The sequence below is a fragment of the Campylobacter sp. RM9331 genome, from assembly GCF_020137685.1.
Lineage (GTDB): Bacteria > Campylobacterota > Campylobacteria > Campylobacterales > Campylobacteraceae > Campylobacter_E.
The window spans coordinates 1-57671 of the sequence record NZ_JACGBA010000007.1; the positions used below are offsets into that span (position 1 = coordinate 1).

The following is a 57671-nucleotide window of genomic DNA, read 5'->3' on the forward strand; positions in this document are numbered from 1 at the left end:
AGGTTTTAAATATAAAATCTAACTTAAGCAACGAATATTTAAAGCTTTCAATTCATTTTAAATCACTTAATTATTCACTATAAAAGTAGCTTTAATTACAAACAAGAACTATAATAAACCTATGCAAAGTAATTTTAAATTTATGCTTTTAATAGTTTCATTAGGTTCATTTTTAAGCACATTAGCGCTTAATCAAATTCTACCGCTTTTACCATTTATTATGCAAGAATATGGAGTGAGCGGAGATAAGATTAGCTTATATAGTGGTTTAGCTTATGCTGGTAGCACACTTACTATGGCGTTGTTTGCACCATTATGGGGTATTTTAGCTGATAAATATGGTCGTAAAAAAATGCTTTTAAGAGCTAGTTTTGGTATGGGCTTGTGCTTGTTAATTAGCGTATTTTTAAAAACCGCAGAATCATTTATAATGCTTAGATTTATTATGGGATTTTTTTCTGGGTTTAACCCTGCTTGTATTGCATTAATAGCTGTTAATGCTCCTAAAGATGATGTGAATGTATCTCTTGCAAAACTTAGCTCATTTCAGATAACAGGCTCACTTTTAGGACCATTGTTTGGTGGAGTATTAATGCACTTTTTTGATTTTAGAGTTCAGTTTGCAATATCGGGATTTTTATTAATTAGTATATTTTTATTGATATTGTTTTTTGTAAAAGAAGATTTTACTCCAGTTCCTAAAGGCGAAAAAATAAGGCTTGATAAAGGCTTGTATTCATTTGTAATAGTTTTGTGTTTAGCTTCGTTTTTAGTGCAGTATTCTCAAACATTTATAGGTCCTATAATCGGCTTATTTGTTTCAAAATTAGTAGACCATAAAGAATTAGCTACAGGTTTTTGCTTTAGTTTAGCAGGAATTGCTAGTGCTATATTTGCTCCGAAATTATCAAAATTAGCAAAAGATTATGGAGAAGTTAATTTAATTTTAATTAGCACTTTTGCTTTGTTTATATGTTTAATATTGCATTATTTTACTAGCCATAATTTTTGGTTATTTTGCTTAGTTAGGTTTATAACCGGTATTAGCTTTTGCTCTATTATGCCTAGCGTTTATTCTATGATAAGAAAAAAGATACCTAAACAAATTAGCTCAAAAATATTTGGAATAAATCAGAGTTTTTACGGATTAGGTGCGTTTTTTGGTAGTTTAAGTGGTGGGTATTTTTATAACTTATATGATGAAAAAGTGTTTTTTATTTGTGCTAGTTTTATTTTAGCTAGTTGTTTTTTAGTTTTCTTTTATAAAAGAATAGGTTCAAAATAAAGTAGGGCATTCAGCTTAAATTTTGGAATAAATGAGAGTTTTACGGATTAGGTATATTTGTGCTATTACTTTTTATAGGATAAACACTATATATAATAGAGCAAAAACTAAGCTAAACAAAATAAAATTTAGTATTATGTGCTTTTATTTATAGTTTATAGTTGTTTTAGCTAAAGTGGTTTATTTGTGTTAATTTTTTTATAAAAGAATAGGTTCAAAATAAAGTAGGGCATTTAGCTTAAATTTTGGAATAAATGAGAGTTTTACGGATTAGGTGTATTTTTTGGTAGTTTAAGTGGTGGGTATTTTTATAACTTATATGATGAAAAAGTGTTTTTTATCTGTGCTAGTTTTATTGTATGTAAGTATAAGTTTTAAATAAAGTAGGTATATTTGTGCTATTACTTTTTTTAGGATAAACACTATATATAATGAAAAAAGTTTTTTTATACTTATTTTGAGCTAAATTAATTTAATAGTTTTGATGGATACATAAGAAGACTTTTTAGTCTTCTTTTAAATTATTAGCTATTTTTGCTGCTAATTTTAATTTATCATTATCAAAATGAGTATAAATTCTTGAAGTATTAAGCGAAGCATGTCCTAAGGCTTCTTGGACTAATAACAAATCTTTTTCTTTTTTATAAAGTAGGGTAGCAAAACTATGTCTTAACATATGAGCTCCATTTTTTTCTTTGCGAATACCGGCTGCTAATAATACATTTTCAATTAATCTTGATATATAAGCTTGAGTTAATGGCTTACCTTGTTTATTTGTAAATAAGTATTGATTAGGTTCGGCGAAATTATTAAAATATTCTAAATGCTCTTTAATGGAATTTATATTTAGTAAAACCACTCTATATTTATTACCTTTAGCATGAATTCTAAGGCTTATCAAATCATTTTCATAGCTAATATCTTTTAACCTTAATCTAAGAACTTCATTAACCCTTACTCCAGTAAATAATATGATTTTTATAGCAAGTTTATTTCTGTCTTGATTACTTTTAAACTCATAATTATTTAGAGTATTTAAAAATGTTTTCATTTGCTCTTCACTCATAAATTCTGGTAGTTTGTGTCCTGATGATGAGTTTAATCCTGACCAGTTTTTTAACTCTATTTCATAAACATAAGAACTATCATCATCTTTATTTTGCGAACTTAAAAATTTAAAAAAATTAACTATAGCGATTTTGTGATTTTTTTTACTCGCATCACTAAGACCTGCTGTTATACTTGATAGAATTTCAATTACCAATTCTTCATCAATTAGTTTTAGGGAATATAGCTTATAGTGAATTATTTGCTCGTAAAATTTTTTAATAGGGTTAAAATAAGTATTTACACCAATCATTCCTATATTTCTTGATTTTTTAGCTAGCTCATCTAATTCTTCTATAGTGAAATTATTTTTACTTAAAGCAATATTAATCTCTCTTAATTCTTCTGCTTTTTCAAGTAGTTTATTTGATAAAGAATTTAATTTAAATTTTAGAAATTTAGCTATCCAAAATAAAAATGATTTTGAAAAATTGTCTTCACAATCTAAAGGGTATTTCATAATTGTTCCTTAAAATAAGTTGTTTAATATAGAAAAAAATTATAATAAAAGAAGATTATATTATAAACTTAGTTTTCAATATAGATTTAATATGTAAAATTTTATTAAAAATAATAATAAAAAAATATGATAATTTTACATAAAATAATACATAAAATAATATGATTATTTTTATAAATATACTAAATATCGTATAAAATATCAAAAAATTATTTATATATTTTATTAAAATAATTAATATAGAAATAATTCAAATTTATATTAAGCATATAAAAAATAGTTTGAAAATTATATTACATATATAAATTAAATTCTAAAACCTTATTAAATCTAATTTTGCTATGTTTGGAAATGAAGTATTTTTATAGTATTGAAATTATTGGCGTAGGCATATGAAAAATACATAAGTGATTGGTATAAGTATATAATTTAAGTTCCGTAAGACTATTAAATTATTTTAAAAATAAAAGCAATCTAAATTGATTATTAGCATATTTAATATGTTTACATGTTATATTAGTATTGAAAACTATAATTTTCAAATTAGTATTTTAAAACCATATCATCACTCTGCGATTTTAATAAAACTAAAGATTTTAGATTGTTTATAACAAATTATTATTAAGTCTTTTTTTGGCAACTATTAGTTTAAATGCTATTTTAAGCTTACTTGTTGCGTTTAATAGTATTTGAATTATGTTTTATAAACTCATATATTTTATTGAACAATAGAAATATATGTATGTTATTTGCTAAAAGCTCAAAATCACTAAGCTTAGCAGTATTATTAAAATCAGCCAAAGTACTCTCGAAATCTCACGTAAACTTCACAAGTACTGCTAAAGCACCAATTCGGGCTAAATTGCCACTTAGTTCATCTTTAAAATTTTTTAACTCTTTACTTGCTAATTTTGTTTTTATATCAAGTTTGTTTAGCTTAGCAATACTTGCATTTAATTTATCCATATCATCAGCATTTAGCTTTGCTACACGACCAAGCACCTTTAAAGAAGTTTGCTTGTCTTTAATTCCGTTAAATCCATCAAAAGCTAATTTTATGCCTATTCCCAAATCTAAGCCCATTTTAAGCTCCTATTAATACATAATTGTATAATACAAATGCGTGATATAAGTAGCTCTTATTGAGCGACAAGGGCTTTAAATATATATTGTAGGCTAATATACAAGGCTTTAATGCTTCGCTTAGCAAGGTGACTTAGTCTAGTCCGCCTGTCAATCAATATCATAAAATGACTCAACATAATACTTACTATTGATATCTTTTGAAGTCAAATATATATAATGTCTAAGCACTTTTTAAATACTCATTTTAAACTAAATATCAAATATGCTTTAAGTTAAGGCAAATGCAAGTGCTGTTGTTTTAAGTGTAGTGTTTTTATATATTTTGAATTTGATTTGTATAAAAGGTTTTAGTTTATAAAACAAGAAAATTATTATTCTTGTTTTTTGCTCTGGTATTTTGCTAATTCACTTTTTTGCATTTTTAATATATGTTCATCTGTTACTAGAACATAAAAAATACCTTCAAATACGCATACTTCTCTTATATATGCTTTTACTAAAACTTCTCTTTTTTTACTATTATCAAATTTAGCAGTTGCTTCAAAAGATATAATATCCCCTATTTTAGCCGGTGCAAAAAAACTAGTTCTTGAGCCTATAACACAGGTATTTTTTTTGTTAATTGCTACTTGTGCAACATAAGCTCCTGCAGAATATATAAAACCATTATGCGCTAAACCTTCAGAATCTGAAATTAATTCAGATGTTATTTTTAATTGCAGATTTGCTTTGTTTTCATCTGTTTCGGTAATGTTGCCACAAATTTCTGTATTTATTGTAGGGCAAGCTTCAACATTGATTTTAATCTCTGTAGAATTTTCTTCTATATCATTTTTTTCTTCAGCCATTTTATACCTTTAATTTTATATATATTCTTTTTGGTGCAGGATAACCTTCTTTTGTAAAATCATCATCTTCTAAAAAATCTTCCAAGCTATATCCATCAATCCAATCTGTTTTCCTTTGCTCTTCTATTGTTGTTTTAGAAGTTGCTAGTATTTCAAATTCTTTGAAATTAGCTTTTTTACACCAATTTTGCAATGCTTTAATACTTGGTATAAAATATACATTAGACATTTTTGCATAACTTGTATCTGGAACTAAAGCAAAAGGTTGTTCGCTATCAAAATAAATAGTATCTAAAAATACAATCCCATTAGTGTTTAGACTTTGTTTTAATTGTTTTAGCATTTGCACTGGGTCGCTTCTGTGATAAATCACCCCTAAGCAAAAAATTACATCAAATTTATGATTGTAGCTTGGTAAATCAGCTACCCCTAATCTCTCAAATACAATATTCGTTTTAAATAAGGAATTTAAAAAAGTAAATTGCTCATAGTACCTTTGAGAAGGGTCAAATCCGACAATCTTAGTTGGTCTAAATTCTTGCATTCTAAACATATAATAACCATTATTGCACCCAACATCAGCCACTATTTTATTCTCAATACAACCAATATGCTTTTTTAAAATATTATATTTTATATTGCTTTTCCACTCACTATCTATAAAAATATTATTTATTTTAAAAGGCCCTTTTCTCCAAGGTTTAAGGCTTTTTGCTTTAATTAATAAATCTTCTTCATTTAATGTATTATCATAAATTTCAACAATATCATCAAAAATAACTTTCATTATCCCTCATGCCCTAAAATTTTTGCTGTTAAATCTATAAAAACATCATTTAGCATTTCATTTAGCAAAGCATCATTATTAAATATAAATTCTTCAACTTGTGTATAGTCTATATTTTGCTTTTCTAATAATAATTTTAATGCTAAAAATTCTTTACTATGCGTTACTACAGTATTTTGAACTGCACCTCTTGGTGCGTTTTGTAATACATCTATTAGTTTTTCTTCTGGTGTGGTCTCAAATAATTTATCAAAATCATCCATTTTAATTCTCCAATAACTTATTTAAATAAAAATATATTTTAACTAAATAAATTATCATATAATTGATTTTTATGTTTTGTTTTTTTGTATTGATTTTGCTTTTTTATTTTCTCTAGAGTATTAAATTTGCTAATTAATTCAAATCTGTCTAATTGAGAAAAACAGCATAAATTTACAAAATTTTCTAATTCTTTTGAATATGTAGAATCAAGATAAACAGGCTCACATTTATTTAGTAATTTTAAATTCTGCTCTATACTAGATGCGAAAATACCATCTGAAAAATCTTCTTTTTTTAAGGCTAAAGCAAAGCGATTAGCAGCTTTTTCTAAAGCTCTTAAGTATTTTACACGCTTTGCTTTATCGTTCATAATTATTTATTAGCTCTTTCTATATACTCGCCTCTTTGAGTATCTACTCTAATAACTTCCCCTTCTAATACATGGAAAGGTATTTGAACAACTGCACCGCTTTCTAAAGTAGCTGGCTTTTTATTAGAGCCTTGTGTGTCACCCTTGAAATTCGGTTGAGTTTCAACTATTTTTAGCTCAACAACTTGCGGAACTTCAACGCCTATTGCTTTTCCGTTATGGAATAATACGCTTACATTCATACCATCAATCATCCATTTTCTACTTTCGCCAACATCTTCTTCTGTTATAGCTACTTGCTCATAAGTCTCATTATCCATAAATTGGCAAAATTCTCCATCATCATATAAATATTGCATTTCTTTTTCTACTAAATTAGGAGATTCACATTTATCACCTGCGTGGAAAGTTTTTTCTAAAACCTTACCATTTATGAAAGATTTTATTTTTATTCTTACGAAAGCAGGACCTTTACCTGGCTTTACATGTTGATATTCCACTATTTTATAAGGAACACCTTCTATTTCTATTTTTAAACCCTTTTTTAAATCACCCATTGAATAAGATGCCATTTTGTTAATCCTTTAAAATTAAATTAAATCCAAATTTCTTCAAAATCAGAATTGATATTATAGTTTTTTAAACTATCTATAAGGTAATGCAATAAAGAAATATTGTTAGTATCTATGACTATCTGAGAATATTTTTTATTATTAATTAAAAAATATTTCAAATTTAAATTAGATATAGTTTGTTTTACACAAAACAAAGAATAATTATCGTTTTTATCTATATTTAATTTAAAAAATTTCTTTTTACTTAAATTACCTGTATCTTGTAATTCAAAATGAACATAAAGTTCATTTGATATTGGGTAAGAATCTCCCAATTCATCTTTAGCTAATTTAGCATACCACTCATTATTTGATATTTTATTTTTAATAATTTCAATATTTTCATCAATAATTTTAGAAATCTGCAAATCTTTATAATTTGCAGATTTTATTAATAGCATTAAAACCAATACTAAAATAAAAAAAATTATTCCAAATATAAAATATAACGAGTGTTGTTTCATTACTATTGTAATTGATCTTTAATTATATCACCTATTGTAATTTTATCATCAGAATTAAATTTTTCTAAATCTTCACGAGTTTTAATTAAATTTAATTTTTTTATACTTAAGCGAATTTTACCATTTCTAGTGAAAATTAAAGCTCCTTCAATTTCATCTCCAATATTAGGCTTAACTTCTCCTAAATCTTCATTTTTAATTAAAGCTTCAACTTTATCATTTACTTTAACGAACACTCCAAAGTCTTTAATATCGCTTACAATACCTTTAATAACATCACCTAATCTATGTTCTTTAGCAAATAATGAACTAGGACTTTCTTCTAAATGTTTAACACTTAAAGAAATTTTTTGGTTTTCACTATCAATTTTTCTAATTTTAACTTTTACTTTATCCCCTACTTTATAAACTTTTTTGCAAGTTTCATTTTCAGTCCAAGATATATCATCATTTAATAATAAACCTTCAATATTGTCAATTTTAACAAAAGCTCCAAAATTTGTAATAGTGCTAATCTCGCCTTCAACAATATCTCCTGCTTTAAATTTCTCATTAAAGCCATCAAAAGGTTTTGGAAGTAAATTTTTAAGAGATACTCTTAAACGGCGTTTTTCATAATCTATTTCAATTACTTCAACATCAATTTCTTGACCTTCTTTTAAATAATCTCTTGGATTTTTAACATTTTTATCCCAAGAAATTTCACTTATATGTAAAAATCCTTCAATATCATTTCCTAAATCTACAAAAGCTCCATAATTTTCAATATTAGAAACTACTACTTTTAAAATATCTCCAATTTCTAAGCTATCTTTAATTTCATCCCAAGGGTCACTTAAAGCTGCTTTAATTGATAAAGAAATATGTTTTTTCTCTTCATCATATCCTACAATTTTTACTAAAACTTTATCCCCTTCTTTGTATAAAGTACTAGGATTTACAGGACCTTTATAAGATATTTCGCTATAATGAACTAAGCCATCAACTCCACCAATATCAACAAACATTCCATAGCTTGTAAGTTTTCTAACAACACCTTCTTTAAGTTCTGAATCGTTGATTATATTATTAATTAATTCTTTTTTCTTTTTGCGGTCTTCTTCGTTTGCTTTTCTTTTTGACACAACTATACTTTGTGTTTCTTCGTCAATTTTTAATATTTTAACTTTAATTTTTTTATTCATTAAAGTATTAATTTCTTTATGAGAGCATTGTGATTTTGGTAAGAAAAATTCTACTTCATTATTATCTACTGCAACAAAACCACCACGATTTTTTCCTATGATTTTTACTTCAAAAGTATCGTTATTGTCTTCATTATAGTTTTTAATAAATTCAACTACTTTTTCTTTACGAAGTGCTTTTTTGTATGATAATAAACGGCGTCCATTATAACTACCTACAACTGTTACCTTAATAACATCATCAACATTAAACAATAGCTTATCATCTTTTGTGATTTCACTAATATTTAAAACACCTTCTGATTTATCTTGTATATCAACAAATACTTCGTCGCCTTCAATTTTAATAATTTTTCCATCAATTACTGAAATATTTTCAGGATTTTTTTCGCTTTCAAACTCATCTAACATTGCCGCGAAATCAATGTTTTCTAAATCTTCTAAATTGTTATGAGCTCCATTTAACTTAGCCATTTTGGTCCTTTTGTAATAAAATTAATCAAATTAAGAAATGATTGTGCCCTATTCTATCACTATTTCACTTATGACTATTTAATATTAAGTAAAATTTTCTATTTTTTTAACAACTTTATCAATAATCCATTCAGGTGTGCTAGCTCCTGCACTAATTCCACATAGATTTTTATCCTTAAACCAATTAAAATCTAATTCATTTTCATTTTCAATTAAATAACTATCTTTGCAATGCTCTTTTGCTATTAAAAATAATTGCTTTGTATTTGAGCTATTTTTACCGCCAACAATTATCATAACATCACTTTTCATTGCAAGAATTTTAATAGCTTCTTGGTTTTTAAATGTTGCATCGCAAATTGTATTAAAAACTCTTACTTCTTTTACTTTTAACATTAAAAAATTAGCTATTTGCATAAATTTTTCTACTTTTTTTGTAGTTTGACTTACTAAAGCTACTTTATTTTTAAACTTAATATCTATCAGTTCTTTTTCATCTAAAACTACATAATTATTAGTAGTAGCATAACTTCTTACGCTTTTTACTTCTGGATGATTGCTATCTCCAAAAATAACAATTTCATACCCTTCGTTGCTCATTTTTTCCACAATTTCTTGTGGCTTTTTAACGAAAGGGCAAGTTGCGTCTATAATTTCTCTACCACTTTCTTTTAATATGTCTAAGTCTTGTTTTGTTATTCCATGCGTTCTTATAATAGCCTTTTTCTCATCATTTAATTCTGTTATATCATTAATAGTCTTTACATTAAAATCGTTCTTTAATCTTGATATTTCATCATTATTGTGAATTAATGGCCCAATAGTGGCTGCATCTTTAGTCTTTTCTGCTTGTTTGATAGCTCTTTTAACTCCAAAACAAAATCCGTAACTTTTAGCTAATTCTATTTTCATATTTTATTGTCTTTCAAATAAAGATAAAATTTCATAAAAATTTGTAAAAGAAGCATCTACACATTCAACATTGTCAATTTCTATTTCATAATCTTTAGCTAGCAAAGAAAAACTCATAGCTATTCTGTGGTCTGCAAAACTTTTTAGTATTACATTATTATTTTTTATACTTTTTCCAACAACCATAAATCCATCTTCAAATTCTTCGTATTCAACACCTAAAATTGAATAATTTTCAAGGACAGCCTTTATTCTATCGCTTTCTTTTACTCTTAATTCTTTTGCATTTTTGACAATAGAATTTCCTTCAGCATATAAAAATGCTATTGATAATGCTGGTATTTCATCAATTAGCCAAGAAATATTTTCACTAACTTCAACAGCTTTTAGCTTAGAACTTTTTATAGTAATGGTTCCTATATTTTCATAATCATTTTTCTCTATTTGATATGTAATATTTGCCCCCATTTTTTCAAGAATTTTAAATGCTTCAATTCTAGTTTTATTTAAAAGCATATTTTTTAAAACTAGAGTGGAATTATCACTGATAGCACATAAAACAGCAAAGAAAAATGCAGAAGAAGGGTCATTTGGAACTTCTATTTCATACGATTGTAATTTATCTTGTAATGGTTTTACTTCTATTTTAGAACCATCTGTTTTTATTGGTGCTTTTATCATTTTTAATAAATTTTCTGAATGATCTCTGCTTAATTCGCTTTCGTATATTTCGCAACCATTACTCAATAATCCAGCTAATATTAATGCAGTTTTTACTTGTGCTGATTTTAGAGTATTTTCAAAAGTAAAATAATCTATTTTCTCTCCCCTAATTGCCAAAGGAGCATAATTTGCCCCTTCTCTACCATCAATTTTAGCCCCTAGTTTATTAAGTATATCGCTTACTCTTTTCATAGGTCTTTTGTTTAAATATTCATCTCCGCTTAAAACAAAAAAACCATCTTGACTAGCTAAAAAACCAATTAAAAGTCTCATTAGTGTCCCAGAATTTCCACAATCTAAAACTACATTAGGAGATTTGATAGCATTAGGCGGTGTTATAACTAATTCATTTTTATCTTCATATATTTTTATTGTAGCACCTAAATTTCTTACAACTTCTAAAGTATGTAGGCAATCTTGTGCATAAAGATAGTTTTTAACCTTACACTCCCCATTAGTTAATAAAGAAAATAAAGCAGCTCTATGAGAGATAGATTTATCTGCAGCTATATTTTCCAAAACTAAATCAAATTGTTTATTTAATGCTTTTATTTTCATCTTAATTTTAATCCTATTTTATCTAATTCACTAATAATTTCATTCATTTCATTATTTATATCATCATTTTTTAATACTTTTTCATCATCAACAAATGAAAAACTTATACTTAAACTTTCATAATCTTTTAAGCTTTCATCTTGATATAAATCTACTATTTTAAAATCTTTTAAATTCTTAATGTTTAATTTATTTATAGTTGATTTTATAACTGAATAATCATAGTTTTTAGGCACTAAAATACTTAAATCTCTAGTTGTTCCTTGGAATTTTGAATAAGCTTTTGCTTGTATAAAATCATACTCTAAAGCATTAAAATCAATTTCGCATAAATAAGTAACCGGTAATTCTAATTCATTTTCTAAATGTAAATCTAATCTTCCAACTACCCCTATTTTTTGATTGTTTTTATAAATATCAGCTCTTTCAAATTCGCTAAATAAATGATAATTACTAGATTTTAATTGAAAATCCTTTAATATTGTTTTTAATTCATTTAAGAATGTGAAAAAATCAACATTTTTAGGTTTTGCATGATTTTTTAAATTTGCATTTTCACTTAAGCCAGAGCTAATTAAAGCAAATTTTTTATTTTCTTGTCCGTTTTCATCAAAGACACTACCAATTTCAAATAATTTTACTGATTTTCTTGAATTATTAAAATTAAAACTAGCTTGTTTTAAAAGTGTGCTAATGATAGAACTTCTTAGCGTATTCATTTCATTTGTGATTGGGTTTATAATTTCATTTTTGATATATTTTAAATTTAATTTTTCTAAAAATTCTTTGTTATCAAAAACATAGCCAATACTTTCAAAATATCCACACATTAAAGCTCTATTTCTTAATTCAAGAGATTTTTTATATTTTAAATAAGTGTTGTTTGTTCTGTTTAATTCATAAAAATCAAGTGGTTTAGGCTTAATATTATCAATGCCAATCATTCTTACTATTTCTTCACAAATATCAGCAGAATTATTAATATCGTGTCTATAAAATGGAACTTTTAAATATAGATTATCTTCAGCAATACTTAATTCAAACCCTAGTCTTTTTAAAATTTTCACAACATCATTTTTTTCGCAAGACTGACCTATCATATTTTCAAGCTCGCTAATATTACAATTAATTGATATTTTTTCTTTGCTTGGGGTATTTTGACAAGAACTACCATAAATTTTAATGTTTTTATTAAGTTGTAACAAATTAAATAAATAATCAATTCCTATATTAAGCTCTGGTTCGCTGCCCCTAAAACTTCTATAAATATCTGTATTTTTATAATTTTTATGAGTATTTGCGATTATTTTAGGATTTACATAATTTGCAATTATGATTATTTTTTTACTATCTTTATCTATTTTAAATTCTTCATTTTGTGTAATTCCAGCAATTGCTAATTCTTTATCTTTATACTTAATAACAAATTCTTTGTTTTCTTTGGTTTTTACATCTAAACTTATTTGCTCGCATTCATTACATAATTTGCTTAAATCAACTGCATTAAATAATACCCCGCTTGCATGTGTTGTATAAGATAATAAGTTTTCTATAGCATTATCTTTTAATTCTTCAATACTAGCTAATCTTAATTTAACCTTTAAAGTATTTTCAATATTATTTAATAATTCTATTGCTTTTATATTTAAATTACCATCAATTCCATCACTAAAATGAACATTCAAAATTCTTCTAATGCCTTCTGCATTATCAACATCTTTAAAAGGTTTCTTTTCTTTTAAATTAATATCTAATGCTGCACTTAAATCTCTTGCTATACCATTAATACTTAAGCAATCCCCACGATTAGGAGTTAGCTCAATTTCAATTAATTCATCATTAAATAAAGGATATTCACATAATTCTTTACCTAAAGTAAGTTCGCCTATACTATTATCTAAAACCATAATGCCATCATTTATTTTGGCAAATCCAAGTTCAGTTGATGAGCATATCATTCCATTGCTCTCAACCCCACGCAATTTAGCTTTTTTAATAGTAATATCACCAATTTGTGCACCTTCTAAACTAACTGCTACAAATTGCCCTGCTTCAACATTTTTAGCTCCACATACGATTTGTAAAACTTCATTACCAACATCTACTTGGCAAATACTTAATTTTTCAGCATCAGGGTGCTTTTCTTTACTCATTACTTTTGCAACTACAACTTTTTTAGGAGCTATAATTGTAGTTACTCCATCAACTTCTAAACCTATGCTATTTAAAGTTTTTACTAATTCATCTGTGCTAATATTTTTTAAGTCTATAAATTCATTTAACCAATTCTTACTAATTATCATTTAAATTGCTCCAATAATCTTAAATCTCCTTCAAATAATGACCTTAAATCAGGTATTTTATGAAGTAGCATTGCAAATCGCTCAACTCCTAAACCAAAAGCATATCCGCTAACATTTTTATAGCCAACATTTTTAAATACATTTGGATGAACCATACCACAACCCATAACTTCAATAAAGCCAGTTTGCTTACAAATTCTACAACCACAACCGCCGCAGAATACACAAGATATATCAACTTCTGCACTAGGCTCTGTAAATGGGAAAAAGCTTGGACGAAATCTAACTTTTACATCTCCGAACATATATCTTAAAAATTCTTCTAAAACATATTTTAAATTAGCAAAAGATATTTTATCCCCATCTTCAACCACAAGCATTTCTATTTGATGAAACATAGGAGTGTGTGTAATATCAAAATCTCTTCTAAATACGGCACCAGGTGCAATCATTCTAATAGGTGGATTTTGTTTTTTCATAGTTCTTATTTGCACCGGACTTGTTTGAGTTCTAAGTAGTAATTTATCTATAAAATAAAAAGTATCTTGCATATCTCTAGCAGGATGTGATTTAGGTAAATTTAAAGCTTCAAAATTATGAAAGTCGTCTTCAATCAACGGACCTTCTTCAAGACTAAAATTTTGTCTTAAAAAATAATCAATTATCTTATCCATTGTGCTCATTACAGGATGAAGAGCACCAGAATTTGAACGCTCATCAAAATAAGCAAAATTGAAAGCATCTTTTTTAGCTTTTGCTTTTATAAATTCATCTTTTAAATATTTTTGCTTTTGAGTAAATTTATCATTAAATTCATCTCTTAATTTATTTAAAATTTCTGCTCTTTGTTTTTTTTCATCACCTTCTAAGTCTTTTAACTTAGCAAATTCACTTGTTAAATAACCTTTTTTACCAAGAATTTGCACCTTTATTTGCTCTAATTCTTCAAGCGAAGAACAATTATCTAAACTAATTAAAATATCTTCCAAGAGTTAGCCTTTTTATTGATTTTTTACAATTTTAGTGTAAATTACATAAATAAACGATTAAGACTATTAAAAAAAGGAAAGAAAATGAGCGATTTAAATGTTTTTGAAAGAATTGTAATAGGCGAACTCCCATCTAGTAAAGTTTTAGAAAATGATGAATTTTTAGCATTTCACGATATAGACCCAAAAGCTCCTGTTCATATATTAATAATTCCTAAAAAAAGATTTGTAAGTTTTCAAGATGTTGATGGTGCTACAATGGCGAAAATGACAGATTTTATTCACGAAGTTGCAAAATTATTAGGACTTGATAAAAGCGGATATAAATTACTTACTAATGTAGGTGCTGATGCAGGACAAGAAGTGTTTCATTTACATTTTCATATGCTAGGTGGATTAAAACTATTTATCCCAAAAGTTGAAGAAAATAAAGAAGCATTATTTTAATTTAAATTCCTAGCATTTAGCTAGGAATGTTTTAATATTCTAAATCAGGTTTGATTGTTTTAGAAGTTGAAGCAGGTAAGCTAGGATATGCAATATCAGGCATTTTACCTGTTAGTGATTTTAAGAATGTAATTATTAATTGTGATTCTTCATCATTTATTTCTATTCCTAATTGGATTTTTCCCATTAATTTAACAGCTTCATCTAATTCCCAAATAGCACCATTATGATAATAAGGTGCGGTTAATTCAATGTTTCTTAATGTAGGAGCTTTAATTAAACCATCGCTATCTCCTTTAAAATCACCTATATTTGCATATTTATATTTATTAGCTACTTCAAATGCTTGTAGTGTCCCACCAAGATTAATACCTGTATGACAAGCAGTGCAACCTTTATCTATAAATAGTTTTAATCCTTGTTTTTCTTCTTTACTTAAAGCTTTCTCATTACCATTTAAAAATTCATCAAATCTTGATGGAGTTATTAAGGTTCTTTCAAAAATACCAATACTTGTAGCAATTAAATCAAAATCAATTTTTTTATCTCCATAAGCTTTTTTAAAATCATTAACATATTCAGGAATTGAAGTAATTTTGCTCACAACTTCACTTGGTATAGCTGCCATTTCTACTGATGATTGGATAGGTCCTTTTGCTTGGTCTTGTAAATGACCTGAACGACCATCCCAAAATTGCGAAGAATTAAATACAGAATTATAAACCGTTGGAGAGTTTAGATGATGTGGATTAGGAGACCATTTATGCCCTGTACTTGCTGGAACTCCATCAGTTCCACCTAAACCTAAATTATGACAGGTATTGCAAGATATAATTCCACTTTTTGAAATTCTTGGGTCAAAATATAGTTTTTTACCAAGTTCAACTCTTTCTTTAGTGGTAGGATATTCTACATAATCAGGTGCGTATTGTTTAATTAATTCTTCTAAGTTGGCTTTATCGCTAGGTATAGCAACCAAACCTGCTTCTTTTGCTTCATCAATTAAACTAGCAGCATTTAAACCTACTAATAAACTTAAAGATAACATAATTTTTTTCATTATTTTCTCCTTTTAATTAAAGTAAAAAGATTATAAAGTTTTTTAGATAATAAAAAATATTATTTATATAAAATTTTATAGTTTTATAATTTATTTCTTGATAAAAAATATTATTTAATTCATCACTATGCTTTGTGTAAAAATTAAAATAAATATCGTAATAATAGTATTTTGAATAGCTAGAAAATAGAATTAGATTGTAAATAAATATAGAAATAGAATAATTTTAGGTCTTAATGAAAAGACCTAAAATATTAAATTAAGATTTTTTTAGTGCTCTAATTTTTGCACTTAAGCTAAATAGTCTTATAAATCCTGCTGCATCAAATTGATTATAAACTTCATCTTCACTAAAAGTTGCAAAATCTTTATCGTAAAGACTATTAGGAGAGCTTTTACTCATTGCATTGCAATTGCCTTTATATAATTCTATAATTATTTCTCCATTTAAATCTTTGCTAAATTCATTAATCGCAGCACTAATAGCAGCTCTTGTAGGGCAAAACCACTTACCATCATACACTAAATAGCTCATTTCAAGTCCTAACATAGCTCTTAATTTTAAGCTATCTCTATCAAGAACGATTTGCTCTAACGCTCTTAAAGCAGTATTTATAATTGTTCCGCCAGGTGTTTCATAGCATCCCCTTGATTTCATTCCCACAAGCCTATTTTCCACAATATCAATCCTACCAACTCCGTGTTTTGCCCCTATTGCATTAAGCTTATTTAACGCTTCGTAAGGACTTAAGCTAATATCATTTACCTTTGTAACCACACCTTTTTCAATGCTTAATTTTACTAATTCAGCTTCATTAGGAGCGATTTTTGGATTTACACTTAGACAAAAACAATCTTCATTATTAAAAGTTGTTGTATCTTCTAAAACTCCACCTTCAGTTGAAATATGCCAAGCGTTTGCATCTTTGCTATAGATTTTTTCTTTACTCGCAGTTGTTTTAATATTTTTTAACGCTAAAAAATCAAGCAAATCTTCTCTTGATTTCATATTCCAAATTCTCCAAGGAGCTATAACTTCTAACTTAGGTGCTAGTGCGTTTATAGTATATTCAAATCTTACTTGGTCATTTCCTTTTCCTGTAGCTCCATGTGCGATAGCATCAGCATTAATGCTTATTGCATAATCAACTAAAGCCTTAGCAATTACCGGTCTTGCCATTGAAGTGCCTAATAAATATGTGCCTTCATATAATGCCCCGCTTAAAATTGTAGGATATATATAGTTTTTAACAAAATCTTCTTTTAAATCAACTACCACACAATCTTTTGCCCCTGAATTAAATGCCTTTTGTTTAACATCTACTAATTCATTTTTATCTTGACCAACATCAGCTACTAAAGCATACACTTCACAATCATAATTTTCTTTAAGCCAAGGAATAATTGCTGAAGTATCAAGACCCCCGCTATAAGCTAAAACAATTTTTTTCATACTTTCTCCTTAATTATCTAAATCGTATTTTTGTAATAATTTTACATAAGTTCCGTTGTCTTTTAGAATTTTTAAGGCATTATTAAAATCATCTTTTAATTTTGTATTACCTTTAGCAAATGCAAAACTCACTCCATCACCTAAAATTGGTGTTTTAGCAAATACGCTAAGTTCAGGATAGGTATTAATATAGCCTTTAGCCACAGCAGCGTCTAATACAAAACCATCTATTTTTTTATTAACGGTTGCTAAAACAAAAACTATTAATTCAGAATTTAAATATGGTTTTACGCCTTTAATTTTACTAACTTCATCAGCTTGTAAAGTGCCCAATTGAGCTCCTAATTTAGCCCCTTTTGATAAATCTTCTAAAGAATTTATATTAGTATTTTCTTTTAATTTAACATAATAATTTACCCCGTTATAATATGAATTAGAAAAATCAACACTTTTTGCTCTTTGTGGGGTTTCATTCATTCCAGAAGCTATAACATCAATTTTTCCCGCTTTTAAAGCATTGATTAAACCATCAAATTCAATAGCAACAAATTCAACTTTAATATCTAGTATTTTTGCTATTTCTTCTACTAAATCCATATCAAATCCAACAATTTTACCATCTTTCATATATTCAAATGGTGCATAACCAGGAGATGTTCCTACTTTTAAAATATCTTGAGCAAAAATTTGTGCAACTAGTGCAAAACCTAAAAATAACTTTTTCATAATTAATCCTTTTAATAAAAATAAATAACTAAATTGCTTAAAGCAAAAAACTAAAATAACCTAAATAACAATGATAAAACTAACAATAATAAAAATTAACAATGATAAAATCTGGGAAATTAAAAAATAGTAGTAAGCATCAACGAAGTCTTAAAAATAATTTAGCAACACTCTTTTGCATTTTTTCTCCTTTAAAATAATTTAAATAATAATATCAATATTTTTTGTTAATGATGATAAAAAATTATTTTTTTTGTTAATTTCGTTACGATTTGTAACAAAATTAACAAAATTTGTATTAAAAAATATCACATTTCATATTTTTCTAATAATTTTTCATAAATTCCTTGACTTTTTACAATTTCTAAAGCCTTATTAAAATCATCTCTTAATTTAATATTGCCTTTAGCAAATGCAAAGCTAGTGCCACCTTTTTCTTTTATATCTTTAAATATTTCAATTTCTTTATAGGTATTTAAATATCCTCTAGCTACTAATTTATCAACTATAACAGCATCTATTTTGCCATTTACTAATGCTAGGATTAGATTTGAAATTTCAGAATTTAAAAATGGTTTTGCCGAAGGAATTTCATTAAGCATTGCAGCTTGAATTGAACCCAATTGCACTCCTACTACTAAATTATTTAAATCTTTAATATCAGTTCTTGATTTTAATCTTAAAAAACAATTTGAACCAGTGTAATAAATATCACTAAACTCAACATTTTTTGCCCTTGCAGGAGTATTGCTAAGTCCTGAAGCTATCACATCAATTTTGCCTAATTTAACAGCACCCATTAAACCATCAAAATCCATAGGAACAAATTCCACTTTAATATCCAATATTTTAGCCATTTCATTTACTAAATCTATATCAAAGCCAACGATTTTTTCATCTTTTATATATCCAAACGGAGCAAAACCAGGCGACATACCAACTTTAATTAAATCTTGTGCAAAAATTTGCATTACAAATGCTAATAAAATAATAAATTTTTTCATAATTTTACCTTTAAAAACAATAAAACAAATTTATTTTCAAGCAAATAAAATAAAGCTATAAAGCTTAAAATGCTAAAAATAAAAAACTAAAAAATAAACAATAATAAAAATTGGGAAATTAAAAAATAAGAGTAAGGGTCAATGGGCTTTAGTTAATAATACAAAAGAATTTAGATTGTTACAATTTAACATTTTATCTCCTTTAAAATTTTTCGCAAAAATATATCATAAAATAGCAAATAATATTAATTATTTATAAAAAATATTATTTGCTTTTAAATTTTATACTTTTTTGAAGAGTTTTAAGAGTTTTAACGTTAATTTTTTTAATATACTAGATTTTTGCGAAGCTAAATATTCAGCAATTTCAGTTCTTCCAAACATTAAGGCAAATGTATAAGGAGTCATTCCTAAACCATTGTTTTCATCAATATTCGCTCCGTTTTCTACTAGCAGTTTTACGATATTTAAATAACCTTTAAAGCAAACTCCAGCTAGTGGAGTTTGACCTTTATCATTTTTCATATCAACATTTGCACCATTGCTAATAAGCATTTGAGCGCATTCGTAAGAGCCGTTATAACAAGCCAACATTAAAAGTGTGTTTCCACGATGGTCTTTAAAATCAACATTAAATCCTGCCTTTATCATGTTAAGGAGAGTGTTGTAATCATTATTTCTTGCAAAATCCAACGCCATTTTACATAATTCATCGTATCTTGCTAATTCGGCACTACTTAATTGCATTTTATTTTCCTAAAGCTTTTTTTACGCCATTTGCATATTCAGGGCTAATTTTTTCAAAATGTGCTAGAGCTTTTGCAATGATTTCATCTTTTACACCATCAAAACTTGCTGCTAGATTTTTATATAGTCTTTCTTTTTCATCAGCAGGTAAGATATTAAATAGATTTCTTGGTTGTGTATAAAAATCATTATCAAGCGGAGCATATCTAGCTGCACTATTACCTATTGCCAAATCAGGCTCAAGATATTTAGCATTTTCACTTGCACCACCTAAAGTATTTGGCTCATAATAAGCACCATTAGCTAAATTATCACCTATACCAAAATTCATAGCACCTGCAACATTATATGTGCTAACTTCATTTCTAGCTCTATTTACAGGTAATTGATGATAGTTTGCACCAATTCTGTATCTTTGTGCGTCAGGATAACTAAAAATTCTAGCTTGAAGCATTTTATCAGGGCTAAAGCTTATACCTGGAACAATATTACTTGGGCTAAATGCAGCTTGCTCTACTTCATTAAAATAATTTTGTGGATTGCGATTTAATATCATTTCTCCAACTTCAATTAATGGAACAATGCTATGAGGCCATACTTTTGTTAAATCAAATGGATTAAATCCAAGTTTTTCAACTTCGTTTTCCGCAAGGATTTGAACTTTTACGCTCCAAATAGGGAAATTTCCTTTTTCAATATTTTCATATAAATCTCTTTGATGAGATTCTCTATCTTTTGCTATGATTTTTTCTGCTTCTTCATTTGTTAAGCACTTAATTCCTTGTTTGGTTTTAAAGTGAAATTTAACCCAAAATCTTTCATTTTTATCATTAATAAATGAATAAGTATGAGAACCATATCCATTCATATGGCGATATGATGCAGGAATTCCTCTATCACTCATAAGAATTGTTACTTGATGTAGTGCTTCAGGAGTTAAAGTCCAAAAATCCCACGCAGCATTATTGCTTCTTAAATGAGTTCTTGGGTCTCTTTTTTGAGTATGAATAAAATCAGGGAATTTGTAAGCATCTCTTAAGAAAAATGTAGGAGTATTATTACCTACTAAATCCCAAATACCTTCTTTTGTGTAAAACTTAATCGCAAAGCCACGAACATCTCTTTCAGCATCAGCTGCACCTGCTTCACCTGCAACTGTTGAAAAGCGTAAGAAAAGTGGAGTAACTTCACCCTTAGCAAAAACTTTTGCTTTTGTATATTTGCTAATATCTTGTGTTATTCTTAATTCTCCATAAGCTCCACTTCCTTTTGCATGAACTGCACGCTCTGGAATTCTTTCTCTATTTTGATGAGCAAGTTTTTCAATCAATTGGTAATCTTGCATTAAAAGCGGTCCCATTGCACCTGCACTAAGTGAGTTTTGATTTGAACCTATTGGGTTACCAAAATCCGTTGTTAATTGTTTCATTATATCTCCTTTTAAAAATGTGAAGTAATAATAAATAAGATAGGATAATAATTGGTAAATAATAAAAATTATTATCTAAAAAATTTTTTAGCTAATAATTTTATTTTTTCATATGAAATTAGGAGCGTCATTTGAGAATATTATTAAATCCTTTTCTTTAGTTTCATTAGCTAAAGTTTCAATTAATTTTGCTTTATCTTTTAGAATGATTTTTTTAATTTTTAAATTCTCATCATATATTCTAGCATTAGTCTCACTTGTAATAATTGCTAAATCAAAACATTCATTAATTACTTCACATAGTTTTTTGTTCAACTCTTCACTTGCTTCAATTATGCCTGGACTAACTAAGACTTTTTTACCTAAGTTATAATCTTTAATTATTCTATAACTATCACTCATACCATCATAATTACCATTAAACCCATCATCAATTATAAATTTTGGCTCACGAGAGATGATTTGTAATCTATGTTCTGTAGCTTTTAAATTAGCTATTTCTTTGCTAATTTGCTCGTAATTTAAACCTAAAGCCTTAGCTAGGTAAATACAAGCACATAAATTACTAGCATTAAAACTACCTAATAAATTAGCAAAATACTTTTCATCATTGCATTTAAAACTAAGCCCATCTAAACTAGCTTTTATCTCACTTAAAGCACTATCATAGCTAAAGCTCTCACCTACACTACTATGAGTGATTGCTAATTCTAATCTAGTGCTTTTTAGGGCTTCTTTTTTAACTTCTTTAGTATTTTCTATATTTTTAAAATATTCTAAATGAGCTGTGCCAATTTGTCCTATTATTACATAATGTGGGCGAACTAATTTTGTGATTTCTTCTATATCACCCTTTTTTCTAGCACCTGCTTCTATTATTAATAAATTTGTATTTAGGTCTAGGTTTTCATTAATATCTTTAATAAGCCCTAAAAGAGTGTTGATACTACCTTTAGCATAATGAATTTTAAAATAGTTTTGAGTAATACTAGCTAGGTAATGTTTGATACTTGTTTTGCCATAACTTGCAGTGATTAATACTACTTTACAATCTTTTAAATTGCTTATTTTATTGTAAGCTTTATCATAAAAACTCTTATTTACAAAATACTCACAAATATACGAAAGTAAAAATGCAAAAATTATAATATCTAAGGTATGTGGGTCAAGTTTGTAATAAAAATGAATTGGGGTAAATACAAAAGCACCTAATAAATTAAATAAAAATAATCTCTTAATTCTAGCTGTAAATACTAAGGGTTTATCAATATTTTTTGCTAAAAAAATTAAAGCTAAAAGGTAAATTATAGCTACTCCTAAGGCTAAAAAATGATTAATATCACAAGTAATTACATAGAGTAAAAAAGGTGCTATTAGATAATAAAAATGCCAACGCTTTTTAGAAAAATTAAATAAAACTCTTTTAAATTTATAATTATTTAACTGCAATACTAAAGCTAAATAATAAAGCATCAAAAAAGAAAACGCAAAAGAAACTATATAAATCATAAAAATAACCCTTCGTTAAATACATTTAATTCATTAATAAATTTATTTTTATCGCCTTTATATAACATATAAGTATGGTTTTTTATTTCGGTGATTTCAAATAAATTTAAATGTTTTTTGATTTCGCTAATGATTAATTCGTTATTTTCAAAAAACACAACTTTAGAGCCTTCACTCATTTTGACTATTTCATTATTGTCGTTTAAAAATATAAAATCTAATAATTTAAGATTTGAATAATTGATATTTAGTTCTTTAAATACATTGATTTTTGCAAATTGTTCTGTAAATATTATAGGTATAAAAACATTGTAATAATACTCATCATTTAATATTAAATCTTGATAAAAAAAACTAGAGCGTTTAATAATTTCATAAGAATACTTTACATTTTCATAGCTTAAGCTTAATTTATCTAAATATTCCTTGCTTGAGCAAAAGATTAAGTTATTTTTTAAAATATTTTCAAAATCATAAAATAAGTCATTTTTTAAAGTAGTAATATTTAGCCTATTTAAACATTCTATGCTTAATTCATCTAATAAAACCACCCTTTTATCAATTGAATAAAACGCAAGCAATCTTGTTAAAGCAAATTCAAAATCATTTATTTTTAAAAATGCTACTTCTTTATCACTAATTGATAAATCCTTAGTGCTAATTATTGCATAAGCACCTTTTTTAATAGCTTCATTTGCCAATGCTTGTTCATCAGTAAAAAACGCACTAGCATTAGTAACGCTATTTAAATTAAGGCAAAAATCTTTAAGCCTAGAAACACTAGGCTTATTAATAATTTTTGCATTAATTAATTCTGAAAAATTAGTTATTTCCAATTTTTATCCAATCACAGCACCATTTTCACATTTAGTAAGCGGTGTTAATAAAACTAAGCTTTCATCTGAATTTTTAGCACTTAAAATCATACCTTCACTTAAATGCTTAAATACTTTTCTACTCTCTAAATTAGCAAGTAAAATAATTTGTTTGCCAACTAAATCTTTAGCATTATAATATTTCGCAATTCCGCTTAAAACTTGTCTTTTTTCAGTTCCTAAATCAAGTTGGAATTTTAATAATTTTTCACTACCTTCTACATTTTCACATTCTAAGACGGTTGCTACTTGCATTTTGATTTTTGCAAAATCATCAATTTTGATTTTTGGCTCTTTTAATTCTTGTTTTACTTCTTCTTTGCTTTCAACTTTAAGCTCAACTCTTGAGAATAAATGTTCGCATTCGTTTAAATTAAATTCTTTTTGTAAATTAAACATATCGTTATATGTTTTAGTATCAATATTTACTCCTAAAGCATTAGCTATTTTTGCACTAGCTTTTGGCATAACAGGACTTAATAAAATACTAGCATTTTTTAAAATGTTAAAAATTACTGCTAATAAGCTTTGAGTTTGTTTGCTTTCGTTGTTTTTCATCATAGTCCAAGGCTCATATTTTGAAACCATCGCATTTGCTATACTTAAAGCTTTCATAATTTCGCTTATATATTCATTCATTCTAAGCTCATTTATAGCATTTATACTTGCTTTAAAATATTCATTTGCTTTATTTAATTCTTCGCTAAATCCTGATTCAAATTCCACTTTTAAATCAAAATATTTTTTAGCCATTGATATGCTTCTGCTTAATAAATTACCTAATTCATTTACTAATTCAGCATTTATTTTATTAACCATTGCAAGTTTGCTAAAATCTCCATCATTTCCAAAAGGCATTTGAGATAATAAAAAATATCTTAAAGGCTCATTGCCAAATTCATTTTTAACATCAATAGGATTTATTACATTTCCTACACTTTTACTCATTTTTTCGCCTTCAACCGTCCACCAGCCGTGCGCTCCTATCATTTTAGGCAACTCTAAATCAAGGCTCATTAAAAAACAAGGCCAATAAATTGCGTGGAATTTTAAAATATCTTTACCAACTAATTGAATATTTGCAGGCCAAAAAGACATTTTTTCATCATTATCTAAATACCCTAAAGCACTCAAATAATTACTCAAGGCATCAAGCCATACATAAACTATATGCTTACTATCATTTAATTCATCAGGTATTTTTATACCCCAAGAAAAGCTAGTTCTAGTTACCGATAAATCCCTTAAGCCTTGTTTTACGAATGCTATTACTTCGTTTTTTTTGCTAGCTGGCATAATGCAAGTAGGATTATCTTCATACCATTTTAATAATCTATCTTGGTATTTGCTTAATCTAAAAAAATAGCTTTCTTCTTTTAAAATTCTAGTAGGCTTTTTGCAATCAGGACATTTATCATTATCAAGTAATTGAGTTTTTGTATGAAAAGTCTCGCAAGATACACAATAATGACCTTCGTATTCATCTTTATAAATATCGCCTTTTTCATACATTTTTAAAAAAATCTTACGAACGCAATTTTTATGATTTTCATCAGTTGTTCTAATAAAATAATCATTACTAATTTCAAGTTCAGCCCACAAATCTTTAAAACTTTTGCTAACTTTATCAGCATAAGCTTTTGGACTTTCGTTGTTTTTGATAGCGCTTTCTTCTATTTTTTGACCATGCTCATCAGTGCCTGTTAAAAAGAAAGTCTCATCTCCTTTAAGTCTAGCAAATCTAGCAAGCGTATCAGCAATTATAGTAGTATATGCGTGACCTATATGAGCTTTGTCATTTACATAATAAATTGGAGTTGTAATATATGTTTTCATCTAAATCCTTAAAAATTAAAATCTTGTGAAGCACCTTGCGACATATTTTCATAAGTAGCCTTTACAAAAGCATTTCTTATATCGCACTCACAGAGCTTTTCACAATCTATACAAGATAATTTATTTTGCGTTTTTTGTTGGCAATCTTGCAAATTCTTTTTAGCAATTTGCAAATTACTCTCATAAATATTCATCTAAATATGCCTTTTCACTGATTGAACCAAGATAACAAGGTGTGCTTGCGTGAATTGTGCTAAATTTTAAATTAAGCAAACTTTCATATCCTTTAGAGCCTTTTATCCCATCACTTGAAAATCCACCAGCTTTTTCGTAAATATAAGCGAAAGGAAATACTTCAAATAAAGCCCTAAGTTTTCCTAATTTACCATCATTTAATGTAGCTTCACTTGTGTTTGGATATGAAAACAATCCCCCACCTTTTATTAAAATCTGATGTAAATCACTAACCATAGCACCACTATATCTTAAGCGGTATCCATCACTAAATATTTTATCAATCATTGCTTTATGAGCTTTACTCCAATCTTTTTGAGTGCCGCCTGTTGCGTTTAATTTACCTTTTTCATTTAGTTTTAAATCTTTTAAGAATTTAAATTCTTTTCCATCATATTCATATAATTTTGGCTCATTTATACAAACTACTAATTGGGTTCTAGGACCATAAATTGAATAAATAGCTGCTTTTAAACTATTAGGCTCTGCAGTATTTTCATAGATAGCAAAAATACTTCCTACTGCAAAATTAACATCAAATAAAGAAGAGCCATCAAGTGGGTCATATGCAACTATATATTTTGCATCATCGTATAAAAATTGTGGATTTTCTTTTTCTTCACTGATAATTGCTTTAATTGAGCCAATTTTACTAAGCTCGTTTGTAATTATCATATCGCTTAATACATCTTGTTTTAATTGTAAATCCCCGCTAGCATTGCTTAATTCTGTATAGCCATATTCAGGGTTATCAAAGCTTTGCTTAATCTTTAAAACGCTTTGTTTTATAGCTTCTATTATTTCTTGCATTAAATCTCCTTAGCATTATTCAAAACAAATTCACTAATACTAGCAATATCATCTAAATTAAATTGCTTTAAACCATAATTTTTATTAGAATAACTAGCTAATGCTAAAGAATATTCTAAATAACTCTCATCAACTTCTTTGCAAAACACACATAATCTTGGTAAAGGCAAACTTTTAAGTCCTTCAACTAAAACAATATCAGCGCTAAATTGCTTTATTATTTGCTCTATTTCTAAGCTTTCGTGATAAAAAATAGTGGTTTTTACAGGGCTTAAAACTGCAACTTCAGCACCCGTTTGATAGAATTTAAAACTATCTTTACCATTCGTATCAAATACTGCTTTATCTTTTGGGTCGTGCTTAATTATTGCTACCTTTAAGCCAAGCTTTTGTAAATGCTCTGAAATTTTACAAATTAGTGTAGTTTTGCCCGAATTTGATGGGCCAGTAAATGCGAATGCTTTTTTCATTGATTAACCTTTTTTATTAAAAATTATAAATTTATAAATTAAACGAAAGAGAAGTAATGAAAAAAGCTTTATTTTTAGTAATTTTGATATGTTTTACAGCTTGTGTTAAGCAAAATGATGAATTTTATAATTCAAAAGAAGAAATAATGCTAAGGTCTTATTATGTAAATGATTGCATTATTAGTTATTTAGGAGTTAAGGATAATAACGATTATTTTGTGATTGCTAGTAAAAATGAAATTGAACATATAATAATTGAAGGGTATTTGGTTCAATTTTTAAAACTGCCAAAAAATGAATTTAATTTGCCTTATAAAAATGATTTTTTATATTTTTACAAAATAATAAATACTGCTAGTAAAAAGACAAATATTGATATGGAAATTACTTTAAATAATGAAGAAACAAGAAGCGTTAAAATACAAAGAATTTCAAAATCTCTTGAATATCAATTTTAAGGGCTAAAAACCCTTAAAATTACGCTAATAATGACGCTATTTGAGTTTGGTTAAAATTAACTTGCTGAGCGTTTTTAAAACTTTCTTCATTTTGCTTTAAAAAATTAGCGTTTAATTTAGAAAAATCTTCATTTTTAAATCTATCGTTATTGTTATTTGCTGTTTTTAAACTATTTTCTATTTTTTCTAAATCATTTTTCAAATCAACTTTATTTGTATTATTATTTTGAATTTTTGAAATCATTTCATCTTGTTGAGTGCTGATTTCTTGATATTTTTTCTCGCTTAATTTTTCTTCACTTACTTTTTTCTCATTTAATTGTTCTACCGAAGTATCTTCAAGTTTTTGAGTAGGTTTATTTTGAGCCATTAAGACATTGCTTTGTATGTTATTGTTAATTTGCATACTAAACTCCTTTTAAATTTTGCCGATTATAGCCTATTTTTCTTTTTTCTTAGTAAAAAATAATATTAATTGTAAAATAACCATAACTTTAAAAATCATTTCACTTTGCTTATGATTATCATTAAAATCTTTACTATCAGTAACGCCTAAAGCCTGCATATCAAGCACATTAGCTGTATAATAAAATACAAACACTAAGGCTAAAATCAAAATTATTAGGCTTAAAATTGGCTTTAAACTAAATAATTTATTTGAAATACTTTCATAAATAATATTTAATAAACTTACGAAAAGTAACAAATAATTAAATTTTACAAACACTTGTGTCATCAAAAGTCCGCTTTGAAAGTGGCTTAAAATCCCATCTCCAATAATTGCACTAGGATAAAAAATAATAGGAGCAACAACAATTCCTATGAATAATTCTACAAAAATTATTCCAGCTAATAAAAAATCATTAATTTTTTTCATAATCTAACCTTTCTGCTATAAAAACTCTGTCAAAACCATTTAAATCTTTATAAAAACTAGCCTTAAAATTCTTTTCTTTTAGATAATTATTTAAGATTTCTTTTTGATCATATCCAAATTCGCACATTAAAAATCTCACATTTTCTAAATAACATTTATCAATTATTTTAAATAATATCTCATATCCTTTTTTACCACCAAAAAGCGCTGTTTTAGGCTCTTTTAATACTGATTTATCTAAATTATATTCGGTGCTAATATATGGAGGATTTGAGATAATTAGTTCATAGTCTTTAAAATTAACTTTCATAAAATCGCTAATAAAAAAATCACAATTTACATTATGCAATTTAGCATTTTCATTGGCTAGTTTTAAGGCTAATTTGTTTATATCACAAGCTTTTATATTTGCTTTTGTAAATAATTTTAAAAATATACTAATAATCCCACTTCCAAAACCTATTTCAAAAATATTCTTTATGTTATTTTGATTTATTAGATTTATTGCTAAATCTATTAATATTTCAGTATCATTTCTAGGAATTAACACTCCTTTAGCACATTTAAATTCTAAATCTTTTATATAAGTTTTTGAGAATATATATTGCAATGGAGTGCCGTTTTTGTATTCGTTTGCAATACTTAAAAGTTTAATTTTATCGCTTGGATTTATCACATTTGCCCTTGCGACTGAATACTCAAGCATTGAATATGAAAAATACTCCATTATAATCTGTCTTGCAATTACTTCATTGCTTAGGGCTTTTAATTCGTTAAATGTGGCTATCATTTAATGCACTTATTCTTCTACTTAAACTCGGATGAGTTTTATAAACCATTTCATAAATAGCGTTATGATCTAGCAAGGCTTTATTGTGAATAGCTAATACCTTTAAAGCACTTATCATATCGTTTTTGCTAGTTTTTATTGCTCCGTGTTTATCTGCACTAAATTCATTTTTTCTTGAAATAGAATTTAAAATAGGACTTAAAATAAACGAAATTGCCGAGCCTACCATAATAAAAGCAAACAACGGACTAGATACAAAGCCTTCTAAATTAAATTGATTTTCAAAAAAACTTGAAAAATATCCAAAAAACGCAAAGGTAATTAATAGATTTAAACCACTTATAAAAAGCATTTTTAAAATATCTTTATGTTTAAAATGCCCTAATTCGTGAGCTAATACGGCAAGTAATTCATCTTTACTCATAGCATTGATTAAAGTATCATAAAGAACTACTTTTTTTGCTCCAAACATACCCGCAAAATAAGCATTAAGTCTGGTATCATTTTTACTAGCGTCCATACTAAATACCCCATTACTTTTAAAGCCACATTCATCTAATAATTTTGCAATATCATCTCTTAATTCACCTTCTACAGGGCTTAATTTATTAAACAATGGAACTATAAAATTAGGATAAATAACCATAGCTAAAAGACTAAAAATAAATAAAATAACAAAGCCACCTATCCACCAAAACTCGCCTAATTTAGCAATAGCAAAAAGCAAAATATAAACTAAAGCTCCACCTATAATTACTAATAAGATTAATGATTTTAAAAGGTCTTTAAAATACATTTTAGGAGTTTTTTTATTAAAGCCGTGCTTGGTATCAACAACCATAGTTTTATAATAATCTAAGCAAGTTAGAATGCAAGAATTTATAATAAAATACAATAAAACTAAAATAGTATTATCAAGCAGTGAATTAGACTCAAAATGAACCTTTAATACATTAAATAACACCAATATGAATACGCAATTTAAAATAAGTGCTAAAAAATTATTTAGTATTGAAAATTTATGCTCAACTATGGCTATATTTTTAAATTCTATAAATTGATCATCACTTAAAAAGCCTTTATTTGTTTTTGTTTTAATATGATTTATTTCAAGTAATTTAAGTATTGTTTCAATCACAAAAATTACACTAATTATGCTAATTATCAACATTTTCTAACCTTTCTGTAAGTTCTAAAACTTCGTAATACTCATTTTCTAAAAGCTCTAATTCCTGATTTAAATTCTCAAGTCTTTCATTAAGAGCCAATATCCCATATTTTTCATATTTTGCAGGGTCGCTTAAATATTCATTTAATAATCTAATTTCTTTTTCAGTCTCTTCAATCTTAACTGGGTGTTCTTCTAGGATTTTATTTTGTTTATAGCTTAATTTTACGCTTTTTTTACGCTCAACTTTTACTGGTTTTTCTTTATCATTTTCTATTTCGCTATTTAACTCGCTTAATTCATCGTTTAATTCTAAAAGCTCACTAAATTTCATAGTTTCAATTTCAATTGATTGATTTGAAAAGGCAAAAAGCTTAGTAGCAAGTCTATCCGTAAAATATCTATCATGACTTACAAATATCAAAGCACCTTTAAAATCCATTAAATACTGCTCTAAAATATTAATCGTAGCAATATCTAAATCATTAGTAGGCTCATCTAAAATTAATACCTCATAATCTTTTGTAAAAAGTTTTGCTAAAGCCACCCTACTTTTTTCGCCACCACTAAGTGAGCCGATTTTATAAGTAAGTTGTTCTTTAGGAAATAAAAAATGCTTTAAATATCCATATACATGCATATTAGAGCCTTTTACATTGATAGTATCACCGCCATTTGGACAAAAATACTCAATCAAAGTTTCATCATCTTTTAAATCACTTTTTTTCTGGTCAAAATATCCTATATTTATCTCACCTTTTTTAATAAAACCACTGCTAGGGCGAAGTTTTTCAAGTAAAATTTGTAAAAAGCTAGATTTTCCACAGCCGTTTTTGCCTACAATTGCTATTTTTTCACCTTGTAAAATCCTTGCGTTAAATGGCTTAAATAATAATTTTTCGCCTAGCGTTAGGCTAATATCGTGTAATTCAAAAAGCATTTTTTTCTTATTTGCTATTAGTGGATTTGATTTTATATCACTTGCACGGGCAAGCTCAACTCTTAGTCTATTCAAAATACTAGGATTTTTTTTAGCCTCTTCACGCATTTTAAAAATACGCTCTTTTCTGCCTTCGTTTCGCTTAAGCCTTGCTTTTACCCCACGACGCAACCATTCTTCTTCGCTTTTTAATTGTTTTACTAAGGTTTCATAGCTTTTATTAAGGCTCTCTAGTAATCTTGCCTTAGCTTGTAAATAATTTGAATACCCACCTTCAAATTCTCTTAATTTTGCATCTTCTATTTCTACGCATTTACTTGCAATGTTGTCTATAAAATATCTATCGTGACTTATAAAAATAACACATTTTTTACTAGCTTTTAACATATCTTCAAGGTATTTACACATAGTTACATCTAAGTGGTTCGTAGGCTCATCTAAAATCAAAACATCAGGAGATTTAAGCAGCATACAAGCAAGGCTTAATCTTCTTAATTCTCCACCACTAAGACTTGCTAGATTTCTATTTATAAAACTACTTAATTCAAATTCTTTTAAAGCTCTATTTATTTTGCTATCAATACTCCAAGCGTCCTTGCTCTCTATTAAATCAAATAAAATTTGTTGTTTTTGTAATAATTCTTTATCATTTGGATTAGTTGATAGTTTAGAATTAATCTCATTATATTCGCTTAAAGCATTAAAAATATCGCCTAATTCTAATTTAATATATTCATCTACACTAAGATTATAATCTATATTAATGCTTTGAGAAAGCATAGAAAAATTTATACTTGAATTAATCAAAACCCTACCATTATCAGGTTCTATTTCTTTAGTAATTATTTTTAAAAATGTAGACTTGCCCTGCCCGTTTTTACCTATTATTGCGATTTTTTCGCCATCGTTTATACTAAAATTTACATTTTTTAAAATAACTTTTTCGCCGTAAGCTTTATCAATATCAATACAATCTATTAAAATCAATTTAAATAATCCTTAAGTTTTTTAAAGGCTAGTATTCTAGCCTTTAAAGATTATTTAACATCTACATCAAAATAAATTTCAACCTCTTCGTGAGTTTTCTTTCCGTGAAGTGCCGAGATTTGTTTATCAGTTGAAAGTGCTGTGAATGCTTCAGTTGTATTAAAATCAGTATTCATATTGATTACTCCTTTTACAACTAATTTACCATCAGCTACGCTATAAGTCATTGGAATTTCTTTTGTAATATCATTAAATGTGATTACACCTGTAGCACTACCACTTGTTTCATCACCTTTTACATCTTTTAAACTAGCTTCAATTTTGCTATTTTTTAGATTTGCAATATAAGTTCTATGGATATTATTTTCACGAATTTTATCTTTTGTATTTTCGTTAGCAAAATCCATACTTGCTTTAGTTCCGTTTAAAATATCTACAACAGAGCCACTTGTTTTGCTAAATTCAAATTTAGCATCATCAATAACACCAGGAACACCTAATTTTTTTTCCATTTTAAAGCCAACAAAATGAGCTTTTACACTAGCTTCATCAATAGTAATTGCATAAGCACTTGAGCCTAAAATCGCAGTAGCGATGATTGAAGAAAATATCTTTTTCATTTTTTTATCCTTTTTTTTAAATTGAACCATTATTATACGATATTTTGTTAATCATTATCATTTCTAATAGAAAATTTTTATTAATTAAAATTTTATATATTTATGCAATTTTTTTAAGGAGAAAAAATGTTAAAACAAATTAAAAAGTTAGCTTTAGTGTTGCTTGTTAGTTCAAACTTATTTGCCTTAAGTGAAGGTGTAGAATACAATGTGCTTGAAAATCCAATCCCAAATTCTGATAATTCTTTAACAGAAATATGGTCTTATCAATGTTCGCATTGTTATTTACACCACAATCACAATACTTTAGGACTAATAAAAGAGCAATTAAAAGATTTAGATATTAGATTAATGATGGTAAAAACTTGGGGAAAATTTGGTCAAGAAATGGCTAATTTACTTGCATACGCACATTATCAAGATGAAAAAAATAAAATTAGCTTGATTGATAAAAATAGCCTATATGATAAAATTAGTAGCGTTTATTTTGTTGAAATGTTTAAAAATAAATCAACTTGGAATAATAATCCTGATGAATTTTATAAATCTGGTCTAAGTATTCTTGGAATTTCAAAGAAAAAATTAGAAAGCTTCTTACAAAGCCCTGAAGGAAAATATTTATTAAGCTCAACTGATATTGCAAATGAAATTGCTAATACTTACGGAACTCCAACTTTTATTGTAAATGGAAAATACGTAATCAATTTAGCTTATGCAAAATCTCCACAAATGCTTATAGATATGATAAACGAACTATCTAAAAAATAAGGATTTACTTAGGTAAATCCTAAATATTTCTAATACTTGTATTAAAAAGTAGTGAAATGTTGCATAAAATTATAAAACTCTTACAATATTTATCTTATTATTTATCTTGGTTATGCGTAGTTGTTGGCTTGATTGAACTTTTTATGGGCTTTAATTTTGCTTATTATTTTATATCTGCAATTTTGCTTTCTGCTATTTATGGAAGTATTAAAAAGAGATTAGATGAGATTAAATTTAATAAATACTTTTTAATAATTTTAGCTTTAGTATCTGCTTATAAATACTATGAATTTTTTATAAAAGAGCCAAATGACTTAATAGTAAAAATCATAAATGCTAATAAAACTTGCCTAGAAAATCAAAGATATTGCATAATAAATGAAGTTACTACAAAAGAACTCAACGCTGTATTACTAGATAAAAACAATGATGAAATTCTTAAATATCTAAAAAAATATAGATTTAGAAAAAATGAGAAAAATAATATGCTGTATTTTCAAGATACTATTTATAACAACCCAGTTGATATAGCAATAAAATTGCAAGATAATCAAATAAATAAAATATATTATAAAGCAGATAGAAAATAAATCTACTTTACACAAAATAAGCAAATCCTACTTATATAACTTATAATGAATTTCTTGGATTACTTTATCTTTATAAATTAAAGCTATGAAAATAGTCTTACCAAACACTACATTTTTATAACAAATATTAGCATTTTTATAACACCTTAGCATTTTAAATTCTTTAAAATATTCATAAACTTCATAAGGGCTTTTATCCTTTATGTTTTTATTAAGTGCATTGATTAAATTAATATCATCTACTAAAAAATAATCATCAAAATTAATCTTTTTAGCTTTTATAATCTGCATTACAAGTTCATTTGGCTGTTTTAAAAAATAATCATAATATTTATAGGCGCAAAATACTAACAAGATAGCTAAAGTAAGTGCTTGGTATTTAATTGTATTTTTACCAACTAATTTATAAATTATAAAAAATAAAATCGCATAAATAATGTCTAAAATAAAATCATTTTTTACATAAAGATTAAATAAAGCATTAGCTAAAGCAATAAACATTATGTAAAATGAAAAATATTTTAAAACACTAAAAAATCTATCTTTTAAATATATTTCAAAGTTTTTTAGCCTTTTAGAAATTATGTAATAAAGCATAAAAGATAGGCTTGAAATTATCAAATAAATTATAAAATCTAAGTGATTATTAAAACTCAATGGATTTATATAGATTAAATAAAACAAAGCTAAAGCTACGAAAAAGAAAAACCAAGCTAGATAAAAAAGTATATTTTTTATAAATACAATAAAATCATTTTTAAAAGCCATATTTTCTCGCATTATATTATTTTAGTTTTGAAATAATTTTATTGTAAATATAATTTATTGCAAGAGCTAAATACATATAAAACAAATTAATATTTAAAATAACTTCTTTTGAAAATATTTTATAAAATTGTTGATAGTAAGTAATAAAAATAGCAATAGTTAAAAAGAATAAATAAATTGTCTTAACTCTAAAAAATAACACACAATATGTATTATTAAAGATATAACTAATAAGCTAAAACTAGGAAAAATATTATAAAAAAGATACAATAATGCAACAATAAAAATCAAACTTATATACGCATATTCAATATTGATTTTATGTAAAATTTTATTTTTAAAACTAGCAAAAAACCACATATAAGGCAGTAATAAAAAAATGAATAATTGTAAAAATTATGTTGAAAAATATATAGCTATCATTTGAGTTATGTGAAAATGCTTTAGTTAAAAGTCCTAAATCAACAGAATAATAAAGCGATAAATAAAACAAGAATAATAAAAATCTATAAATACTAATCTTCAAATAAGAAAATGGAAAAAACATAGCTTTAAAATAATCAAAATCTATTAAAGCTTTATCCTTGCTATTTAAATTAATAATAACCCAAGATATTAGCATATTAATATAGTTTTTCATTACTTTCCTTTTTTATTAAAATAAATCTTGTATATATTCTATTCCAAGAAATGGCTCGTATCTTATTACAATATCTTTCATCACAATACCATTGTCCGTTTCATTACTAACGAATGTTATATCATAATATTGACCTTTTATAATCTTCTTGCAATAATAAACATTATTTTTAAATTTAATTTGTTTAAATCCATTATCTTCAAAATATTTTTTAGTATTATCTCTTATTTTTGTATTAACATAATCAAATAAATCTAAATCATTTTTTATCACATAGATATATCCGCCTTTCTTTCCATCTGTAAAATACCCTTTATTAGAACTTATAATCATTTTTATTAATTCATTTGGTTCTTTTATATGTGTTATATAAAATTGTGAAATTATTAGCAAAGTTGATAAAGTAATAAAAATATATAAAACTTTTTTAGAAGGTTTATAATCTCTTATAATCATTGATGTTAACAAATAAAGAAAAGCAAAAACTATCGTGCAAAGCAATAATATATCATTACAAACATTGATATAAATTAAAGATACAAGATGTATAAAAAAAATTATAAATAAAGCAAGAAAAATATTTTTTAAAATACCTATGATAAGTTTTAAAATATTAAAAATTTTACCAATACATTTCATAGTTTTACCTTTTTTGCTTGAATAGTATTTAAAATACATAAAATACAATTAAAATTCTAATTTTTATTAATATAATTTATTTTATATTAAAATCTTCTCATTAAAAAGCTTGATATTTTTATAAAAGGATTTAAATGTTTTTAAAAGAGTTTTATTAACCCTAGCTTAGGTATTAATTAAGCTAGGGTTATTTGGAATTTTATTCCCATTCTATAGTTGCAGGTGGCTTACTAGAAATATCATAAACTACTCTATTAATTCCATTAACTTCGTTTATAATTCTTCTACTTACATTCTCTAATAATTCATAAGGTAAATGAGAAAATGTAGCTGTCATACCATCACTTGCATCAACTGCTCTTAAAGCTATTGCGTTATCATAGGTTCTATTATCACCCATTACTCCAACGCTTCTTACATTTAACAATACGCAAAATGCTTGCCAAGTTTTATCATAATAACCATTTGCTTTAAGCTCTTGAATGAAAATATCATCAGCTTCTTTTAAGATATTTAGGCTTTCTTCATTTACTTCACCCATAATTCTAATTGCAAGTCCTGGACCTGGGAAAGGATGGCGATATACTAAGTCTTTAGTAAGACCTAATTCAAGTCCAAGCAATCTTACTTCGTCTTTAAATATTTCTTTTAAAGGTTCAACTAATTTTAAATTCATCTTTTCAGGTAAGCCACCTACATTGTGATGGCTCTTAATTGTTTTTGAGCTACCTACAACGCTACTTTCAATAATATCAGTATATAAAGTGCCTTGAGCTAAAAATTCAACACCTTCTTGTTTTTTTGCAAAATCTTCAAATATTTCAATGAAGGTATTTCCGATAATTTTACGCTTAGTTTCTGGGTCTGTTACACCTTTTAATTTCTTTAAGAAAATTTCTCTTGCATCAATAGTATTTAATTCTATTCCGAATTTTAATTTAAGCATACTTTCTACTTGCTCTTTTTCATTTTTTCTAAGTAATCCAGTATCAACAAAAACTAAAATAGTTTGTTCTTTAATAGCACTAGCAAGCAATGCAGCAACAACGCTACTATCTACACCTCCACTAATTGCACAAAGAACCTTTTTATCTCCAACTTGCTCTTTAATTTTCTCAATTTGTGTCTTAGCAAATGAACCCATATTCCAAACGCTTTCGCAATTGCAAACATATTTTGCAAAGTTTTTAAGAATATTTTTACCAAATTCACTATGTTGAACTTCAGGATGAAATTGTAAGGCATACATTTTTTTCTCATCATTACCATATACACAAAATGGACTATTATCACTAACAGCAATAGTTTTAAATCCTGCTGGTAAATTCTCAACCTTATCAGAATGGCTCATCCAAACCACTTGAGATTTAGGTAAGTTTTTAAATAAACAACTATCTTCTTGAATGCTAATTTTAGCTTTACCATATTCTTTATGCCCTGCAGGTGCAACAACTGCTCCAAAATGATGAGCCATTAACTGCATTCCATAACAAATCCCTAAAATCGGCAAACCTAAATCAAAAATTTCTTTATCGCAAAAATAAGCATCATTTGCATAAACACTAGCAGGACCACCACTTAAAATAATACCTTTAGGCTCATAATTTTTAATATCATTCGCACTAATATTAAATGGTAAAATAAGTGTATAAACTCCTTGCTCTCTAAGTCTTCTAGCAATAAGTTGGGTATATTGCGACCCAAAGTCAAGCACTAAAATATCTGCTTTTTCCATTAATTTCCTTTCCTAATATAAATCAAAATATTCAAATTGTAACCACCAAACAATAACACTTAGAACATAACCTAATAAAACAGTCCAAGCATATTTCATATGAGAGCCAAAGGTATAAATTCCACGCATTTTTCCCATTACTCCAACCCCAGCAGCAGAACCAAAACTAATTAATGAGCCACCTATTCCAGCCGTTAGAGTTACTAAAAGCCAATCATCTATATTCATATTTGGATTTGCTTTTAAAACTGCACTCATTACAGGCACATTATCAACTACTGCACTTAAAAATCCAACTCCAATATTTGTGCTCATAACTCCAGCAAAATCATATAATCTTGAAGCATAAGCTAGCCAACCTGCAAAATGAAGTGCTCCAACAGCGGCTAAAATACCGAAGAAAAACAACAATGTATCCATTTCAATTTTAGTCATATATGCAAATATATTTATATCTTTTTTGCCACGAGCGACATTAAATTTATAAGTATAAAGACTTAAAAGTGATAAGCCAAACATCATTCCCCACATAGCAGGTAAGCCAAATAATGAGTGCATTAAAACTGCACTAAAAATCGTTAAAGCACCTAAGAAAATAATGATTTTTCCACCATCTTTTATACGCTCAACTTTTAAAGATTTTTCATCAAAATTAGGTTTTACATTTGGAACAAATTTACTTAATAAAAACGCAGTAAGCCACCAACCAAGGAAACTAGCAGGAAATAATGCGAAAAAGTCTATAAAAGGACTTTTACCAGCAGTCCAAACCATAAGAGTTGTAATATCTCCAAAAGGACTCCAAGCTCCACCTGCATTTGCAGCTACAACTATATTTATAGCACCAGGAACTAAAAATTCCTTTTTTTGATTGTCAATTGTAAGTAAAACGGTTGAAAGAATTAAAGCTGTAGTTAAATTATCAGCAACAGGAGATATGAAAAATGCTAAAAGTCCAGTTAGCCAAAATAATTTTCTATAAGTATATCCCTTTGTTACAAGCTTATATTTTAAGGTATTAAACACATTACGCTCAATTAAAGCTTCAATATAAGTCATAGCAACCATTAAGAAAAACACTATTTCAGCAATCTCTTCTATTAAATCCTTTACTTCATGCTCTAATGGCTCTGTGCTTTTTCCATTTAGACACAAATAAAGCCCTAAAATAATAAACATTAAAGTTCCAATAAATATTGCAGGTTTTGTTTTGTTTATATGATATTTATCTTCAGCTGCGATAAAATAGTAACCGATGATAAATATCACTAAACATAAAATTCCTGCCCATGAAAATGTAATTTCCATAAAAGCTCCTTTTTAAAAAAATGATAGATATTATTTACTCTAATTCAACAAAGGGTAATTTTTGCGTTTGCGTTGACTTGTTATTATAATAACTTGGGTCGCTTTTATACCCACAAGCAGAAAACAACAAGGCAGCAAGTAAAACAATATGGTGGAATTTAAAAACATTGAAAATATTCATAATATTCTTTCTTCTCATAATAAAAACCTTTTATTTTTAAAGATTAATAAGCAATTAAAATTATTTATTTTAAGTATGCCACCTGACCTTAAATATAAATTAACTCAAAAAGGTGTAGTTTGTGATGTATTTAAAAAATATAATAAAAATTGCTTTAGAATTAGAGTTTATCATCCGACTTTAGCACAAGATTTAAGAAATGATTCAACTATAAAAACATTAAAAGAACATATTAAAATATATAAAAGAATTAATCCAAAGGACGCTGCTATTTTAAATCTATTTGAAGAAGAAATTATAATTAATTCTAATGCTATTTTAAAAGCATATATTGATTATGAAAAATCAAAACAACCAAAAATATTTTTAAAAGACTTAATGTGTGAGAATTTTCAAAATCTAGCGATATATGAAGAGCAAAAAATATTAATAAATAATCTAAAAGAAAGTATCAAAAAAACAAATGCAAAAATCAAATCTCTTAGACAAAATTAAATCATTACCAAATTCTTCTGGAGTTTATAGATATTATCATAATAATACCTTGCTTTATGTAGGTAAAGCAAAAGATTTAAAAAAAAGAGTTAAAAGCTATTTTGCCTTTACTCCAAGCCTTAGAGCAAATCCTAAAAACTCTCCTAGAATTATAAAATTAATTGAAGAAGCAAATAATTTAGAATATACCGCTACAAATAGTGAATTAGACGCACTGATTTTAGAAAATTCATTAATTAAACAAATGCGACCAAAATATAATATTTTATTAAGAGATGATAAGACTTATCCATATATTTGCTGTGATTTAAAAGAAGCTTATCCAAGATTTGAGATAACTAGAAAGGTTAAAAAAGACCCACTGACTAAATATTATGGGCCTTATGCTAGTGGGGCTAAGGATTTGTTAGAAGCATTGTATTTATGTTATCCATTAAGACAAATGAAAAGCTGTAAAAAAAGATGTATATTTTATGATATGTCAAGATGTTTAGCTCCTTGTGAGTTTAGCGTTAAAGATGAATATGAAAATATCTTAAAACAAGCCTTACAAGCTCTTAAAAATCCAAAACAAATGCTACAAATTTTAAATGAAAAAATGTTTAGATACGCTGATAATGAAAACTACGAAGAAGCGGCAAAAATAAGAGATATGATAAATCATATAAAGAATTTAAATCAAGAAATTGAAGTGGATTTGGCAAAAGATGTTAGTTTTGATGTATTTGCAATAACCAATAATAACGAATTCTTATCAAGCACTAGATTAGTGATAAATCACGGAAAAGTAATAAGCGTAATAAATGAAAAAATATCTAATAAAGAAGGTGATTTTTTAACCCAATTAATACTAGCAAACTATAAAGAAGGAATAATTCCAAACAATATTTATATAGAAAATCACAATGAAAATATAGAACTCTTAGAAGAATACTTAAGCAATCTTGCAAATCATAAAGTAAATATAAAAATAGCAAAAACTTTAGAGATAAAAAAACTAATTCAATTAGCTAAAAACAATGCTTTAATAAATCTTGAAAAGACTGAAAATAATATAGCAAATAAACTAAAAAGCTTTTTTAATCTTAGCAATACTCCTTATAATATTGAAGTATTTGATAATTCACATTTTCAAGGTCAAGCAATAATCGGAGCTTTAGTTAGTTATGATGTGTTTTCTAATAGTTTTAATAAAAATAATTATAAAAGATTTAATCTTACTAGCAATAACGATTATGAACAAATGAGAGAAATGCTTACTAGAAGGATAAATTCTTTTGATAAATCAGCCTGTCCTGATTTGTGGATTATAGATGGTGGAAAGGCTTTATTAGATTTAGCAAACGAGCTTTTAGCTCAAAATGAAATCAATTTAGATGTAATTGCAATTTCTAAAGAAAAATTAAATCATTTAGCACATAGAGCAAAAGGTGCTGCTAGGGATAAAATACATTTTAAGGATAAGGAATTTAATCTTAAAACAAGTGATGAAATATTGCAATTTATTCAAAAACTAAGAGATGAAGCACATAGATTTGCAATTACTTGTCATCAAAATGCAAAAAGAAAACAAGATATAAAATCATCAAAATTAGAGCAAATTGGAATTTCAAAAGCTAGTATCGTAAAATTATTAAAATACTTTGAAAATTATGAAAATATATACAATGCAAGTTATGATGAAATAGCAAAAGTAACAAATAAAAATGTAGCAACGAAAATTAGCCAAATTATTAAGTAATCATTTAATTTAATAGACATAATTATGCTCTAAATTATATAAAGGATTGTTGTGTTCCCAAGCTTGTTTAATATATTATTATGTGCTATTTTAATAGCAAGTTTATTTATAGAAAACCTATTAAATCAAACAATTTTTACAATTATTCTAGCAATAATTTTGATATTTAATGCTGTTAGTTTTATGGCTGCATTAATTAGAAAAAAAAGTGCTAACCAAAAAATAAATATTTTAAAAGAAATTTTAAAAAGTTTAGGTGCTAATAGCGATAACTTAGATTTGAATAAGAATTTAAGATTAATCGTTGATGAGGTTGGTAAAATCAAACAAAAAATGATGGCTTTACAAAATCACAATGAATTTTTACATAAACATTTAATTGATAATGCTAAACAATTAAAGAATATAAATGCCGTGTTATCTTATACAAATGATAAGAATTTAAATCAAATTAAAGAATTAATAGAAAAGCATAATGAAGATAATATTCAAAATATATACTCTTTAACAAAAACTACAATTACATACGAAACTAATTACGATAATTTTGATAATGAGTTAAATCCTAATTTTGCAGGTGCAAAAATAGCTATTTTAAATAATGATTTATTAGAAAACTTTTTGCTAGAAACATTACTAAATCAATACGGAATTAGTGTTGATTTTTATACAAAAATTAATGATTTTTCAAATTATGCCTGCGTTATAGCTGATGAAAATTTTAATTATAAAGAAAAAAATACAATTATCTTAAGTGAAAATTGCAATAAAGATAGTTTTTTAAAAAGACCTTTTAATAAAAATAAATTAAAAAATATTTTAGTAACAATGCTAAATGATTATAAAAGTGATATGAATACAACAAATTATCAAAACGATGTATTAATATTGCTTAGTTCTGATATGCAAAGTGATTATTTATATCATATCGCAAATAAACACGCAAAATTGAATAAAAAAGTAGATAGTATAAGTTCATTTAAAGATGAACTAAAAAATAATTATAAAATCATTGCCATTGGATATGAGGCTATTTTATTTGATTATGAAAGTTTAGTTAGTAATATTAATCAAGTAAAAAGCGAAAATCCAAATACTTTTATAATGTTATTTTTAGGCAATAAACACGCTAAAAAGAATTTAGATTTTGCAGATTTGATTATTAAAGATGCTACAGAAACACAAATTGCAGAAGTAATGAAGAAATATTTATGATTAGATACTTGCTTTTTAAATACCTAAGATTTGATAAATCAATGCCATTTATTATGATTACTAAGCTACTTGCTTTTATCGGAGTAGCTTTAGGAGTTTGTGTTTTAATAATAACTATGGCAGTAATGAATGGAATGAATAAAAGCTTTATTGATAAATTACTTACTATGAATTATCCAATTACTTTATATCCTAAAACCACATTAATTGATGAAGAATTAATAAATGAATTAAGTAAAGATTATAAAATTAGTCCTTTTATTCAAACACAAGCCGCTATTAAATATGGTAATGAAATGAGAGGTGCTATAATTTTTGGGATTGATTTTGAAAAAGAAAAAGAAGTAAATAAAATTTTTAAAGATTATTATTTAAATTCTAATTTGAAATTCCCTGCAATTTTAGGCAATTTACTAGCTTCAAGATTAGAAGTTAATAAAGAAGATAAAATACATATAATTTTTACAAATCTTAATGCAAATGCTTTTAGTATTACACCTAATATAAAAAGTTTTTATGTAAATAATACTTTTCATTCAGGTCTAAATGCTTATGATTCATCATATGTATATGTAGATATTAAAGATTTACAAAAGGTATTAAAAAATAATGACATTACAGGCATTCACATAGATACTACAAATCCTAAAGAAGAAATTAAAAAATTAAATGAAAAATACAAAAATAATTATTTTTTAGTTGGCTGGTGGGAACAAAACGGCAATATTTTAAGTGCAATTGATTTAGAAAAAAAAGCATTATTTTTTATTTTAATGATGATAGTAATTATTGCTAGTTTAAATATAATTACTTCTTTATTTATGATAGTTTTAAATAGAAGAAATGAAATAGCCCTACTTTTAGCGTTAGGAACAAGCAAAAGCGAAATACAAAAATCATTTTTTACCATTGGTTGTTTTATAGGATTTGTCGGAATTATTTTTGGTTGTTTATTAGGATTTTTTGGACTTTGGTTTTTAGATACTTTTGATATTATTTCTTTACCAGCTGATGTTTATGGTAGTTCAAAATTACCTATTAATTTAAGTATAAGTGATTTTTGTTTTATTATTTTAGGTGCTAGTTTAATAGTAGTGTTATCATCACTTTATCCAGCATATAAAGCAAGTAAAATTGATGTGTTAAAAACTTTAAGAAACGAATAAAAAGGAGTTATGTTATGCAAATGTTTAAAAAAGAAGATATGAGAAAAGTTGTAGATTTTTTTACTGCTAATATTTATAGGTATTTTTATGATATAGATTTTGAATTTTGTCTTACTTATATAAAAAGTCCTGATGAAGAGCATAGAAAAGTAATTGCTAGTATTTTAAGAAAAACTGATTGTGTATTTGAACTAGATAGCGGAATAATAATATTATTTTCTGGAACAAGTAAAGAAAAAACACAAATAATAAATAATGAAATATATGATTTTTTAAATACTAAAGCAAGAGATTGTGTAGCTTTTTATCCTTATGATGGAGATAATTTTGATGATTTAATGTTAAGATTAAATAATCTTACTACTAAAAACTATAAAGTAAATATCTTAAATGAATCAAATTAAACATATCATTGATTTATTAAAGCAAGGAAGAAATGTATTTTTAACAGGTGGTGCAGGAGTTGGAAAATCCTACACCATAGAAAAAATAATAAAAAGTGAAGCCTTTAAAACCATAGTCTTAGCAAGCACTGCACTTGCTGCTATTAATATTGGCGGAGACACTGTTCATAGATTTTTTAAACTAAGACTTGCAAAAAACATTAATGAGCTAAAAACAAGTAAAGATGATTTAATGGCTTTAAATAAGTCTTTATCAAATATAGATTTAATAATAATTGATGAAATTTCAATGATTAGTAGTGATGTTTTTGATATGATTTATTCAAGGCTTTTTGGTTATAGCAATATAAAATTACTAATAGTTGGAGATTTTTATCAACTCGAACCTGTAAAATCCGATGGAAATTATGCTTTTTGCTCTAAATATTGGAATGAATGTAATTTTAAGGTGATTGAGTTAATTACCCAGCACAGAATGGAAGATAAGGAATTTTATGAAAATCTAAGAAGTATTAGGATTGGCAATATAACTAATACTTGCATAGAGTATTTTAAAAAGTATAAAATTCAAGATGATATAAATAATTATGATGATTATACAATTATTTGTGGCACCAATGAAGAAGCAAAAAATATAAATAATGCTAAACTTAAAAAAATTGATGATGAAGAATATGTTTTTAACTCAAGTATTAAAAAAAATACAGAATTAAATGAAGAACAAGAAAAAGAATTTAAACAATGGCTAAAAGCTCAACCAATTGAAGAAGAATTTATTTTTAAAATTGGAGCTAAAGTTATTTTTACTTATAATTCTGATAATTATTATAATGGAATGCAAGGAGAAATAATTGCGTGGGATAAAAGTGAGCAGGAACTAAAGATTAAATCTAATAGAATGATTTATTCAGTTTATCCTAAAGAATTTTTATATTTTAACGACCCTGAAATAGCAGCTAGCTATAGGGTTAATCCTAATTTAGTTGATACCAAACCTGATGCTATATTAAAAGCATTCCCACTAAAATTATCATATGCTATTACCATACATAAAAGTCAAGGAATGAGTATTGATAAACTAATTTGCAAATGCGATAGGATTTTTGCACAAGGTCAGCTATATGTTGCATTATCAAGAAGTTCAAATCCTAATAATTTTAAAATTATTTTTAATGGAAGTGATAAATCGTATGAGAATTTGTTTAGACTAAAGGCAAAGACAAATCAAGTGGTAAAAACATTTTATCAATTTTGCGATAAGGAGCAATTATGAAAAAAATAATGCTAATATTTTTTAGTATTTTTGCATTTGCGAATAGTATAGAAATTAATAATTTTGAGACCGATTTGTATTCAAAATCAAATGGGCTTAAAAAAATTATTTTAAGTTTAAAAATCATAGGAGATAATGTTAATAACGAAAATGATTATATACAAGATAGTATTAATATGGTGATTTCTAGCTATTATTACGAAGATTTATTTACAGAACTTGGTAAGGAAAATCTCAAAAAAACCATAATAAAATACGCAGGTAAAAAATACTCTGTAAATATTGATGATATATTAATCATAAATCTAAAAAGCAAAGATAGTGCAGAAGCAATAAAAGAGATATTAAAAGACGCAAATTTAATATAAAAATTAATAAATAAGTTCATAAATTTTAGAACTTATTTAAAATTATTATCATAAATTATTAGCTAAATCTTTATCTTGAGAGTATTTAATATAACCCAAAACAAAAGCTAAAATAATTATTAAAATTACGAAAAATAAAATATTTAAAAAAGAATTTAAAAAAACAATAGGAAATTTAATAAATAAAAAGCTCATATAATTAGTAAAAAAAGCTTCGTAAAAATCCACACATAAAAAATACAATAAAATAGCTGGCAATAAGCCTATTTTAAACATAGAAAAAATCTGATTTTTATTTTGTATATTTTTATATTCTATTTTTAAAAATTGTTGATAGGCTAGTTTGATTAAATACATAAACACAAATGATAAAAGAATTTGAATTGAAACATTTGAAGCAATATAATCAGACAAATATTTAAAAAACATCAAAAAAGATATATAAGAAATGATATATCCATCAATCTTAGAAATAACCTTTAGCATAATTTTTCCTTTTAATAGAATTTAAAATAAGAATTTTAAATTCTTATTTTAAATCTTATCTTACTGATATTTTATCAAATCATTAAACCCAGCTTCGCTAAATCCTTTTAGTCTTAATTGGCAAGATTCACATTTACCACAAGCTAAATCATTACTATCATAACAACTATAACTAAGCTCTAAAGGTGCTTTTAGGCTCATTCCAAGTTTTACTATTTCTGATTTTTTTAGCTTGATTAAAGGAGTAATTATTTTAATATCTTCTCCACTACCTTCTTTTATAAACGAAGCGGTTTTTTCAACGAAATCTAAAGTAGTATCAGGATAATTACTAGAATCCTCACTAACTAAGCCTGTATAAATCGCACTAGCATTAAATCTTTGTGCAACAGCAGCAGCAATACTATAAAAAATCCCATTTCTAAAAGGCACATAAGTATTTGGCAATTCACCATTTTTACCTAATTCATCTTTTGGAATTTCTAAACTCATATCAGTTAAACTAGAGCCGCCAATTTGTTTGAAAAAATCCATATCCACAACTAATTTTTCTATATTATAAAACTTGCAAATTTCATTAAAAGCTTGTAATTCTCTTTGCTCTGTTCTTTGACTATAATTAAAATGAAGGGCTATTACTTTATAGCCTTCATTTATAGCACAAGCAGTGCTAACGCAACTATCTAGCCCTCCACTTAAAATACTTATAGCGATTTTACTCACTTATATTCCTTTACAAATTCTGCGATTTTTTCTATACCTTCTATGATATTTTCCATTGAAGTTGCATAAGAAATTCTAAAATACCCACTCATGCCAAATCCACTTCCTGGCACGCAAGCTACTTTTTTATCATCTAAAAGCTTAGCACAAAACTCAATATCATCAGGATTAATACTAGAGCAATCAATAAATAAATAAAACGCCCCGCTAGGTTTTACGCTTAATTTAAGCCCATTAATGCTATTAATCATTTCACAAGCTTTATCTCTTCTTTTTTTGAATTCTTTTTTCATCATCTCAATATCTTTATCAATCTCTCCAACTAAAGCAGGAACTGCAGCAGCTTGAGTTATGCTACAAATATTACTTGTGCATTGACCTTGAAGATTTTTCATTAATTTATTTAATTCTTTATTTTTACTAGCACTATAACCAAATCTATATCCTGGCATTGCAGCACATTTGCTAAGTCCATTTATTGTAACCGTGCGTTTTAGTGCATCTTCGCTTAAACTTGCAAACGCTACAAATTCTCCATCATAAACTAATTTTTCATACATTTCATCAGCTAATACAACAATACTAGTGCCTTCTAAAACTTTAGCTAATGCCATTAATTCATCTTTTGAATATAAAGCTCCACTAGGATTACTAGGATTATTTAATATTAATATTTTCGTTTTAGGTGTAATTGCAGCTTTTAATTCATCAGCACTGATTTTAAAATCTTTTTTAGGAGTTACAATCACAGGAACTCCACCTGAATACTTAACTTGCTCTGGATAAGTTACCCAATAAGGAGCTGGGATTATTACTTCATCACCATCACAAACAAGTGCTTGAATTGCATTAAATAAACTATGTTTAGCACCAACATTTGCTATTACTTCACTTGTCTCATAATCTAAATTATGGTCTTTTTTAAGCTTAGTGCAAATTGCTTTTAAAACTTCAGTAGTTCCAGATACTGGAGTGTATTTTCCGCATCCATCATTTATCGCTTTAATAGCTGCATTTTTTACAACTTGCGGAGTATCAAAATCAGGCTCTCCTGCACTAAAACTAATAACTCTTACACCTTGTTCTTTTAGTAATTTTGCTTTAGCTGTAATTGCTAAAGTTATTGATTCTTCTAAACCTTTAATTTTTTCTGAAAATTGCATATTCTCTCCTTTTAAATTTTCTTTAAATATCCATTATCGTGCATAAATATGAAAAGCTCACCTAAAATATGTTTTTTAGTTTTTTCATTTATTAATTCCGAAGAATTTATTTTATCTTGAATTTTTTCATCAATTTCACGAATATCGTAGTCTAAATCTTCTAAAATATCCCTAATTGATTGACTTTCAATAATGCTTTCAATCTCATAACCTTTATCATCAATATCAATACTAACTTGAGTTGGATGGGTAAATAAATTATGCTTCATTCCTAATACTTCTTGATAAGCACCAACTAAGAAAAATCCTAAGAAATAATCTTCTTGCTCTACATCAACATCGTGTAAAAATAAAGGACGCTTAGCAGCATCAAATGATATTTCTCCATCACTATCACAAGTTATATCCCAAATACTAGCCGATCTTGTTGGTTGAGTATCTAATCTATCAAGTGGCATTATAGGAAATTCTTGCCCTAAGCCCCAAAAATCTGGCAAACTTTGAAACATTGAAAAATTGACCAAATATCTTTCTTGAACTTCTTTTTGAGTTCTTAATAAATGTTTTGGACTTAGCATAGAAACTGCTTTTTTACCTATTAGATGAACCAATATTTCAGCATTTGAGCGGTCTTGTAAATCTACATATCCTAAGTCAAATAAGGTTAAAATACTATCTAAATGATCATAACTATCGTGCATATATTCTACTGCATTGCTTGGCTTTATATTTTTGTATAAATCACATAATTCATCTATTAATTGTGGGTTTTTTTCTTTTAACTGCATTTTGCTTTCTGAATATTCTTGAGAAAATAGTTCAAGAACAGGTGCTACTAATACTGCGTGAGAACCGCTTACAAAACGACCACTTTCTATATAAATATTTGGCTCTATTTCTTGTTTTTGTGCTGCAAGAGTTTTTAGAATAAATACAATATCATTTGCATATTCGCTTAAAGTATAGTTTCTTTGAGAAGTCTTTTGAAATTGTGAATACTCAATTGCTAAACCACCACCAATATCAATATTTTCAAGGTTATTTGCACCCATTTTGCGTAATTCAAAATAAATATTTCCTGCTTCACTTAAAGCTTTTTTTAAAGGATGTATTTCATTAATTTGTGAGCCTATATGAAAATGTATCATAGTAAAACAATCTAATAAATCATTTTCTTTTAAAAGCCCTACTGCTTCTATTAATTCAGTTGATGTTAGACCAAATTTTGAATTAATCCCACCACTTTTAGCCCAAGTTCCACTACCTAAAGAATGTAGCCTTACTCTAAGACCGATTTTTGGTTTTATCCCAAAACGCTCTTTTGCTGTTTTGATAATTACTTCAAGCTCATTAATACCTTCAATAGTTAAAGTTATATTATGCCCCATTTCAGCAGCGATAAAGCCCATTGTTATTAGTTCTTTATCTTTAAAGCCATTAACAGTTATTGGAGCATTTTCGTTGTTATAAGCCATAGCTAATAATAATTCTCCTTTACTACCAGCTTCAAGACCATAATTTAGATTTTTACCAAGTTTTACAAGACTTTTTACAAAACCAGGAAATTGATTGACTTTTAGTGGATAAACAGCATTAAAACTACCACGATAATCAAATTCTTTAATGGCATTATTAAAATTTATATAGATTTGTTCTATTTGTTTTTTAATCAAATGATTAAATCTTAAAATTATAGGACCTTTATATCCATCATCTAAAAGAGTATTTACTATATCAATAATGGCAGGTTCGCTTCCGTATTTTAAACATACCTTGCCATTTTTAATGATAAAATTATCATCTCCCCAAATATCTATGCCATAATCATTCATAAAATTTCCTTTAATTCATCGTATTTTATACTTTTTTGTTCGCCACTTTCTAAATCTTTAAAAAATACTTCATTTTTACTAGCTTCATCACTACCAATTGCAATAAAGTATTTATAGTTTTGTTTATTCGCTATATTTAAATGTTTCGCTAATTTTTTTGCTTCGTAATTTAGATTAATTGTTTTTCCGTTTTCTCTTAAATTATCAACTAATTTATAAGCAATTGGCAATAATTCTTCATCTAATATACAAAAATAAGTATTTTGTAATTTTTGCTCTATATTTTTACTTCTTAAAATATCCATAACACGCTCAACACCCATAGCAAATCCAACGCCATAGCTTTTAGCTCCGCCTAAATACTCAACCAAATAATCATATCTTCCACCACCAGCTATTGCAGCCTTTGCACCTATTTCGCTACTTTCAAACTCAAATGCTGTTTTTGAATAATAATCAAGCCCGCGAACCAATCTTTCATCAATTACAAAACTAATCTCATTATCTTTTAAAATCTCTTGTAGTTTAATAAAATCAGCCCTACTCTCATCATCTAAAAACTCACTTAATTTAGGAGCGTTTGTTAAGTGTTTAGCACATTCATCGTTTTTACAATCTAATACTCTAATAACATTAGTTTGTGTTCTTTTAGCACAATCAGCACAGAATTTAAAACCAGAACTATTTTCAATGTTTGCAATATATTCTCTTAATGCTTTTCTATAGTTTTGAAGGCATTCAGGCGAGCCTAAAGAATTGATTTTTAAAGTATAATTAATATCAAGTTTTTTAAAGATTTTAGCAAGTATCATAATCACACTAGCGTCTTCATAAACATTAGCTATATTAAAACACTCTAAGCCAAATTGATGAAATTCTCTATAACGACCCCTTTGTGGTTTTTCATAGCGAAACATTGAGCCGTGATAAAACCATCTTTTAACAACTCCAGCTTTATCCATCTTATGCTCAATAAAAGCTCTTACAACCCCAGCAGTTCCTTCAGGTCTAAGACATACGCTATCCCCACTTTTGTCTAAAAACTCATACATTTCTTTACCAACTATATCGCTACTTTCTCCTACGCTTCTTTTAAAAAGCGGAGTAACTTCTAAATGTGGCACTTCAATATAGCTATAACCATAAGTTTTTGCTACTTCTTCACAAGTTTTTATAATCTTTTCGTAAATTAACGCATCATCATCTAATAAATCATTCATTCCTTTAATTGCATGTATCATTTATATACTCCTTAATCATTGTATTTATTTTATCTATACTAAGACTTGCATCTATTGTAAAAACTTTTAAATTTAAAGCCTTAAAAATCGCTTCATAATTTTCTTGAACTTTTAAAAAATATTCTACGCCTTTTTGCTCTATTTTATCAAGGCTTTTATTATTTAATCTACTTTCTAATAATTCCTTACTGCCTTTAAAAAATATTATATGATTAGGTAAAACATTATTAGTTGCAAATAAATTAAAATCCAATAATTGTTTGTAATCACTATCAACTTCATAAGCTAAATGAGAAAACAAACTCCTATCAGCTATAATAAATTCTTTAGTAAAATCAATTTTTGAAAATAATTCAGCCCTATCAGCTAAAAACAAAAACATTCTAGCCTTTTTACTCATTTCGTCATTTAAAATCAATTCTCTTAATTTTATTCCTAAAGTAGTTTCACCTGGTTCTTTTACAAAAATCGGCTGGAATTTAAAATAAGAATTTGGTAATTCTTGTAAAAGCTTAATTTGAGTGCTTTTGCCTAGAGTATCAATTCCTTCAAAAGCGTAATAATTCATTTTAAATCCTTTAAAATACTAGATGGGACTAATTTTGAAATATCTCCACCATGAGCTTTAATGCTTCTTACAATTGAGCTTGAAATAAAGGCATTTTTAAGGCTTGGCATTAAATAAATAGTGTCTATCTCTTCGTTTAATTCAGCATTTGCATAGTGCATTTGTAACTCGTATTCAAAATCACTCACAGCCCTTAAACCCCTTACAATAGTATATATTTTTTGCTCTTTTGCAAAATCTACCAATAAATTATCAAAACCTATTACTTCTACATTTAATCCACTTGTTGCATTTTTTACTAAATTAATCCTAGTTTCTAAATCATAATCAGGCTTTTTTTTATCATTTTTAGCAACTGCTATTATTAATTTATCAAAAATTTTTAAAGCCCTTTTTATTACATCTAAATGCCCATTTGTTATCGGATCAAATGTGCCTGGATAAATTGCTTTTTTCATTCGCTTTTCCATCTTTTAAATTTTTTATATTCAACTCCAAGCAAATCACACCATTTACCTATTACAAATTCTTTAAAAGAACTCTTAGAATATTTAGCGTAAATTGCAGGGGCTATTATACAGCCTAATTTATTTAATTTTAAAATATTTTTAAGCATTAATTCATTTAATGGCATTTCTCTTGGAGCTATTATGATTTTTCTATTTTCTTTAAGATTTACAGCAAAACTTCTTAGAATTAAAGTATCACTAAAACCATAACTAGCCTTTGCTAAAAAATCACTACTAGCATAATAAAACGCCGCATCAAGCTTAAAACTCCCACTTGATACAGGTGCAGCTAAATCATCATTTTTTAAAAGAATAATATTTGTATTTTTAATGTATTTTTTTAATTTTTTATTATTTTCTTCTTTTAAAACCTTTAAAGCACCTTTGCTAAGGATTAAATACACTTCATTTTCTTTGCTTAATACCTTAGCTAATTTTAAAGCCAAATTAACTCCACTAGCTCCATTAATCGCTACTAAAATTCTCATTTTATTAAGACCTGTTTTTCATTAATTATTTCGCCAGTTAGATTGTGTCCTTGAGTGTTTTTAAGGCGAATTCTTTGACCTTTTACTCCACTTTGCAAGGCTATTAAATCAACAAACACACTCAAATCTCCATCATCTAAAATACCAACTACACTATCATCTTTATTAATTAAATAATTTGGCATTAGCATAGAGGTTTTTATAATACTACCTGCTCTTACTTTGCTTTTAAACTTAATACTATTATCAAGTGTTCTTAAAGCATTATAAGGTAATTTTGAAAAATCAATTTTTTCACTTTTTAAATCAAATAGCCCTATTTCTTCATCTTTTAAGACATCTTTTTTTAAAATATAAACCTTAGTAAGAGCTTGTAATTTAAAAGATATTTGCATATCTTTATCATTGCAATTTGCTTTAAAAAATCCTTGTTTGCTAAGATTTGGATATGTAATAATTTTGCAATTATTAATATTAGGATTAAAACTAAGACTTTTTATTTCTAAAAATTCATCTTGTTTTTTCCAATGTTTTAATAATTCATCGCTTAAATTATTAGCAAACAAAACACCACTTAATAAAAATAAACTAAATACTTTGTTCATAAACTCTTACTTTATCGTTTTGCTTAATATCACAATCAATAGGACAAATTATGTAATGAGTGCATTTATTTAATGGAGTAATTTGTCCGCTACTAAGTTTTGCATTATTAAACGGAACAAAAGTATCATTTATAATATTTCCAATAACTACATTTTCTTTATTATTTTTAATTTTTAAATCCATTGATATAGGATATAAAAAACTTGGCTTTTCATATACAATTCCTTGCATTTTATAAATTAAAGCTCTTGCATAAATTAAAGCCCCAATATAAGCGCTCATAGGATTACCCGGTAAAACCAAAATATATTTATTATCTTTAAAATATAAGCTAACAGGACCTGCAGGTTTCATTTTTACCTTAGTAAAAATAGGCTTAAAACCTAGCTCATCTAAAGCTTTTTTGATAAAGTCAGCATCACCTACACTTGCAGCTCCGATACTTACAACTAAATCAAAATTATCTAAAGCACCTTTTAAAGAATTTAAAACAAACTCATATTCATCTTTTAAAACCCCTAAATAATAAGGTTTAGAAAAACTCTTAAAAGCAGAATAAATTCCATAAGCATTAGAATTATAAACACCAAATCCATTTGAATAAGGCTCAATAATCTCAAGACCACTTGCAAAAATACCAACTTTTATTTCTTTAATAACTTCAATATTAAAAACTCCATTACTAGCTAAAATCATAATAATTTCATCAGTAATAACGCCTTTTTTGATAATTAATTCGCCTTTTTTGTATTCTTCGCCTTCATATCTTATAGCTTCACCTACTTTTAAATTATCACTTGTAGCATACATTAAATCATCTTTAATAATAGAGTTTTCAACCATTAAAACACTATCAGCACCCTTTGGCACTCTTGCACCTGTCATAATCTTTACACATTCGCCACTTTTAATCTCGCATTCACTCATATCTCCTGCAAAAATAGTCTTTAAAACTTTAAGACCATTTTTAAACTCACTAGCCTTTAAAGCATAGCCATCCATTGCAGAATTTGTAAATAAAGGAGCATTGCATTTAGCATAAAAATCATTCGCTAAAACTCTTCCTTTTGCATCAAATAAATTAACAATTTCGGTGCTTTGAGTGTGATTAAGTGATTTTATATTTTCTAATGCTTCATTAATTGTCATTCTTCTTCCTTTAATTCAACTAATTTCGCACCTAATTTACTTAATTTCTCACACAAATTCTCATATCCACGCTCTAAATGATAAATTCTATGAATATTAGTAGTCCCATTTGCAGCAAGTGCAGCTAAAATTAATGCCGAACTAGCTCTTAAATCAGTTGCCATCACTTCAGCACCTTGTAAACTAGAAGTCTTAACATTGGCAATATGTCCATTTAGCTTGATATTTGCACCCATACGATTTAGCTCACTTACATGCATAAAACGATTTTCAAATAATCTTTCATCAATAATGCTTTCTCCATTTGCCTTAAGACATAAAGCCATAAATTGAGCTTGCATATCAGTAGGAAAGCCTGGATATTCGCTAGTTTTGATATTTGCCGCTTTATAATCGCTTGAATATACTTTAATACTATTTTTTAAAGTTTCGTATTTAATTCCCATTTCATCAAATTTTGATAATAATGCACCCAAATGCTCTGGAATTATATTTTTAACTTCTATATTTGATTTTGTAATAGCACCTGCACAAAGATATGTTCCTGCTTCAATTCTATCAGGAATAATTTCGCAAGTAAAATCAGTATTTAATTTGGTTACTCCTGTGATTTCAATGGTATTTGTCCCTATACCTTTTATATTAACACCTGCTTTTACTAAAAACTCGCATAAATTAACGATTTCAGGCTCACAAGCTGCATTTATTATAGTAGTTACACCTTTAGCATAAACTGCTGCTAAAATTGTATTTTCAGTAGCACCAACAGAAATTTTATCAAAATGTATTTTAGCTCCAACCAACTCTCCACTAGCTTTTACATAGCCATCAACTAATTCAATATTAGCACCCATTTTCTCTAAAGCACTTAAGTGCATATCAATTGGGCGTTGTCCTATAGCACAGCCACCTGGTAAAGATACTTCGCAAATTTTAAATCTACTAAGCAAAGGTCCTAAAACCAATATGCTAGCACGCATTTTGCGAACAATATCATAAAGTGCCTTTGTATTAAATACATTACTTGAATCAATTGTAACGCTATGATTATTTAGTTCATATGTAGCTCCTAAATTCTCAAGCAATCTTAACATAGTCTTAATATCTGATACTAAAGGAAGATTTGTTAAAGTGCATTTTCCTTTAATAAGTAAAGCAGCAGCAAGTAATGGTAAAGCTGCATTTTTAGCTCCACTAATTTCTACGCTACCACTTAATTTTGCATTACCTTCTATTTTTAAATATTTCATTCATTATCCTTTTGTATGTGAAAACCTGCCCAAGTTTGAGTAACAGGCATTAATTCTATTCTATTGATATTTACATGGTCTTTTAAATTAATAATACTAATAACTGCATCAGCAATATCTTCTGCATCAAGGTATTTTGTATTTTCATAAACTTTATCAGCTGCAATTTTATCGCCTTTAAAACGCACTTCGCTAAATTCTGTCTTACATAATCCTGGTGCAATATCAGTAATTTTTATATTATTTTTTCTTACATCATTTCTTAATGCGTGACTAAATTGACCTACAAAAGCTTTAGTTCCTGCATATACATTACCACCAAAATAAGGGTTATTAGCAGCAACTGAACCAAAATTAAATATGTGTCCGCCATTTTCAAGCATTCTTGGTAAAATCAAATGAGTTACATATAAAAGTCCTTTTATATTAGTATCAACCATAGTTTCAATATCTGCTAAATCTAATTTATAAAACTCTCCTAAGCCTAATGCCAATCCTGCTGAATTAACTAAAACATCAATTTTATTAAAATCATTAGGCAAATTATTTACAACATTTTTTAAAGCATTTATATCTCTTACATCAGCTTCTGCTATATATACATTATTTTTAAATTCATTTTCAAATTCTAATAATTTTTCCTTGCGTCTTGCGAGAACTACTACTTTATAATTATTCTTTAAAAGTCTTTTAGCAATCGCTTTTCCAAAACCACTACTAGCACCTGTTACAAACGCTGTTTTCATTGTTCTTTCTCCTTTAATCCTAATTTTTTTAAATACTCAATATTTTCTTTATTGTTATAAATCATCGCATAATCTAGTGCATTTAATCCAAAATTATCGCTTATCGTATAATCAGCCTTATTTTCTATAAGCAATTTTAAGGTATTTAAATTCGCTAAAGATGCTGCGTGTATTACTAAAGTCTTTGCAGGATGAATGTAAGAGCAAAAAGAAATATAATAAGGAAGATTTGTTTTTAGCTCTTCTTCACTATCAATTTGTTGTAAATTAAGATTAGCCCCATATTTTATAAGTAATTTTATAGTTTTAATATCGCTGATTTCAACTGCATAAAAAATCGCACTTTTACCAAGAGCATTTACATAATTAACATTGGCTTTGTTTTCTAATAAATATTCTAATGCTTCATAATAATCAAGTGCATAAAAAATCGCACTCTCATAACCTGAATTAATATTTGTATTATTTTTAGCTAAAAACTCTATTATTTTCATATCTTTTTTAGCTAATAAAGCTATTTTTAATAAAAAATCTAACTGATAATAATTTGGGCTAATTTCGTTAAGATATGCAATGCTATCTTCTGGATTTTCTATCTTTAAAAATTCAATATAAATATCATCAAGCTTAATAAATTTATTAATAGAGCCAAAAGCTCTCATTCCTAGCCTTTGAGTAAAATTCTCACAAGATTTTTGATAATTTTTAGAAGAAAGCTTTATAAAATGCTCCTTGTTATTGCTACAAAAAT

At 26.6% G+C, this 57671-nt stretch carries 61 protein-coding genes (1 of these 61 running past the window's edge); 12 read left to right on the forward strand and 49 right to left on the reverse strand.

Annotated features, from left to right (window positions below; all coding sequences use genetic code 11):
* Window positions 1-121 precede the first annotated feature (121 nt).
* Complete coding sequence (locus AVBRAN9331_RS04215; RefSeq protein WP_336612456.1) at window positions 122-1285, forward strand: MFS transporter; 1164 nt, start codon at window positions 122-124, stop codon at window positions 1283-1285.
* Window positions 1286-1790: 505 nt separating this feature from the next.
* Here the strand turns inward: AVBRAN9331_RS04215 and AVBRAN9331_RS04220 are convergent.
* The 13 genes from AVBRAN9331_RS04220 to pheS all read right to left on the reverse strand — a co-directional run bounded on the left by AVBRAN9331_RS04220 (window position 1791) and on the right by pheS (window position 14428).
* Complete coding sequence (locus tag AVBRAN9331_RS04220) at window positions 1791-2852, reverse strand: tyrosine-type recombinase/integrase (RefSeq protein ID WP_239803683.1); 1062 nt, start codon at window positions 2850-2852, stop codon at window positions 1791-1793.
* Between the two features lie 816 nt (window positions 2853-3668).
* Window positions 3669-3935, reverse strand: coding sequence for a hypothetical protein (locus AVBRAN9331_RS04225; RefSeq protein ID WP_336612457.1), 267 nt, complete (start codon window positions 3933-3935; stop codon window positions 3669-3671).
* A 374-nt stretch (window positions 3936-4309) separates the two neighbouring features.
* Complete coding sequence (locus tag AVBRAN9331_RS04230; RefSeq protein WP_214117512.1) at window positions 4310-4786, reverse strand: PaaI family thioesterase; 477 nt, start codon at window positions 4784-4786, stop codon at window positions 4310-4312.
* A gap of 1 nt (window position 4787) precedes the next feature.
* The gene (cmoB, locus tag AVBRAN9331_RS04235) at window positions 4788-5573 is read right to left on the reverse strand and encodes a tRNA 5-methoxyuridine(34)/uridine 5-oxyacetic acid(34) synthase CmoB (protein ID WP_336612458.1); all 786 of its coding nucleotides are present in this window, start codon (window positions 5571-5573) and stop codon (window positions 4788-4790) included.
* Window positions 5573-5836 (reverse strand): DUF2018 family protein, encoded by a 264-nt coding sequence (locus tag AVBRAN9331_RS04240; protein WP_336608534.1) that lies wholly within the window; start codon window positions 5834-5836, stop codon window positions 5573-5575. Before AVBRAN9331_RS04240 ends, cmoB begins: the two co-directional genes overlap by 1 nt.
* A gap of 38 nt (window positions 5837-5874) precedes the next feature.
* Window positions 5875-6207 carry a hypothetical protein gene (locus AVBRAN9331_RS04245; RefSeq protein ID WP_214117515.1) on the reverse strand — a complete coding sequence of 111 codons (333 nt, stop codon included), beginning with the start codon at window positions 6205-6207 and terminating at the stop codon, window positions 5875-5877.
* Window positions 6208-6209: 2 nt separating this feature from the next.
* Window positions 6210-6779, reverse strand: coding sequence for an elongation factor P (gene efp, locus AVBRAN9331_RS04250; protein ID WP_214117516.1), 570 nt, complete (start codon window positions 6777-6779; stop codon window positions 6210-6212).
* A 23-nt stretch (window positions 6780-6802) separates the two neighbouring features.
* The gene (locus AVBRAN9331_RS04255; protein ID WP_214117517.1) at window positions 6803-7285 is read right to left on the reverse strand and encodes a hypothetical protein; all 483 of its coding nucleotides are present in this window, start codon (window positions 7283-7285) and stop codon (window positions 6803-6805) included.
* Between the two features lie 2 nt (window positions 7286-7287).
* The gene (locus AVBRAN9331_RS04260) at window positions 7288-8943 is read right to left on the reverse strand and encodes a 30S ribosomal protein S1 (protein WP_214117518.1); all 1656 of its coding nucleotides are present in this window, start codon (window positions 8941-8943) and stop codon (window positions 7288-7290) included.
* Window positions 8944-9027: 84 nt separating this feature from the next.
* Window positions 9028-9855, reverse strand: a complete 828-nt coding sequence (locus tag AVBRAN9331_RS04265; RefSeq protein WP_214117519.1) for a 4-hydroxy-3-methylbut-2-enyl diphosphate reductase — start codon at window positions 9853-9855, stop codon at window positions 9028-9030.
* Window positions 9856-9858: 3 nt separating this feature from the next.
* Complete coding sequence (aroA, locus tag AVBRAN9331_RS04270) at window positions 9859-11136, reverse strand: 3-phosphoshikimate 1-carboxyvinyltransferase (protein ID WP_336612459.1); 1278 nt, start codon at window positions 11134-11136, stop codon at window positions 9859-9861.
* Window positions 11133-13439: a phenylalanine--tRNA ligase subunit beta gene (gene pheT / locus AVBRAN9331_RS04275; protein WP_336612460.1), complete on the reverse strand. Its 2307-nt coding sequence runs from the start codon at window positions 13437-13439 to the stop codon at window positions 11133-11135. Before pheT ends, aroA begins: the two co-directional genes overlap by 4 nt.
* Window positions 13436-14428 carry a phenylalanine--tRNA ligase subunit alpha gene (gene pheS / locus AVBRAN9331_RS04280; protein ID WP_214120333.1) on the reverse strand — a complete coding sequence of 331 codons (993 nt, stop codon included), beginning with the start codon at window positions 14426-14428 and terminating at the stop codon, window positions 13436-13438. The genes pheT and pheS overlap by 4 nt, the downstream gene beginning before the upstream one ends.
* 84 nt (window positions 14429-14512) lie before the next feature.
* Between pheS and AVBRAN9331_RS04285 the strand changes: the two genes are divergently transcribed.
* Window positions 14513-14875: a histidine triad nucleotide-binding protein gene (locus AVBRAN9331_RS04285; protein WP_214120332.1), complete on the forward strand. Its 363-nt coding sequence runs from the start codon at window positions 14513-14515 to the stop codon at window positions 14873-14875.
* Window positions 14876-14906: 31 nt separating this feature from the next.
* On the opposite strand, the gene AVBRAN9331_RS04290 is transcribed toward AVBRAN9331_RS04285, so the two are convergent.
* The 12 genes from AVBRAN9331_RS04290 to mobB all read right to left on the reverse strand — a co-directional run bounded on the left by AVBRAN9331_RS04290 (window position 14907) and on the right by mobB (window position 27028).
* Entirely contained in the window at window positions 14907-15935 is a 1029-nt protein-coding gene (locus AVBRAN9331_RS04290; RefSeq protein ID WP_336612461.1) for a cytochrome-c peroxidase, read from the reverse strand.
* Window positions 15936-16194: 259 nt separating this feature from the next.
* Window positions 16195-17388, reverse strand: a complete 1194-nt coding sequence (locus AVBRAN9331_RS04295) for an argininosuccinate synthase (RefSeq protein ID WP_336612462.1) — start codon at window positions 17386-17388, stop codon at window positions 16195-16197.
* Window positions 17389-17397: 9 nt separating this feature from the next.
* Window positions 17398-18114: a transporter substrate-binding domain-containing protein gene (locus AVBRAN9331_RS04300; protein ID WP_214117526.1), complete on the reverse strand. Its 717-nt coding sequence runs from the start codon at window positions 18112-18114 to the stop codon at window positions 17398-17400.
* Window positions 18115-18422: 308 nt separating this feature from the next.
* Window positions 18423-19118: a transporter substrate-binding domain-containing protein gene (locus AVBRAN9331_RS04305; protein ID WP_336612463.1), complete on the reverse strand. Its 696-nt coding sequence runs from the start codon at window positions 19116-19118 to the stop codon at window positions 18423-18425.
* Window positions 19119-19400: 282 nt separating this feature from the next.
* Window positions 19401-19865: an ankyrin repeat domain-containing protein gene (locus tag AVBRAN9331_RS04310; protein WP_214117529.1), complete on the reverse strand. Its 465-nt coding sequence runs from the start codon at window positions 19863-19865 to the stop codon at window positions 19401-19403.
* A gap of 1 nt (window position 19866) precedes the next feature.
* Window positions 19867-21294, reverse strand: a complete 1428-nt coding sequence (locus tag AVBRAN9331_RS04315) for a catalase (protein ID WP_336612464.1) — start codon at window positions 21292-21294, stop codon at window positions 19867-19869.
* Window positions 21295-21402: 108 nt separating this feature from the next.
* Window positions 21403-22803 (reverse strand): UDP-N-acetylmuramoyl-tripeptide--D-alanyl-D-alanine ligase, encoded by a 1401-nt coding sequence (locus AVBRAN9331_RS04320; RefSeq protein WP_336612465.1) that lies wholly within the window; start codon window positions 22801-22803, stop codon window positions 21403-21405.
* Window positions 22800-23639, reverse strand: coding sequence for a hypothetical protein (locus AVBRAN9331_RS04325; protein WP_336608539.1), 840 nt, complete (start codon window positions 23637-23639; stop codon window positions 22800-22802). Before AVBRAN9331_RS04325 ends, AVBRAN9331_RS04320 begins: the two co-directional genes overlap by 4 nt.
* Before the next feature lie 3 nt (window positions 23640-23642).
* Entirely contained in the window at window positions 23643-25514 is a 1872-nt protein-coding gene (gene metG / locus AVBRAN9331_RS04330; protein ID WP_336612466.1) for a methionine--tRNA ligase, read from the reverse strand.
* Window positions 25515-25522: 8 nt separating this feature from the next.
* Window positions 25523-25708, reverse strand: a complete 186-nt coding sequence (locus AVBRAN9331_RS04335; RefSeq protein ID WP_214117534.1) for a hypothetical protein — start codon at window positions 25706-25708, stop codon at window positions 25523-25525.
* Window positions 25695-26558 (reverse strand): class 1 fructose-bisphosphatase, encoded by an 864-nt coding sequence (locus AVBRAN9331_RS04340; protein ID WP_214117535.1) that lies wholly within the window; start codon window positions 26556-26558, stop codon window positions 25695-25697. The genes AVBRAN9331_RS04335 and AVBRAN9331_RS04340 overlap by 14 nt, the downstream gene beginning before the upstream one ends.
* Window positions 26558-27028, reverse strand: coding sequence for a molybdopterin-guanine dinucleotide biosynthesis protein B (gene mobB, locus AVBRAN9331_RS04345; protein WP_336612467.1), 471 nt, complete (start codon window positions 27026-27028; stop codon window positions 26558-26560). The genes AVBRAN9331_RS04340 and mobB overlap by 1 nt, the downstream gene beginning before the upstream one ends.
* Window positions 27029-27084: 56 nt before the next feature.
* On the opposite strand from mobB, the gene AVBRAN9331_RS04350 reads away from it, so the two are divergent.
* Window positions 27085-27486 (forward strand): hypothetical protein, encoded by a 402-nt coding sequence (locus AVBRAN9331_RS04350; RefSeq protein WP_336612468.1) that lies wholly within the window; start codon window positions 27085-27087, stop codon window positions 27484-27486.
* Between the two features lie 19 nt (window positions 27487-27505).
* Here AVBRAN9331_RS04350 and AVBRAN9331_RS04355 read toward each other — a convergent pair whose 3' ends face one another.
* From AVBRAN9331_RS04355 to AVBRAN9331_RS04380, 6 genes are read right to left on the reverse strand one after another with little or no spacing between them, the layout of a single operon-like run.
* A complete protein-coding gene (locus AVBRAN9331_RS04355; RefSeq protein ID WP_336612469.1) occupies window positions 27506-27892 on the reverse strand; it encodes a hypothetical protein in 387 nt (128 codons plus the stop codon).
* A 33-nt stretch (window positions 27893-27925) separates the two neighbouring features.
* Window positions 27926-28363: a DUF4149 domain-containing protein gene (locus AVBRAN9331_RS04360; RefSeq protein ID WP_336612470.1), complete on the reverse strand. Its 438-nt coding sequence runs from the start codon at window positions 28361-28363 to the stop codon at window positions 27926-27928.
* Complete coding sequence (locus tag AVBRAN9331_RS04365; RefSeq protein WP_336612471.1) at window positions 28350-29153, reverse strand: HemK/PrmC family methyltransferase; 804 nt, start codon at window positions 29151-29153, stop codon at window positions 28350-28352. The genes AVBRAN9331_RS04360 and AVBRAN9331_RS04365 overlap by 14 nt, the downstream gene beginning before the upstream one ends.
* A complete protein-coding gene (locus tag AVBRAN9331_RS04370; protein ID WP_336612472.1) occupies window positions 29137-30324 on the reverse strand; it encodes a M48 family metallopeptidase in 1188 nt (395 codons plus the stop codon). Before AVBRAN9331_RS04370 ends, AVBRAN9331_RS04365 begins: the two co-directional genes overlap by 17 nt.
* The gene (abc-f, locus tag AVBRAN9331_RS04375; RefSeq protein WP_336607986.1) at window positions 30311-32248 is read right to left on the reverse strand and encodes a ribosomal protection-like ABC-F family protein; all 1938 of its coding nucleotides are present in this window, start codon (window positions 32246-32248) and stop codon (window positions 30311-30313) included. Before abc-f ends, AVBRAN9331_RS04370 begins: the two co-directional genes overlap by 14 nt.
* 50 nt (window positions 32249-32298) lie before the next feature.
* Window positions 32299-32868 (reverse strand): hypothetical protein, encoded by a 570-nt coding sequence (locus tag AVBRAN9331_RS04380; RefSeq protein WP_214120465.1) that lies wholly within the window; start codon window positions 32866-32868, stop codon window positions 32299-32301.
* A gap of 126 nt (window positions 32869-32994) precedes the next feature.
* Between AVBRAN9331_RS04380 and AVBRAN9331_RS04385 the strand changes: the two genes are divergently transcribed.
* Window positions 32995-33636, forward strand: coding sequence for a thioredoxin domain-containing protein (locus AVBRAN9331_RS04385; protein WP_214117544.1), 642 nt, complete (start codon window positions 32995-32997; stop codon window positions 33634-33636).
* 56 nt (window positions 33637-33692) lie between these two features.
* On the forward strand, window positions 33693-34226 hold the full coding sequence (locus AVBRAN9331_RS04390) for a hypothetical protein (protein ID WP_336612473.1): 534 nt from the start codon (window positions 33693-33695) through the stop codon (window positions 34224-34226).
* Between the two features lie 27 nt (window positions 34227-34253).
* On the opposite strand, the gene AVBRAN9331_RS04395 is transcribed toward AVBRAN9331_RS04390, so the two are convergent.
* The 5 genes from AVBRAN9331_RS04395 to nhaD all read right to left on the reverse strand — a co-directional run bounded on the left by AVBRAN9331_RS04395 (window position 34254) and on the right by nhaD (window position 39316).
* Window positions 34254-35006, reverse strand: a complete 753-nt coding sequence (locus AVBRAN9331_RS04395; RefSeq protein ID WP_336612474.1) for a hypothetical protein — start codon at window positions 35004-35006, stop codon at window positions 34254-34256.
* 331 nt (window positions 35007-35337) lie between these two features.
* A complete protein-coding gene (locus tag AVBRAN9331_RS04400; protein WP_336612475.1) occupies window positions 35338-35634 on the reverse strand; it encodes a hypothetical protein in 297 nt (98 codons plus the stop codon).
* Between the two features lie 15 nt (window positions 35635-35649).
* Window positions 35650-36090, reverse strand: a complete 441-nt coding sequence (locus AVBRAN9331_RS04405) for a hypothetical protein (protein WP_336612476.1) — start codon at window positions 36088-36090, stop codon at window positions 35650-35652.
* Window positions 36091-36472: 382 nt separating this feature from the next.
* On the reverse strand, window positions 36473-38008 hold the full coding sequence (guaA, locus tag AVBRAN9331_RS04410) for a glutamine-hydrolyzing GMP synthase (protein ID WP_214117549.1): 1536 nt from the start codon (window positions 38006-38008) through the stop codon (window positions 36473-36475).
* 12 nt (window positions 38009-38020) lie between these two features.
* Entirely contained in the window at window positions 38021-39316 is a 1296-nt protein-coding gene (gene nhaD / locus AVBRAN9331_RS04415; RefSeq protein ID WP_336612477.1) for a sodium:proton antiporter NhaD, read from the reverse strand.
* A 148-nt stretch (window positions 39317-39464) separates the two neighbouring features.
* Between nhaD and AVBRAN9331_RS04420 the strand changes: the two genes are divergently transcribed.
* From AVBRAN9331_RS04420 to AVBRAN9331_RS04450, 7 genes are read left to right on the forward strand one after another with little or no spacing between them, the layout of a single operon-like run.
* A complete protein-coding gene (locus AVBRAN9331_RS04420) occupies window positions 39465-39992 on the forward strand; it encodes a hypothetical protein (protein WP_214117551.1) in 528 nt (175 codons plus the stop codon).
* Complete coding sequence (uvrC, locus tag AVBRAN9331_RS04425) at window positions 39961-41733, forward strand: excinuclease ABC subunit UvrC (protein ID WP_336612478.1); 1773 nt, start codon at window positions 39961-39963, stop codon at window positions 41731-41733. The genes AVBRAN9331_RS04420 and uvrC overlap by 32 nt, the downstream gene beginning before the upstream one ends.
* 51 nt (window positions 41734-41784) lie before the next feature.
* On the forward strand, window positions 41785-42948 hold the full coding sequence (locus tag AVBRAN9331_RS04430) for a hypothetical protein (protein ID WP_239803701.1): 1164 nt from the start codon (window positions 41785-41787) through the stop codon (window positions 42946-42948).
* On the forward strand, window positions 42945-44114 hold the full coding sequence (locus AVBRAN9331_RS04435; protein WP_336612479.1) for an ABC transporter permease: 1170 nt from the start codon (window positions 42945-42947) through the stop codon (window positions 44112-44114). The genes AVBRAN9331_RS04430 and AVBRAN9331_RS04435 overlap by 4 nt, the downstream gene beginning before the upstream one ends.
* A 14-nt stretch (window positions 44115-44128) precedes the next feature.
* The gene (locus tag AVBRAN9331_RS04440) at window positions 44129-44518 is read left to right on the forward strand and encodes a hypothetical protein (protein WP_336612480.1); all 390 of its coding nucleotides are present in this window, start codon (window positions 44129-44131) and stop codon (window positions 44516-44518) included.
* A complete protein-coding gene (locus AVBRAN9331_RS04445) occupies window positions 44505-45791 on the forward strand; it encodes an ATP-dependent DNA helicase (RefSeq protein ID WP_214117556.1) in 1287 nt (428 codons plus the stop codon). Before AVBRAN9331_RS04440 ends, AVBRAN9331_RS04445 begins: the two co-directional genes overlap by 14 nt.
* Window positions 45788-46159, forward strand: a complete 372-nt coding sequence (locus AVBRAN9331_RS04450; RefSeq protein WP_336612481.1) for a flagellar basal body-associated FliL family protein — start codon at window positions 45788-45790, stop codon at window positions 46157-46159. The genes AVBRAN9331_RS04445 and AVBRAN9331_RS04450 overlap by 4 nt, the downstream gene beginning before the upstream one ends.
* Window positions 46160-46207: 48 nt before the next feature.
* On the opposite strand, the gene AVBRAN9331_RS04455 is transcribed toward AVBRAN9331_RS04450, so the two are convergent.
* The 13 genes in view from AVBRAN9331_RS04455 to AVBRAN9331_RS04515 are tightly spaced (at most 60 nt apart) and all read right to left on the reverse strand, a layout consistent with a single transcriptional unit that may run on beyond the window.
* Window positions 46208-46645 (reverse strand): hypothetical protein, encoded by a 438-nt coding sequence (locus AVBRAN9331_RS04455; protein ID WP_336612482.1) that lies wholly within the window; start codon window positions 46643-46645, stop codon window positions 46208-46210.
* Between the two features lie 60 nt (window positions 46646-46705).
* Window positions 46706-47368: a 7-cyano-7-deazaguanine synthase QueC gene (gene queC / locus AVBRAN9331_RS04460; protein ID WP_336612483.1), complete on the reverse strand. Its 663-nt coding sequence runs from the start codon at window positions 47366-47368 to the stop codon at window positions 46706-46708.
* A complete protein-coding gene (locus AVBRAN9331_RS04465) occupies window positions 47365-48531 on the reverse strand; it encodes a pyridoxal phosphate-dependent aminotransferase (RefSeq protein ID WP_336612484.1) in 1167 nt (388 codons plus the stop codon). The genes queC and AVBRAN9331_RS04465 overlap by 4 nt, the downstream gene beginning before the upstream one ends.
* An 11-nt stretch (window positions 48532-48542) precedes the next feature.
* Window positions 48543-50363 (reverse strand): biosynthetic arginine decarboxylase, encoded by a 1821-nt coding sequence (speA, locus tag AVBRAN9331_RS04470; RefSeq protein WP_214117561.1) that lies wholly within the window; start codon window positions 50361-50363, stop codon window positions 48543-48545.
* Window positions 50360-51604, reverse strand: a complete 1245-nt coding sequence (gene hisS / locus AVBRAN9331_RS04475) for a histidine--tRNA ligase (protein WP_336612485.1) — start codon at window positions 51602-51604, stop codon at window positions 50360-50362. The genes speA and hisS overlap by 4 nt, the downstream gene beginning before the upstream one ends.
* On the reverse strand, window positions 51588-52172 hold the full coding sequence (tmk, locus tag AVBRAN9331_RS04480; protein ID WP_336608558.1) for a dTMP kinase: 585 nt from the start codon (window positions 52170-52172) through the stop codon (window positions 51588-51590). The genes hisS and tmk overlap by 17 nt, the downstream gene beginning before the upstream one ends.
* A complete protein-coding gene (gene coaD, locus AVBRAN9331_RS04485) occupies window positions 52169-52630 on the reverse strand; it encodes a pantetheine-phosphate adenylyltransferase (protein ID WP_214120471.1) in 462 nt (153 codons plus the stop codon). The genes tmk and coaD overlap by 4 nt, the downstream gene beginning before the upstream one ends.
* On the reverse strand, window positions 52627-53169 hold the full coding sequence (locus tag AVBRAN9331_RS04490) for a UbiX family flavin prenyltransferase (protein ID WP_336612486.1): 543 nt from the start codon (window positions 53167-53169) through the stop codon (window positions 52627-52629). Before AVBRAN9331_RS04490 ends, coaD begins: the two co-directional genes overlap by 4 nt.
* Window positions 53166-53774, reverse strand: a complete 609-nt coding sequence (flgA, locus tag AVBRAN9331_RS04495; protein WP_336612487.1) for a flagellar basal body P-ring formation chaperone FlgA — start codon at window positions 53772-53774, stop codon at window positions 53166-53168. The genes AVBRAN9331_RS04490 and flgA overlap by 4 nt, the downstream gene beginning before the upstream one ends.
* Complete coding sequence (locus tag AVBRAN9331_RS04500; protein ID WP_336612488.1) at window positions 53758-54924, reverse strand: molybdopterin molybdotransferase MoeA; 1167 nt, start codon at window positions 54922-54924, stop codon at window positions 53758-53760. Before AVBRAN9331_RS04500 ends, flgA begins: the two co-directional genes overlap by 17 nt.
* A complete protein-coding gene (gene murA / locus AVBRAN9331_RS04505) occupies window positions 54921-56174 on the reverse strand; it encodes a UDP-N-acetylglucosamine 1-carboxyvinyltransferase (protein WP_336612489.1) in 1254 nt (417 codons plus the stop codon). The genes AVBRAN9331_RS04500 and murA overlap by 4 nt, the downstream gene beginning before the upstream one ends.
* Window positions 56171-56920, reverse strand: coding sequence for an SDR family NAD(P)-dependent oxidoreductase (locus tag AVBRAN9331_RS04510; RefSeq protein ID WP_214117569.1), 750 nt, complete (start codon window positions 56918-56920; stop codon window positions 56171-56173). The genes murA and AVBRAN9331_RS04510 overlap by 4 nt, the downstream gene beginning before the upstream one ends.
* Window positions 56917-57671, reverse strand: partial view of an ankyrin repeat domain-containing protein gene (locus AVBRAN9331_RS04515; RefSeq protein WP_336612490.1) — the 3' portion only. Its footprint extends 298 nt past the window's final position; 755 of the gene's 1053 nt are visible here — the last part of the coding sequence; the start codon falls outside the window, past its right edge; it ends in the stop codon at window positions 56917-56919. The genes AVBRAN9331_RS04510 and AVBRAN9331_RS04515 overlap by 4 nt, the downstream gene beginning before the upstream one ends.

Coding starts and splice junctions, on each gene's coding strand:
- AVBRAN9331_RS04215 (WP_336612456.1), top strand. CDS start 122: ATGCAAAGTAATTTTAAATTTATGCTTTTAATAGTTTCATTAGGTTCA.
- AVBRAN9331_RS04220 (WP_239803683.1), bottom strand. CDS start 2,852: ATGAAATACCCTTTAGATTGTGAAGACAATTTTTCAAAATCATTTTTA.
- AVBRAN9331_RS04225 (WP_336612457.1), bottom strand. CDS start 3,935: ATGGGCTTAGATTTGGGAATAGGCATAAAATTAGCTTTTGATGGATTT.
- AVBRAN9331_RS04230 (WP_214117512.1), bottom strand. CDS start 4,786: ATGGCTGAAGAAAAAAATGATATAGAAGAAAATTCTACAGAGATTAAA.
- cmoB (WP_336612458.1), bottom strand. CDS start 5,573: ATGAAAGTTATTTTTGATGATATTGTTGAAATTTATGATAATACATTA.
- AVBRAN9331_RS04240 (WP_336608534.1), bottom strand. CDS start 5,836: ATGGATGATTTTGATAAATTATTTGAGACCACACCAGAAGAAAAACTA.
- AVBRAN9331_RS04245 (WP_214117515.1), bottom strand. CDS start 6,207: ATGAACGATAAAGCAAAGCGTGTAAAATACTTAAGAGCTTTAGAAAAA.
- efp (WP_214117516.1), bottom strand. CDS start 6,779: ATGGCATCTTATTCAATGGGTGATTTAAAAAAGGGTTTAAAAATAGAA.
- AVBRAN9331_RS04255 (WP_214117517.1), bottom strand. CDS start 7,285: ATGAAACAACACTCGTTATATTTTATATTTGGAATAATTTTTTTTATT.
- AVBRAN9331_RS04260 (WP_214117518.1), bottom strand. CDS start 8,943: ATGGCTAAGTTAAATGGAGCTCATAACAATTTAGAAGATTTAGAAAAC.
- AVBRAN9331_RS04265 (WP_214117519.1), bottom strand. CDS start 9,855: ATGAAAATAGAATTAGCTAAAAGTTACGGATTTTGTTTTGGAGTTAAA.
- aroA (WP_336612459.1), bottom strand. CDS start 11,136: ATGAAAATAAAAGCATTAAATAAACAATTTGATTTAGTTTTGGAAAAT.
- pheT (WP_336612460.1), bottom strand. CDS start 13,439: ATGATAATTAGTAAGAATTGGTTAAATGAATTTATAGACTTAAAAAAT.
- AVBRAN9331_RS04285 (WP_214120332.1), top strand. CDS start 14,513: ATGAGCGATTTAAATGTTTTTGAAAGAATTGTAATAGGCGAACTCCCA.
- AVBRAN9331_RS04290 (WP_336612461.1), bottom strand. CDS start 15,935: ATGAAAAAAATTATGTTATCTTTAAGTTTATTAGTAGGTTTAAATGCT.
- AVBRAN9331_RS04295 (WP_336612462.1), bottom strand. CDS start 17,388: ATGAAAAAAATTGTTTTAGCTTATAGCGGGGGTCTTGATACTTCAGCA.
- AVBRAN9331_RS04300 (WP_214117526.1), bottom strand. CDS start 18,114: ATGAAAAAGTTATTTTTAGGTTTTGCACTAGTTGCACAAATTTTTGCT.
- AVBRAN9331_RS04305 (WP_336612463.1), bottom strand. CDS start 19,118: ATGAAAAAATTTATTATTTTATTAGCATTTGTAATGCAAATTTTTGCA.
- AVBRAN9331_RS04310 (WP_214117529.1), bottom strand. CDS start 19,865: ATGCAATTAAGTAGTGCCGAATTAGCAAGATACGATGAATTATGTAAA.
- AVBRAN9331_RS04315 (WP_336612464.1), bottom strand. CDS start 21,294: ATGAAACAATTAACAACGGATTTTGGTAACCCAATAGGTTCAAATCAA.
- AVBRAN9331_RS04320 (WP_336612465.1), bottom strand. CDS start 22,803: ATGATTTATATAGTTTCTTTTGCGTTTTCTTTTTTGATGCTTTATTAT.
- metG (WP_336612466.1), bottom strand. CDS start 25,514: ATGAAAACATATATTACAACTCCAATTTATTATGTAAATGACAAAGCT.
- AVBRAN9331_RS04335 (WP_214117534.1), bottom strand. CDS start 25,708: ATGAATATTTATGAGAGTAATTTGCAAATTGCTAAAAAGAATTTGCAA.
- AVBRAN9331_RS04340 (WP_214117535.1), bottom strand. CDS start 26,558: ATGCAAGAAATAATAGAAGCTATAAAACAAAGCGTTTTAAAGATTAAG.
- mobB (WP_336612467.1), bottom strand. CDS start 27,028: ATGAAAAAAGCATTCGCATTTACTGGCCCATCAAATTCGGGCAAAACT.
- AVBRAN9331_RS04350 (WP_336612468.1), top strand. CDS start 27,085: ATGAAAAAAGCTTTATTTTTAGTAATTTTGATATGTTTTACAGCTTGT.
- AVBRAN9331_RS04355 (WP_336612469.1), bottom strand. CDS start 27,892: ATGCAAATTAACAATAACATACAAAGCAATGTCTTAATGGCTCAAAAT.
- AVBRAN9331_RS04360 (WP_336612470.1), bottom strand. CDS start 28,363: ATGAAAAAAATTAATGATTTTTTATTAGCTGGAATAATTTTTGTAGAA.
- AVBRAN9331_RS04365 (WP_336612471.1), bottom strand. CDS start 29,153: ATGATAGCCACATTTAACGAATTAAAAGCCCTAAGCAATGAAGTAATT.
- AVBRAN9331_RS04370 (WP_336612472.1), bottom strand. CDS start 30,324: ATGTTGATAATTAGCATAATTAGTGTAATTTTTGTGATTGAAACAATA.
- AVBRAN9331_RS04380 (WP_214120465.1), bottom strand. CDS start 32,868: ATGAAAAAGATATTTTCTTCAATCATCGCTACTGCGATTTTAGGCTCA.
- AVBRAN9331_RS04385 (WP_214117544.1), top strand. CDS start 32,995: ATGTTAAAACAAATTAAAAAGTTAGCTTTAGTGTTGCTTGTTAGTTCA.
- AVBRAN9331_RS04390 (WP_336612473.1), top strand. CDS start 33,693: ATGTTGCATAAAATTATAAAACTCTTACAATATTTATCTTATTATTTA.
- AVBRAN9331_RS04395 (WP_336612474.1), bottom strand. CDS start 35,006: ATGCGAGAAAATATGGCTTTTAAAAATGATTTTATTGTATTTATAAAA.
- AVBRAN9331_RS04400 (WP_336612475.1), bottom strand. CDS start 35,634: ATGAAAAACTATATTAATATGCTAATATCTTGGGTTATTATTAATTTA.
- AVBRAN9331_RS04405 (WP_336612476.1), bottom strand. CDS start 36,090: ATGATTATAAGAGATTATAAACCTTCTAAAAAAGTTTTATATATTTTT.
- guaA (WP_214117549.1), bottom strand. CDS start 38,008: ATGGAAAAAGCAGATATTTTAGTGCTTGACTTTGGGTCGCAATATACC.
- nhaD (WP_336612477.1), bottom strand. CDS start 39,316: ATGGAAATTACATTTTCATGGGCAGGAATTTTATGTTTAGTGATATTT.
- AVBRAN9331_RS04420 (WP_214117551.1), top strand. CDS start 39,465: ATGGTGGAATTTAAAAACATTGAAAATATTCATAATATTCTTTCTTCT.
- uvrC (WP_336612478.1), top strand. CDS start 39,961: ATGCAAAAATCAAATCTCTTAGACAAAATTAAATCATTACCAAATTCT.
- AVBRAN9331_RS04435 (WP_336612479.1), top strand. CDS start 42,945: ATGATTAGATACTTGCTTTTTAAATACCTAAGATTTGATAAATCAATG.
- AVBRAN9331_RS04440 (WP_336612480.1), top strand. CDS start 44,129: ATGCAAATGTTTAAAAAAGAAGATATGAGAAAAGTTGTAGATTTTTTT.
- AVBRAN9331_RS04445 (WP_214117556.1), top strand. CDS start 44,505: ATGAATCAAATTAAACATATCATTGATTTATTAAAGCAAGGAAGAAAT.
- AVBRAN9331_RS04450 (WP_336612481.1), top strand. CDS start 45,788: ATGAAAAAAATAATGCTAATATTTTTTAGTATTTTTGCATTTGCGAAT.
- AVBRAN9331_RS04455 (WP_336612482.1), bottom strand. CDS start 46,645: ATGCTAAAGGTTATTTCTAAGATTGATGGATATATCATTTCTTATATA.
- AVBRAN9331_RS04465 (WP_336612484.1), bottom strand. CDS start 48,531: ATGCAATTTTCAGAAAAAATTAAAGGTTTAGAAGAATCAATAACTTTA.
- speA (WP_214117561.1), bottom strand. CDS start 50,363: ATGAATGATTATGGCATAGATATTTGGGGAGATGATAATTTTATCATT.
- hisS (WP_336612485.1), bottom strand. CDS start 51,604: ATGATACATGCAATTAAAGGAATGAATGATTTATTAGATGATGATGCG.
- tmk (WP_336608558.1), bottom strand. CDS start 52,172: ATGAATTATTACGCTTTTGAAGGAATTGATACTCTAGGCAAAAGCACT.
- coaD (WP_214120471.1), bottom strand. CDS start 52,630: ATGAAAAAAGCAATTTATCCAGGCACATTTGATCCGATAACAAATGGG.
- AVBRAN9331_RS04490 (WP_336612486.1), bottom strand. CDS start 53,169: ATGAGAATTTTAGTAGCGATTAATGGAGCTAGTGGAGTTAATTTGGCT.
- flgA (WP_336612487.1), bottom strand. CDS start 53,774: ATGAACAAAGTATTTAGTTTATTTTTATTAAGTGGTGTTTTGTTTGCT.
- AVBRAN9331_RS04500 (WP_336612488.1), bottom strand. CDS start 54,924: ATGACAATTAATGAAGCATTAGAAAATATAAAATCACTTAATCACACT.
- murA (WP_336612489.1), bottom strand. CDS start 56,174: ATGAAATATTTAAAAATAGAAGGTAATGCAAAATTAAGTGGTAGCGTA.
- AVBRAN9331_RS04510 (WP_214117569.1), bottom strand. CDS start 56,920: ATGAAAACAGCGTTTGTAACAGGTGCTAGTAGTGGTTTTGGAAAAGCG.